Source organism: Pseudoalteromonas sp. NZS127_1 (genome assembly GCF_015864295.1).
Lineage (GTDB): Bacteria > Pseudomonadota > Gammaproteobacteria > Enterobacterales > Alteromonadaceae > Pseudoalteromonas > Pseudoalteromonas arctica.
The window spans coordinates 115,344-173,014 of sequence record NZ_JADYXO010000005.1 but is presented as its reverse complement, the minus strand read 5'-3'; the positions used below and the strand labels follow the sequence as shown (position 1 = coordinate 173,014).

Annotated in this window: 47 protein-coding genes (2 of these 47 cut by a window edge); 26 read left to right on the top strand and 21 right to left on the bottom strand. The window is 39.1% G+C overall.

Translation table 11 applies throughout. The features are described 5' to 3' along the window. The 4 genes from I6F50_RS07130 to I6F50_RS07115 form a co-directional block, all read right to left on the bottom strand. Nucleotides 1-483, bottom strand: the 5' end (the start) of a protein-coding gene (locus I6F50_RS07130) for a phosphotransferase enzyme family protein (RefSeq protein WP_165728098.1). 585 nt of this gene lie to the left of the window's left edge; only the first 483 of its 1,068 coding nucleotides appear in the window; it begins with the start codon at nucleotides 481-483; the stop codon falls past the left edge of the window. Between the two features lie 23 nt (nucleotides 484-506). Beyond that, complete coding sequence (gene mutT / locus I6F50_RS07125; protein ID WP_007582062.1) at nucleotides 507-905, bottom strand: 8-oxo-dGTP diphosphatase MutT; 399 nt, start codon at nucleotides 903-905, stop codon at nucleotides 507-509. Between the two features lie 68 nt (nucleotides 906-973). Continuing rightward, nucleotides 974-3,688, bottom strand: a complete 2,715-nt coding sequence (gene secA, locus I6F50_RS07120) for a preprotein translocase subunit SecA (RefSeq protein WP_007582061.1) — start codon at nucleotides 3,686-3,688, stop codon at nucleotides 974-976. A 371-nt stretch (nucleotides 3,689-4,059) separates the two neighbouring features. Beyond that, nucleotides 4,060-6,087 (bottom strand): methyl-accepting chemotaxis protein, encoded by a 2,028-nt coding sequence (locus I6F50_RS07115; RefSeq protein ID WP_165728099.1) that lies wholly within the window; start codon nucleotides 6,085-6,087, stop codon nucleotides 4,060-4,062. A 116-nt stretch (nucleotides 6,088-6,203) separates the two neighbouring features. Between I6F50_RS07115 and I6F50_RS07110 the strand changes: the two genes are divergently transcribed. Further along, a complete protein-coding gene (locus tag I6F50_RS07110) occupies nucleotides 6,204-6,974 on the top strand; it encodes an NADP-binding protein (protein WP_165739475.1) in 771 nt (256 codons plus the stop codon). Here I6F50_RS07110 and hutH read toward each other — a convergent pair. The 3 genes from hutH to hutC form a co-directional block, all read right to left on the bottom strand. Next, a complete protein-coding gene (gene hutH, locus I6F50_RS07105) occupies nucleotides 6,971-8,506 on the bottom strand; it encodes a histidine ammonia-lyase (protein WP_165739477.1) in 1,536 nt (511 codons plus the stop codon). The genes I6F50_RS07110 and hutH overlap by 4 nt on opposite strands. A gap of 2 nt (nucleotides 8,507-8,508) precedes the next feature. After that, nucleotides 8,509-10,182, bottom strand: a complete 1,674-nt coding sequence (gene hutU, locus I6F50_RS07100) for a urocanate hydratase (RefSeq protein ID WP_007582046.1) — start codon at nucleotides 10,180-10,182, stop codon at nucleotides 8,509-8,511. 66 nt (nucleotides 10,183-10,248) lie between these two features. Then, on the bottom strand, nucleotides 10,249-10,956 hold the full coding sequence (gene hutC / locus I6F50_RS07095; RefSeq protein WP_007582045.1) for a histidine utilization repressor: 708 nt from the start codon (nucleotides 10,954-10,956) through the stop codon (nucleotides 10,249-10,251). 119 nt (nucleotides 10,957-11,075) lie between these two features. On the opposite strand from hutC, the gene hutI reads away from it, so the two are divergent. Together hutI and I6F50_RS07085 are read left to right on the top strand one after the other, a co-directional pair. Further along, a complete protein-coding gene (gene hutI / locus I6F50_RS07090; protein WP_197175820.1) occupies nucleotides 11,076-12,323 on the top strand; it encodes an imidazolonepropionase in 1,248 nt (415 codons plus the stop codon). A gap of 120 nt (nucleotides 12,324-12,443) precedes the next feature. Next, a complete protein-coding gene (locus tag I6F50_RS07085) occupies nucleotides 12,444-14,108 on the top strand; it encodes a GGDEF domain-containing phosphodiesterase (RefSeq protein ID WP_197161174.1) in 1,665 nt (554 codons plus the stop codon). Here I6F50_RS07085 and I6F50_RS07080 read toward each other — a convergent pair. Together I6F50_RS07080 and rraA are read right to left on the bottom strand one after the other, a co-directional pair. Further along, entirely contained in the window at nucleotides 14,105-15,154 is a 1,050-nt protein-coding gene (locus I6F50_RS07080) for a formimidoylglutamase (RefSeq protein WP_165728105.1), read from the bottom strand. The genes I6F50_RS07085 and I6F50_RS07080 overlap by 4 nt on opposite strands. Before the next feature lies 1 nt (nucleotide 15,155). Then, a complete protein-coding gene (gene rraA / locus I6F50_RS07075) occupies nucleotides 15,156-15,653 on the bottom strand; it encodes a ribonuclease E activity regulator RraA (protein ID WP_002959955.1) in 498 nt (165 codons plus the stop codon). A 205-nt stretch (nucleotides 15,654-15,858) separates the two neighbouring features. Between rraA and I6F50_RS07070 the strand changes: the two genes are divergently transcribed. The 3 genes from I6F50_RS07070 (at nucleotide 15,859) to I6F50_RS07060 (ending at nucleotide 19,415) form a co-directional block, all read left to right on the top strand. Beyond that, complete coding sequence (locus I6F50_RS07070; protein ID WP_033026551.1) at nucleotides 15,859-16,398, top strand: phosphatase PAP2 family protein; 540 nt, start codon at nucleotides 15,859-15,861, stop codon at nucleotides 16,396-16,398. Beyond that, complete coding sequence (locus tag I6F50_RS07065; protein ID WP_165739483.1) at nucleotides 16,395-17,426, top strand: MJ1255/VC2487 family glycosyltransferase; 1,032 nt, start codon at nucleotides 16,395-16,397, stop codon at nucleotides 17,424-17,426. Before I6F50_RS07070 ends, I6F50_RS07065 begins: the two co-directional genes overlap by 4 nt. 108 nt (nucleotides 17,427-17,534) lie before the next feature. Then, nucleotides 17,535-19,415 (top strand): methyl-accepting chemotaxis protein, encoded by a 1,881-nt coding sequence (locus I6F50_RS07060; RefSeq protein ID WP_165728107.1) that lies wholly within the window; start codon nucleotides 17,535-17,537, stop codon nucleotides 19,413-19,415. An 86-nt stretch (nucleotides 19,416-19,501) separates the two neighbouring features. Here I6F50_RS07060 and I6F50_RS07055 read toward each other — a convergent pair whose 3' ends face one another. The 5 genes from I6F50_RS07055 to priA all read right to left on the bottom strand — a co-directional run bounded on the left by I6F50_RS07055 (nucleotide 19,502) and on the right by priA (nucleotide 24,611). Further along, nucleotides 19,502-19,876, bottom strand: coding sequence for a gamma-butyrobetaine hydroxylase-like domain-containing protein (locus I6F50_RS07055; RefSeq protein ID WP_010553804.1), 375 nt, complete (start codon nucleotides 19,874-19,876; stop codon nucleotides 19,502-19,504). A 62-nt stretch (nucleotides 19,877-19,938) separates the two neighbouring features. Next, the gene (gene hslU, locus I6F50_RS07050) at nucleotides 19,939-21,267 is read right to left on the bottom strand and encodes an HslU--HslV peptidase ATPase subunit (RefSeq protein ID WP_024594430.1); all 1,329 of its coding nucleotides are present in this window, start codon (nucleotides 21,265-21,267) and stop codon (nucleotides 19,939-19,941) included. 11 nt (nucleotides 21,268-21,278) lie between these two features. Continuing rightward, nucleotides 21,279-21,797 carry an ATP-dependent protease subunit HslV gene (gene hslV, locus I6F50_RS07045; protein ID WP_002958366.1) on the bottom strand — a complete coding sequence of 173 codons (519 nt, stop codon included), beginning with the start codon at nucleotides 21,795-21,797 and terminating at the stop codon, nucleotides 21,279-21,281. 79 nt (nucleotides 21,798-21,876) lie between these two features. Continuing rightward, on the bottom strand, nucleotides 21,877-22,404 hold the full coding sequence (locus tag I6F50_RS07040) for an SPOR domain-containing protein (protein WP_007582031.1): 528 nt from the start codon (nucleotides 22,402-22,404) through the stop codon (nucleotides 21,877-21,879). Between the two features lie 20 nt (nucleotides 22,405-22,424). Next, a complete protein-coding gene (gene priA, locus I6F50_RS07035) occupies nucleotides 22,425-24,611 on the bottom strand; it encodes a primosomal protein N' (RefSeq protein WP_007582030.1) in 2,187 nt (728 codons plus the stop codon). 230 nt (nucleotides 24,612-24,841) lie between these two features. On the opposite strand from priA, the gene rpmE reads away from it, so the two are divergent. Together rpmE and I6F50_RS07025 are read left to right on the top strand one after the other, a co-directional pair. Next, nucleotides 24,842-25,057 (top strand): 50S ribosomal protein L31, encoded by a 216-nt coding sequence (gene rpmE / locus I6F50_RS07030; RefSeq protein WP_007582029.1) that lies wholly within the window; start codon nucleotides 24,842-24,844, stop codon nucleotides 25,055-25,057. Between the two features lie 688 nt (nucleotides 25,058-25,745). Continuing rightward, the gene (locus I6F50_RS07025; RefSeq protein WP_007582028.1) at nucleotides 25,746-26,987 is read left to right on the top strand and encodes a malic enzyme-like NAD(P)-binding protein; all 1,242 of its coding nucleotides are present in this window, start codon (nucleotides 25,746-25,748) and stop codon (nucleotides 26,985-26,987) included. 82 nt (nucleotides 26,988-27,069) lie between these two features. On the opposite strand, the gene metJ is transcribed toward I6F50_RS07025, so the two are convergent. After that, nucleotides 27,070-27,390, bottom strand: coding sequence for a met regulon transcriptional regulator MetJ (metJ, locus tag I6F50_RS07020; RefSeq protein WP_007586263.1), 321 nt, complete (start codon nucleotides 27,388-27,390; stop codon nucleotides 27,070-27,072). A gap of 289 nt (nucleotides 27,391-27,679) precedes the next feature. Here metJ and metB point away from each other — a divergent pair, with 289 nt between their 5' ends. Beyond that, the gene (gene metB, locus I6F50_RS07015; RefSeq protein ID WP_121954134.1) at nucleotides 27,680-28,927 is read left to right on the top strand and encodes a cystathionine gamma-synthase; all 1,248 of its coding nucleotides are present in this window, start codon (nucleotides 27,680-27,682) and stop codon (nucleotides 28,925-28,927) included. Between the two features lie 170 nt (nucleotides 28,928-29,097). Beyond that, nucleotides 29,098-31,443 carry a bifunctional aspartate kinase/homoserine dehydrogenase II gene (gene metL, locus I6F50_RS07010; RefSeq protein ID WP_165728110.1) on the top strand — a complete coding sequence of 782 codons (2,346 nt, stop codon included), beginning with the start codon at nucleotides 29,098-29,100 and terminating at the stop codon, nucleotides 31,441-31,443. Between the two features lie 64 nt (nucleotides 31,444-31,507). Here the strand turns inward: metL and I6F50_RS07005 are convergent, their stop codons facing one another. Beyond that, on the bottom strand, nucleotides 31,508-34,000 hold the full coding sequence (locus I6F50_RS07005; protein ID WP_197119283.1) for a penicillin-binding protein 1A: 2,493 nt from the start codon (nucleotides 33,998-34,000) through the stop codon (nucleotides 31,508-31,510). 130 nt (nucleotides 34,001-34,130) lie between these two features. On the opposite strand from I6F50_RS07005, the gene I6F50_RS07000 reads away from it, so the two are divergent. The 9 genes from I6F50_RS07000 (at nucleotide 34,131) to I6F50_RS06960 (ending at nucleotide 43,049) form a co-directional block, all read left to right on the top strand. Further along, nucleotides 34,131-35,210, top strand: a complete 1,080-nt coding sequence (locus I6F50_RS07000; RefSeq protein ID WP_024589891.1) for a pilus assembly protein PilM — start codon at nucleotides 34,131-34,133, stop codon at nucleotides 35,208-35,210. Further along, the gene (locus I6F50_RS06995; RefSeq protein WP_007586268.1) at nucleotides 35,198-35,770 is read left to right on the top strand and encodes a PilN domain-containing protein; all 573 of its coding nucleotides are present in this window, start codon (nucleotides 35,198-35,200) and stop codon (nucleotides 35,768-35,770) included. Before I6F50_RS07000 ends, I6F50_RS06995 begins: the two co-directional genes overlap by 13 nt. Then, on the top strand, nucleotides 35,760-36,365 hold the full coding sequence (locus I6F50_RS06990; RefSeq protein ID WP_007586270.1) for a type 4a pilus biogenesis protein PilO: 606 nt from the start codon (nucleotides 35,760-35,762) through the stop codon (nucleotides 36,363-36,365). Before I6F50_RS06995 ends, I6F50_RS06990 begins: the two co-directional genes overlap by 11 nt. Next, nucleotides 36,362-36,901, top strand: coding sequence for a pilus assembly protein PilP (locus tag I6F50_RS06985; RefSeq protein WP_007586272.1), 540 nt, complete (start codon nucleotides 36,362-36,364; stop codon nucleotides 36,899-36,901). Before I6F50_RS06990 ends, I6F50_RS06985 begins: the two co-directional genes overlap by 4 nt. Continuing rightward, nucleotides 36,888-38,993: a type IV pilus secretin PilQ gene (locus I6F50_RS06980; protein ID WP_165728112.1), complete on the top strand. Its 2,106-nt coding sequence runs from the start codon at nucleotides 36,888-36,890 to the stop codon at nucleotides 38,991-38,993. The genes I6F50_RS06985 and I6F50_RS06980 overlap by 14 nt, the downstream gene beginning before the upstream one ends. A 184-nt stretch (nucleotides 38,994-39,177) precedes the next feature. Further along, complete coding sequence (aroK, locus tag I6F50_RS06975; RefSeq protein WP_004589350.1) at nucleotides 39,178-39,696, top strand: shikimate kinase AroK; 519 nt, start codon at nucleotides 39,178-39,180, stop codon at nucleotides 39,694-39,696. A gap of 27 nt (nucleotides 39,697-39,723) precedes the next feature. Beyond that, entirely contained in the window at nucleotides 39,724-40,794 is a 1,071-nt protein-coding gene (gene aroB, locus I6F50_RS06970; protein ID WP_007586276.1) for a 3-dehydroquinate synthase, read from the top strand. Continuing rightward, nucleotides 40,795-42,138 (top strand): AAA family ATPase, encoded by a 1,344-nt coding sequence (locus I6F50_RS06965; protein WP_197175819.1) that lies wholly within the window; start codon nucleotides 40,795-40,797, stop codon nucleotides 42,136-42,138. A 53-nt stretch (nucleotides 42,139-42,191) separates the two neighbouring features. Next, nucleotides 42,192-43,049 carry a Dam family site-specific DNA-(adenine-N6)-methyltransferase gene (locus I6F50_RS06960; RefSeq protein ID WP_165740603.1) on the top strand — a complete coding sequence of 286 codons (858 nt, stop codon included), beginning with the start codon at nucleotides 42,192-42,194 and terminating at the stop codon, nucleotides 43,047-43,049. Here I6F50_RS06960 and I6F50_RS06955 read toward each other — a convergent pair. Then, nucleotides 43,006-43,191 (bottom strand): DUF2970 domain-containing protein, encoded by a 186-nt coding sequence (locus tag I6F50_RS06955; protein ID WP_197175818.1) that lies wholly within the window; start codon nucleotides 43,189-43,191, stop codon nucleotides 43,006-43,008. The genes I6F50_RS06960 and I6F50_RS06955 overlap by 44 nt on opposite strands. A 3-nt stretch (nucleotides 43,192-43,194) precedes the next feature. Further along, a complete protein-coding gene (locus tag I6F50_RS06950) occupies nucleotides 43,195-43,491 on the bottom strand; it encodes a hypothetical protein (protein ID WP_197175817.1) in 297 nt (98 codons plus the stop codon). Nucleotides 43,492-43,652: 161 nt separating this feature from the next. On the opposite strand from I6F50_RS06950, the gene rpe reads away from it, so the two are divergent. The 3 genes from rpe to trpS are packed head-to-tail and all read left to right on the top strand — an operon-like array spanning nucleotide 43,653 to nucleotide 46,038. Next, nucleotides 43,653-44,336, top strand: a complete 684-nt coding sequence (gene rpe / locus I6F50_RS06945) for a ribulose-phosphate 3-epimerase (protein WP_197175816.1) — start codon at nucleotides 43,653-43,655, stop codon at nucleotides 44,334-44,336. Next, the gene (locus I6F50_RS06940) at nucleotides 44,336-45,001 is read left to right on the top strand and encodes a phosphoglycolate phosphatase (protein WP_197175815.1); all 666 of its coding nucleotides are present in this window, start codon (nucleotides 44,336-44,338) and stop codon (nucleotides 44,999-45,001) included. Before rpe ends, I6F50_RS06940 begins: the two co-directional genes overlap by 1 nt. Nucleotides 45,002-45,033: 32 nt before the next feature. Then, on the top strand, nucleotides 45,034-46,038 hold the full coding sequence (trpS, locus tag I6F50_RS06935; protein WP_197175814.1) for a tryptophan--tRNA ligase: 1,005 nt from the start codon (nucleotides 45,034-45,036) through the stop codon (nucleotides 46,036-46,038). A 128-nt stretch (nucleotides 46,039-46,166) separates the two neighbouring features. Here trpS and I6F50_RS06930 read toward each other — a convergent pair whose 3' ends face one another. Both I6F50_RS06930 and I6F50_RS06925 read right to left on the bottom strand, forming a co-directional pair. Continuing rightward, entirely contained in the window at nucleotides 46,167-47,087 is a 921-nt protein-coding gene (locus I6F50_RS06930; RefSeq protein WP_197175812.1) for a TraB/GumN family protein, read from the bottom strand. Between the two features lie 35 nt (nucleotides 47,088-47,122). Next, nucleotides 47,123-47,488 carry a hypothetical protein gene (locus I6F50_RS06925; protein ID WP_197175804.1) on the bottom strand — a complete coding sequence of 122 codons (366 nt, stop codon included), beginning with the start codon at nucleotides 47,486-47,488 and terminating at the stop codon, nucleotides 47,123-47,125. Between the two features lie 282 nt (nucleotides 47,489-47,770). Here I6F50_RS06925 and I6F50_RS06920 point away from each other — a divergent pair, with 282 nt between their 5' ends. Next, nucleotides 47,771-49,912 (top strand): transcriptional regulator, encoded by a 2,142-nt coding sequence (locus I6F50_RS06920; protein ID WP_197175803.1) that lies wholly within the window; start codon nucleotides 47,771-47,773, stop codon nucleotides 49,910-49,912. A gap of 186 nt (nucleotides 49,913-50,098) precedes the next feature. Here the strand turns inward: I6F50_RS06920 and uvrA are convergent, their stop codons facing one another. Then, complete coding sequence (gene uvrA / locus I6F50_RS06915) at nucleotides 50,099-52,924, bottom strand: excinuclease ABC subunit UvrA (protein WP_197175800.1); 2,826 nt, start codon at nucleotides 52,922-52,924, stop codon at nucleotides 50,099-50,101. A 162-nt stretch (nucleotides 52,925-53,086) separates the two neighbouring features. On the opposite strand from uvrA, the gene I6F50_RS06910 reads away from it, so the two are divergent. From I6F50_RS06910 to I6F50_RS20295, 3 genes are all read left to right on the top strand, one after another. After that, nucleotides 53,087-54,454, top strand: coding sequence for an MFS transporter (locus I6F50_RS06910; RefSeq protein WP_010553785.1), 1,368 nt, complete (start codon nucleotides 53,087-53,089; stop codon nucleotides 54,452-54,454). Between the two features lie 20 nt (nucleotides 54,455-54,474). Beyond that, complete coding sequence (gene ssb / locus I6F50_RS06905) at nucleotides 54,475-55,197, top strand: single-stranded DNA-binding protein (protein WP_007586300.1); 723 nt, start codon at nucleotides 54,475-54,477, stop codon at nucleotides 55,195-55,197. 147 nt (nucleotides 55,198-55,344) lie between these two features. Beyond that, nucleotides 55,345-57,671, top strand: the 5' portion of a protein-coding gene (locus I6F50_RS20295; protein WP_231611839.1) for a response regulator. Its footprint extends 463 nt past the window's final position; only the first 2,327 of its 2,790 coding nucleotides appear in the window; it begins with the start codon at nucleotides 55,345-55,347; its stop codon lies beyond the right edge, outside the window.

Sequence of the window (57,671 nt, the reverse complement as noted above, 5' to 3'; positions counted from 1 at the left end):
CTCAAAGCGCATCGCTAAGTTATGAAAATCAGGGATTACAATATGTAGTTGTTGTGCATCAAAATCTTGTAATGCATGGGCGAATACGCCAAAGGCGTAAGCCGCTTGCTCGCTCTGTTGCGCATTTTTAACAACGTCTTCGCTGTAACTGTCACTAATATAGCTAAGGACGCGATAATGCGCGCTATCAATTTCTATTAAGTGTTCGTTGTTTTGTATGGCTATATGCTTAACTGTTTCAAGGGGGTAGTTGCTTTGTAGTTGTTTGGTATTTAAATGCTGCTCAATTAGTTTTGCATTACTTACTAACTGAGCAGGGTATTTAAATACCTCAGTATTAAGTTTTTGCACAATAAACTGTTTATCAATACACGTAAGTAGCCATGTACTATTTATATGGCCGCTACCAATCACACTAACTTGAGTTAACTCAGGATTTAATGCTAATTGTTCGCTTAGCTTATTTTGTATTGAGATGTTCATTGTGCTCACTTGTACCTAGTTTGTTATGCGTATCGGGCTACTATTTTCTCGATAATTTCAGCATTAGCTTCAGGAAAATCATAATTTTCTAATTCACTAATTGCTACCCATTCACTAGGTTGTCCTTCAGCGCCATGTGCTTCACCGCTAAAGTTACTCACTACGTGCACATCTAATTTAACGCACTTATCGCCGTAGTCATGTTCAATCACCATAAGTTGGCTAGAGCTGTGAATTGTTAATCCAACTTCTTCAATAAGCTCGCGTTTAAGTGCAACAAAAACACTTTCACCTGCTTCTACTTTGCCACCAGGAAATTCCCATAAACCGCCTTGATGTTGTTCATCTGCGCGTTTACAAATGAATATAGCGTTATTTTTCTTAATAACACCAACAGCTACATGTACAATTTCTATAGTCATTACTTTAAAACTCCATAAAAAAAAGCGACGCTAGCGCCGCTTTTTAATAAGCTAATAACAATACTGGGCTATTTTAATTTACCGCAACATTGTTTGAATTTTTGACCTGATTTACAAGGACAAGGGTCATTACGACCTACTTTTGGTTCTGTACGAGCCATTACAGTAGCTGTTTCTGGTGCTGGCGCTTCGCCACCTACTTGCTCAGCTTCTTCATGTTGGTATTCGCGAGGAGCATTTTCACTTTTACGGTGTTGCTCTTCTACTTTTTCAACATCTTCTTCTGCGCGTACTTGTACTTTACTTAGGATGCTTACAACATCTACTTTCAAGTTTTCAAGCATTTCAGAAAACAGCTCAAACGATTCACGCTTATACTCTTGCTTAGGATTCTTTTGCGCGTAACCACGTAAATGAATACCTTGACGTAAGTGATCCATAGCAGCAAGGTGATCTTTCCAATGCTGATCAAGACTTTGTAGCATAATCGCTTTTTCGAATTGACGTAAAACAGAATCGCCAACTTGCTCTTCTTTTTGCTTGTATGACTGCTCAACCGCCTGCTCAATACGCTCACGAAGTTTTTCTTCGTATAGTTTATTGTCATCTGCTAACCACTGAGTGATTGGCAACTCAAGTAAGAAGTCTTGTTTTAAACGCTCTTCAAGGCCAGGAATATCCCACATTTCAGCAAGGCTTTGTGGTGCAATGTATTGATCAATTACACTAGCAAGAACATCACCACGAATTGCTGTGATAGTCTCTGAAATATCGCCTTCTTCAAGTAGCTCATTACGTTGAGAGTAAACAACGCGACGTTGATCGTTTGCTACATCATCGTACTCAAGCAATTGCTTACGAACATCAAAGTTACGTGCTTCTACTTTACGCTGTGCATTTTCAATCGCACGGTTTACCCATGGATGTTCAATTGCTTCACCGCGTTGCATACCTAGTTTACGCATCATATTAGTCATGCGTTCACCAGCGAAGATACGCATTAGTGCATCGTCCATCGATAGGTAGAAACGACTAGAACCGGCGTCACCTTGACGACCAGAACGACCACGTAATTGGTTATCTATACGACGAGATTCGTGACGTTCAGTACCAATGATATGTAAACCGCCAGCATCAATTACCGCATCATGGCGAATTTTCCAAGCAGCTTTAATTTCAGCAATTTGCTCAGCAGTTGGGTTTTCAAGTTTTTCAACTTCACTGTTCCAGTTACCACCTAACACGATATCGGTACCACGACCGGCCATGTTGGTTGCAATTGTTACTGTACCTGGTAGGCCAGCATCTGAAACGATATCTGCTTCTTGCGCATGAAATTTGGCATTAAGTACGTTGTGCTTAATTTTTTCTTTGCGTAAAAACTGCGATAAATACTCAGAGCTTTCAATTGAAATAGTACCTACAAGTACCGGTTGTCCGCGGTCTTGACAGTCTTTAATGTCAATTAAAATTGCTTCGTATTTTTCTTCTTGTGTTAGGTAAACTAAGTCGGCGCGATCATCACGAACCATTGGCTTATTAGTTGGCATAACAACAGTATCTAGGCCGTAGATAGATTGAAACTCAAAAGCTTCAGTATCGGCAGTACCTGTCATACCTGCTAATGTTTCGTATAAACGGAAGTAGTTTTGGAACGTAATAGATGCAAGTGTTTGGTTTTCGTTCTGAATATTTACACCTTCTTTAGCTTCAACAGCTTGGTGTAAACCTTCTGACCAACGACGACCTTCCATTGAACGACCAGTATGCTCATCGATAATGATTACTTCGTTTTCTTTTACTACGTAATCAACATCTTTTTGGTATAGCTTGTGGGCACGAAGGGCGGCATAAACGTGACTTAGTAGCGTAATACTTGCTGCTGAGTAAAGCGAATCGCCTTCTTCAATTAAGCCGCGTTCAGTAAGTAGCTCTTCTACTTTAATTTGACCACGTTCTGTTAAATGAACTTGCTTAGACTTTTCATCAATAGTGTAATCGCCGTCGCCTTCAACACCTTCTTCGTCTTCTTTTTCTTGAAGTTCAAGTAAAGGAACGATGGTATTTATTTCAGTGTATAGCTCAGAGCTGTCCTCAGCTGGGCCTGAAATAATAAGCGGAGTACGCGCTTCATCAATTAAGATTGAATCCACTTCATCGACTACGGCATAAAATAATGGACGCTGAACACGTTCATCAATGCTAAAAGCCATATTATCGCGAAGGTAGTCAAAACCAAATTCGTTATTTGTACCGTACGTAATGTCAGCAGTATAAGCTAGCTTCTTCTGCTGTGGCATCATACCCGGTACGTTACAGCCTACAGTAAGGCCTAAAAATTCAAATAACGCACGGTTGGTTTCAGCATCACGTTTAGCAAGGTAGTCATTCACAGTAATTACGTGAACACCTTTGCCTGTTAAGCCGTTTAAATAAGCGGGTAGGGTAGCTGTTAGTGTTTTACCTTCACCGGTACGCATTTCTGCAATGCGACCTTGATGTAAAACCATACCACCTAATAACTGCACGTCGAAATGACGCATGCCATTTACACGCTTTGACGCTTCACGTACCACAGCAAAAGCTTCAGGTAGGATATCGTCAAGGCCTTGTCCGTTATCGTAACGTTCTCTAAACTCAGCTGTTTTAGCTCTTAAATCTTCATCAGAAAGCGCTTCAAGTTGCGTTTCTAGCGCATTGATTAGCGCGACCGTCTTTCTTAAGTTTTTAATAGTGCGGTCATTGCGACTACCAAAAAGCTTGGTAAATAAATTAGATATCATGATAAAACCGTTACAATGTATTCTTTGTCAGCCGAGTATCGGCTAACCCATTTTTAACAATTGGTAATTAATATGTGCTTTTAAATAACACTTAGAACATATTAATTAGCAATATTGTATTAAACCGCTCAAAAAGCACTGTTTATTACGTGCGCTACTATACCAGACTCTGCCAAACAACAAACTATCTCAATAAAAAGATCTGTGTATAAAATCGAAAAATTTGATCTGGTTCGTAAAAATAACTTTGTATTACTCAATTACAGTAAAAATAGCAGCGAACTGTAAAGATATGGTGCTAAATAAATTAAAAACAAGGGTTATAGCTGCGCTTAAGTTTGACGCTTAAACACAGCTATTAAATGAGTGTTTTATAATTTAAATTGGTTAACCGTTTTGTTAAGTGCCGCAGCTAGATCACTTAAGTCACGAGCTTCGTCAGCGAGGGTATGTGCATGATCAGCGGTACTGTTCACTAAGTTATTAATTGCCGAAAGGCTCGTATTAATATCTTCAGCAACGACTGTTTGCTCCTCAGTTGACGTTGCTATTTGATGACTTTGGTCTTGTACTTTAGTGACCGACTGCGCAATATTGTGAAGTGAGCTAAGTACTTCTTTAGTTTGCAGTACTGAGCCCTCGGTTTGATCTTGTCCTTGTTGCATCATCACTGAGGCCTGTTGAGCTATTTGCTGCAAGCGCGAAATCATATTACGAATATCGTCAGTTGATTCTTGTGTGCGACTTGCTAGTGAGCGTACTTCATCAGCAACAACGGCAAAGCCTCGACCGTGTTCACCGGCACGAGCTGCCTCTATAGCCGCATTAAGTGCAAGTAAGTTGGTTTGATCGGCTATTGAATTAATTACATCGACTAATGCACCAATATTATTACTTTCTTGCTCAAGGCCTGCAACCACTTTAGATGCTTCGCCAATATGCAACGCCAGTTCAGTCATTACTTTTTGCGCCTGTGTAGAACGGCTTGCACCTTCAGCTGTAATTGCCTGAACTTCTTCAGCTGCATTATTTGTATGTTGTGCATTACGTGATATTTCAAGCACAGTAGTCGCCATTTCAGTTACCGCGGCGCTGACGCTATCAACTTGCTGCTTCTCTTGCTGAATTTCAGAATTAGTTTGCTCAGAAACATGTCTTAGCTGAGCTGCTGCATTACTTAGCTGTTCTGCTTGCGCTGCGGTTTCTAGCATCATGGCGCGTAATTTATCAATAAAAGTGTTCATATGATTGGCCAGCTGTCCCACTTCATCTTGGCTATTAATATCAATTTTTTGAGTAAGGTCGCCTTCACCCGATGCTATATCACGCATAATGTGCGTAAGTGTTGTGATGGGTTTTGAAATCATATGGGTAGCCCATAAAATCATGGCTAATATAATAATTAAGATAATAACTACTGCAGTTGTTGTTGCGGTTACTGCGGCATTTACGGGCTCTTCAATCATGCTAGTAGGAATAAGTAGACCTACATACCAATCTATATAAGGCTGATCTAGCTGTAAGCGATGGTAAACCACATAAAACTGCTCACCTTTAAAAGTAACCATTTGGCTGCCTTTAAGGTTATTTCGCATTTGTGTATTTAATTCTTTAAAGCCTGCTGTATCTGTAAATTGTTGCTCAAGCGCATCGAGTCCTTCTTTACCGTTTGCACCTTCATCTGTAATTGAAAGTTTGTGTCCAGTGGCTTTTGAAAAGTGAACTACTTTTTGATTTCCATCGAGTAAAAATCCATAACCTTGGCCGTTAAAGCGAATATTTTCGACCATGTCGTTAATTTTGTTTAGTTGTAAATCAACACCGCCCATACCAATGAGTTTACGCTGTGCGTTATAAACAGGTTGTTGTACTACTGCAGATGCTACGCCTGTGGTTAAATCAACAGAGATTGGACCTACATAAAGTTTGTTAACTTGCATGGCTTCTTGCCACCAACCACGCTTGTAGGCGTAATAAGGCTGGCCGTTGTAGTGACTTGTACGTTCATTTTCTTTAAAGTATTCACCGGTGGTTGCTGAGGCAAAAAAGGCCGATAAAATGTTTTCGTCGTTTGAGCTTAAACGCACAAAGTCTTGGTTTACTTCGTTGTAACCTGGCGCGCTTTCGAGTGCTTGATCGCGAGTATCCCAATTTTCAAAAAAGTTGATTAAATGTGGGTTATTAACAAAGGTTGATACCATTTTACCGTACATTGCAAAGTAACTTTGCATTGAAAGTTGCTCGGTCTGTAGATAACTTTGTGCTTCGTTTTCTATGTTTTCTCTAGAGAGGTTGGCAATGTGTTTAACAAAGAATGTTGAGGCGATAATTAGTAAAACGGTAATTGTTCCACCAATCAATAATAATATTTTCTTCCGTAATGATAAATTATTTAGCATGAGTGCGCATATTTTTATTATTTATGAAATTATATCTAATCATATCTTACTTAAAATCTCTATAAAGTTAGATAGAAAGAACTAATTATGCGTTTAAAATAAAGGCTTATACAAAAATGACAAATAAAAGTAATAAATTAGTAGTATTAGGTGCAGGTTGGTTAGGACATGCTTTATGCGTAAGTGCGCAAAAAGCTGATTGGCAAGTACAAGGAACGCATAGAACAGATATACACGAGTTTGATTTTGAGCGTCAGTTTACACTTGAAGATGGGCAATTAAGACATCAAGTTGATTTACAAAATGCTTATTGGGTATGTGCTATTCCACCACGTAGCAGGGACAGTGAAAGTAATTATCCTGAAACACTCACCGCAGCGCTTAAGCTCTCAAAGGAGTTAAACGCAAAGGGCTTTTTATTATGCTCATCAACCGGGGTATACGATCAAGAGCCTGGTGTATATAGCGAAAGTTGCGATATTTCATGCACAAACGAGCGCCAAATAAAGCTCTATGAGGCAGAAGAGCAAGTACTTGAGCAAGACGGGAAAGTGCTGCGTTTAGCTGGATTACTAGGGCCTAATAGAGAACCGGGTCGTTTTGTGGCAGGCAAAGAGCTTAATACATCAAGTGAGCAAGTAGTAAATATGGTGCATCAACAAGATGTAATTAATGCTGTTTTTGCGGTGATAGAGCACTGGCAAGTAGGGCAAAATATTTATAATGTTGTTAATCCTGCGCACCCAAAAAAAGCTGAATACTACGCAGTGAAGTGTGCAGAACATGGTGGCGAGTTACCACGCTTTACCAGTGATGATAAAGCTGAGCGCAAAGTTATTGGCTCAGCTATTGAAGCGCTAGGCTTTACTTACCAATATGGTATTTAATATGCTGAAGGCAGGGGGCTGCTCTCTATGAAGTCGCATAGCTTACCTTCACTTAGTAATGTATTAGCAGCTTCGATATCGGGAGCAAAGTAGCGGTCTTTATCATAATAACTCACATGCTCGCGTAATAACGCTTTAGCGCTTTGCACTTTATGTGATGGTTCAAGCGGCTTTCTAAATTCTAGCCCTTGAACCGATGCTAACCATTCTATTGCCAAAACGCCTTGGGTATTATTGGCCATTTCATCTAAGCGCCTTGCTGCAAAGGTTGCCATAGATACATGATCTTCTTGATTTGCAGATGTAGGCAAGCTATCGACCGAAGCCGGATGTGCTAATGATTTGTTTTCTGACGCAAGCGCTGCAGCGGTAACTTGAGCAATCATAAAACCTGAATTTACCCCGCCGTTTTCAACTAAAAATGGCGGTAATTTGGATAGGTTTGAATCGATAAGTAATGCAATTCGCCTTTCTGCTAATGCACCAATTTCGGCAATTGCGATAGCTAAGTTATCGGCGGCCATTGCAACTGGCTCTGCATGAAAGTTACCTCCCGATATTATGTCGCCTACATCGGCAAAAACTAGCGGATTATCGGTTACACCGTTTGACTCACATAACAATACTTCTGCGGCTTGGCGTATCTGAGTTAGGCAAGCTCCTAGCACTTGAGGTTGGCAGCGAAGGCAGTATGGATCTTGTACTTTTTCACAATTTACGTGGGAATCACTAATTTGAGAGTGCGTATCGAGTAGCTCTCTAAATACTTGAGCGGTGTCTATTTGTCCGCGCTGACCACGAATATCATGAATACGTGCATCAAATGGCGCGCGACTACCCATTGCTGCTTCTATGCTTATCGAGCCGATAACGCAGCTTTGTGCATATAAGTTCTCGCTTCTAAATAGGCCTTGTAGTGCAAACGCAGTCGACGCTTGTGTGCCATTTAATAATGCTAAGCCTTCTTTAGCTGCAAGGGTAAGAGGTTCAAGCCCCGCTATTTTTAACCCTTGTGCTGCACTAATTATTTTTCCTTTATGTCGCATTTGACCTTCAGCTAATAAAGGTAGGCACATATGCGCAAGAGGGGCTAAATCCCCCGATGCCCCCACAGAGCCCTTTTTAGGCACGCACGGATATACTTCGCTACTAAGCAGCTGCATAAAAAATTGGATTATTTGCAGGCGAATACCCGAGTAGCCGCGCGAAAGCGAGTTTACTTTTAAGGTGATCATTAACCTTACTGTGCTGTCATCCATGTATTCGCCAATGCCCGCAGCGTGTGAAAGCACAATGGAGCGCTGTAATAATTCAAGTTCGTCGTCGGCTATTTTGGTATTAGCTAATAACCCAAACCCGGTGTTAATCCCGTATACAGTGCGGTGCTCATTAATAACGTTTTGAACGGTTTGCGCGCTTGCTGCTATTTGCGATTCAGCATGCTTTGCAAGGCTTAACTTTACCGGTGAATTATTAATTTTTCTCAGTGTGTTTAAATTAAGTGAGCCTGGTGTGAGAGTAAGTTCGAACATGATCATTCCTCGTTTAGCATAGGTAGGTCTAAATTTTGTTCTTTGGCGCAGTTCTTTGCTATGTCGTACCCAGCATCAGCATGGCGCATTACACCTGTTGCAGGGTCGTTCCAAAGTACGCGAGCAATACGCTCTTTAGCTTCATTTGTACCATCGGCAACAATAACCACACCAGAGTGCTGACTAAACCCCATACCTACACCGCCACCATGATGAAGAGACACCCAAGTAGCGCCACTTGCCGTATTAAGCAGTGCATTGAGTAATGGCCAGTCCGATACCGCATCTGAGCCATCTTTCATACTTTCTGTTTCGCGGTTAGGGCTGGCAACTGAGCCCGAGTCGAGGTGGTCACGACCAATAACGATAGGGGCTTTAAGTTCGCCATTTTTAACCATTTCGTTAAAAGCCAGTGCAAGGCGTGCTCTATCCTTTAGTCCAACCCAGCAAATACGTGCTGGCAGGCCTTGAAATTGAATACGTTCACGCGCCATATCAAGCCAATTATGTAAATGTGCGTCATCAGGAATGAGCTCTTTTACTTTTGCATCGGTTTTATAAATATCTTCTGGATCGCCCGATAAAGCAACCCATCTAAATGGGCCAATACCTTCACAAAATAAAGGGCGAATATAGGCGGGTACAAACCCAGGAAAATCAAACGCGTTGGTAACGCCCTCGTCAAACGCCATTTGGCGAATATTATTGCCATAGTCTGTTGTTGCTGCCCCCGCTTTTTGCAGCGCCAACATCGCTCTAACTTGGACTGCCATTGATTGTTTAGCCGCTTTTACTACCGCTTTTGGATCTTGCTCACGCATTTTTGCTGCGTGCTCCATTGTCCAGTTTTGTGGTAAGTAACCATTTAATGGATCGTGAGCTGATGTTTGATCTGTGACTACATCAGGTGTAATACCTGTTTTAACCAGTGTACTAAATACATCGGCAGCGTTACCAAGTAGGCCAACTGATAGGGCTTCACCTTTTATGCACGCGTCGGTTATTAATTGCAGTGCGTGTTCAAGGTTCGTTGCTTTTACATCAACGTAGCCTGTTTTTATACGAAAATCGATACGGCTTTCATCACATTCAACAACTAGCGCACTAAACCCTGCCATTGTAGCGGCAAGTGGTTGCGCACCGCCCATACCTCCAAGGCCACCCGTTAATACCCACTTGCCTTTAGCACTGCCTGAAAAATGTTGCTTTGCCATGGCTATAAAGGTCTCGTAAGTGCCTTGTACAATGCCTTGCGAGCCAATATAAATCCAAGAACCCGCTGTCATTTGTCCGTACATCATCAAGCCTTTTTTATCGAGCTCGTTAAAGTGCTCCCAATTTGCCCAGTGTGGAACAAGGTTTGAGTTGGCAATAAGTACACGAGGGGCATTACTGTGGGTTTTAAATACACCAACGGGTTTTCCTGATTGTACAAGTAGGGTTTCGTCGCTTTCGAGTCTATCGAGGGTTTCTATAATTTTGTCATAACTTGGCCAATCGCGGGCTGCTCGGCCAATACCACCATATACAACAAGTGCATGAGGATGTTCTGCTACTTCAGGGTCTAAATTATTCATTAGCATGCGCTTAGCAGCTTCAGTTTGCCAGCTTTTAGCACTTATTTTATCGCCATGAGGTGCACGTATTACGCGACTTGTGTCGAGTCGGTTGTTCATGTTTTGCTCCTGTTGTATATACAAGGTGATTTGTTATAAAAAAAGCGCAGTAAGCGCTATTGTTTGTTATTTTTTAAATGTTAAGTGACCACCTAAGCGATATTTACTGCCTGGTGATACAAGGCGCGCAAAGCTTACAATGCCGTTAATAGACCATGTGCGTCGAATAACTTGTAAGCATGGCTCTTCGTTATATAAGTTTAACCATTGGCACATTTCGCTGTTTGGCATAATAGCCTCTACGGTATGCCTCGCTTGGGTAAGTGGTGCAACACTAGATAGATACTCATGAGGTGTAAGCGTGCTAAAGTCTTGTTGTAAGTAACCAGCCGCAAGTGCAGGGTTTACAAAACGCTCTTCTAGCTGCAAGGGGCTGTCGTTTTCGTTATGCACGAGTACACTTCGATATACAACACTGTCAATCTCAACACCAAGTGCAATGGCAATAGGTGCGACTGCATTTATTGATTCAAGTATAAGTACACTACAGGTGTAGTTGCCGTTACGTTCCTTTACTTCATCAGCAATGTTTTTTATTTCGAGTAACGATGACTGCGATTTAAATGTGGCTACAAATGTACCTAACCCTTGGCTGCGGGTTAAAATACCTGCCTCGGTTAACTCGCTTAGTGCTCGGCGGGCTGTCATTCTGCTGACACTAAATTGACTACTTAGTTCGTTTTCAGAGGGAACACGTTGGTTTTCTTGCCACGTACCGCTGCGAATTTTATCAACAATGAATTGTTTTATTTGCGCAAATTTAGGTGTCGTCATTAAATTTATGGTTACATTAAAAATAAACTATATAAATAAGATGACACAATTACCTTGTATATACAAGATGGGTTGTTAGACTATATTTTCATCACTCTGGGCGTAAAAAGGGCTGTAAAATGCAAAGCACAACAAAAAATTATGAGTTAGAAGAAATTGACTTACTTTTAACTGATGCCAATATTGCCACTATGGATAGCAATATAAATGCCCCTTATGGCGCAATCGAAAATGCTGCTATAGCTATCAAAAATGGTAAAATTGCGTGGATTGGAGAGCAATCAACATTGCCCAGTTTTGATGTGTTTGCAACGCCGACATTGAGTATAAAAGGGCAGTGGTTAACGCCGGGCTTAATAGATTGTCATACACATTTAGTGTTTGCAGGTTCAAGGTCGCAAGAGTTTGAGCAGCGCTTGCAGGGTGTAAGTTATGAGCAAATTGCGGCACAAGGCGGTGGCATAGCAAGTACGGTTAAAGCGACGAGAGCAGCCGATCGAGATCAATTATTTGTTGATGCAAAAGATCGCTTAAATACGTTGTTAAAAGAAGGTGTAACCACTGTTGAAATAAAGTCAGGCTATGGGCTAGATACTGAAAACGAGATAAAAATATTAGAAGTAGCTCGTTTATTAGGTGAGCATCATCCTATTGATATTAAAACTACTTTTTTAGGGGCGCATGCTCTACCGCCTGAATACAAAGGCCGTGCTGATGAATATATTGATTTGGTATGTACTGACATGCTTGATCAGGTAGTGGCTAATAATCTTGCTGATGCAGTCGATGTATTTTGTGAAAATGTAGGCTTTAGTTATTCGCAAACCAAACGTGTTTTCCAGGCGGCTAAAAAGCATAACCTCCCAGTAAAATGCCATGCTGAGCAGTTATCTAATCAACATGGTGCTGAGCTGGTGGCGCAGTTCAATGGCCTTTCGGCAGATCATATTGAGCATCTCGATGAAGAGGGTGTAAAAGCCATGGCAAACGCTGGGACGGTCGCGGTGTTATTGCCCGGTGCATTTTATTTTTTAAGAGAAACACAATTCCCACCTATTGAGTTACTTAATCAATATAAAGTACCTATAGCTATTGCGAGTGATTTTAATCCTGGCACTTCACCGCTGTGCTCAGTGCACTTGATGATGAACATGGCATGCACATTGTTTAGATTAACACCCGAGCAAGCATTGGCAGGTGTTACTCGCAATGCTGCTAAAGCACTAGGGTTAGACGACCGTGGTATTTTAAAGGTTGGTGCAAGAGCTGATATTGCGCATTGGCAAATAAGTCATCCATCACAATTAAGTTACCAATTTGGCGTAAATAAACTGTTAAATTTATGGATTTTGGGTAGAATTAACTAGTTTGTATTATTTTTGCCCACATATAATCTGGTTTAAACTTTTTTAGCGAATACGGATGCCGTTAATTTGAACATACTAACCGACAGTAACTTCCCAATATTTTTTAGTGGTGCACTATTGATGGCGATGATTGCCACTTTATTTTCCGTTAAAAATGCCAGTATTAAATTTAGCTATTTATGCACAGCAGCTGTTGGTTTGGCTATTTTGAGTACGGGCGCAGCTTGGCTTGCCATTTTACTTGCCTTTGGATTTTGCTTTCATTTATGGCAAGCCTTTGAGCGAAATAATTGGAGCATGATTATTACCAGCTCAATGGCTGGTCTTTTATTTGTTGTTCTATTTTCAGCTCATTTATTATTGGAAGTTCCGTTATTTTGGGTTGTGTTAGCAATATTATTATTAGCTATTGTTGGCTTTTTAAATGACGAAAGCGCTGAAATAGAAGTCGTGATAGAGCCAGAACCTACAGGTGATACATTTATAGAAGAGTCTCCGCTTTCGGTTTTTGCAGATAGAAAACAGTTACGCCAAGGTTACTATGCATGGTGCGACAACAAGCAAGTAAATGCAGCGTTAATCGTTATTCGTCTTGAAGGGTTTGAGCAAGTTAACCAGCATATAGGACGTGACTTTGGCGATATACTTTTAGCACAATCGGCTAATCGAATAAAAGAACTGCTTTCAAGTGACGAAATAGTGACTTTAGTTGGGCAAGAAAAGCTAGCCCACTTAGGGGGCCTTAACTTTGCATTTATTTGTAGTTTCGCGAATCAAAAACATTTACATGAGTTGGTTATTGAACAAATACTGGGTGCAACACTTAAGCCATTTAATGTTGCTAACTGCACTGTAGAGGTAAAAGCGAGGGCGAGTTATGTTGATTGTAATGAGCAAGACAATAACTTTGATAATTTAATATCGTACGCATACCTAGCACTCGATAGCCACCCAAATCGCAAGGTTGTGCCTTATCATCAACAAATGATGATTGAACTGCGAGAGCAACAAGCGCGACTAAAAGAATTAGCAAATATTGATTTTTCGAGCGAATTAGAACTCTATTTTCAACCTATAATTTGTAACGAAAACGGTCAAATTGAGTTTTTAGAATTACTACTGCGTTGGCAGCATCCTAAGCAAGGGATTTTATCTGCTAATCGTTTTATTGACGACATAAGAATAGCTGGGCTTGGTTATCCGCTTGCTAAATTTGTAATGGAGAGAGCCGCTGAGCTTGCAATGGCGCTTAGAGTAGAAGGTATTTCCATACCGCTTAGCATTAACGTATTTGGCCCTGAAATGCTAAATGAAGAGTTTGTTGAATTTGTTGATGTTGTTATAAATGAACATCACTTAGAGGCGGGAGACTTAATTGTTGAATGCCCTTTACATATTTTTGCTGGTTTAGATGACAAAGGCCGAGGCATGATCGCAAGGCTTAATAACATAGGCTTAAAAGTATGTGTGGATGGACTTGGTGATAACCCGGTACTACTTTCTAAGTTGCCAAGTTTAGCGGTTGAGTATATTAAGGTTTCACCTTCACTTACCGCTGACTTTAGTAATCAAAACAATATACGCAGTTTAGTTGGTGGAATGGTTGATATGCATAGCCAACAAAAAACAAAAGTGATTTTTGAAGGAGTAGAAACACTTGAGCAACTTAAGTTTGTAAAAAGCTTAAAAGGTTATGCTGCCCAAGGTTATTACTTTGGTCACCCGCTAAGTAGTATCGGTTTAATGAGCTGGCTAAAAGAGTGGCGATCGGTTCAACAACGTTAAGTGTTTTCTTTGGCTTGTAGGTAGCTATTTACAAGTGCACTAATCACTTGCCCTACATGGGCAGCACCGGCATCTAACCCGTTAGGATGCTGGTTAGGCGCTGCTTCACATAAGTGTAAGTACTTAGAGTGCCGGTGGCTTGCAGCTAAATGCACAAAGTGCTCAGTGTCACTCACACTAAATCCGCAATATGTATACGCACTAACTGGCATATAAGTAATACTATCTAAATCAACTTCAACACCCAGAGGTAAATCATTAAAATTACTTAGTGCATTTTCAATTGCCTGCGTTAGTGTAATTTTTCGCTTAACTTGTATAGATTGATAGCTATCAAATTTAAAGTTAGCTTCACTCATTGCATCTATAATTGCTTGATTATTTTTTAATTCATGTAAGCCAATAACATGGTAATTACTTAGATGTTGCTCGTTATACGCGTAGCGAAAACCATTACCACTATGGCGACCTTCACATTCTCTAAAATCGGCATGAGGGTCAAAATTGATAGCATTAACAGGCGTGTTTTTTGACTTACTTAGCGCGCGAATAATACCTAAGCAATTATTGTGACCTCCGCCAATGACGATTGGCTCAAGCCCTGCTTTAAAAATAAGGCTTAATACTGACTCTACGCGTTCATCAAGTTGTTGGCATAAATCTCGTAATTGAGTTAACTGCTGGGCTTGCTGATTATTAAGTTGGTTGCTTTGCGCCATTAAATCATCAGTATTTACTTCACCCAATAAAAGTACTTTTTGAGTGGCGATAAATTGATTATGGGGTTGGTTTAAAAAACGTTTTAAAAAAGCAGACCATGCTTCGTTTGCACCGCCATTTCCTAAATTTGCTTTTGGGCCAATATCTTCGCAAATACCAAGAAGTACGTAGCGAATGCCAAATTGAGCTGCGTCAATAAGTGCTTGTTGCAGGTTTACTTGAGTGTCTAGCAAGGCCATTGATTGCCATGCTTTTTTTTCATTTACGCGGTTAGAGCAAAGTGCTCTAACCGCGCTTTCATCATATACTTTTAAATGGGAGGTCACGTTATACTTCTACAACTTCCAATTCTAATTCTTCTGCAGATAAAACAATGCCAGTACTATCGGCATAAATAAAGTCATCATCAAAAAATGATACACCGGCAAAGTTAACGCCTATAGCATCCTCGCCAGCACCTTCACTGTCAGCTGCAACAGGGATAGAAGCAATTGCTTGAATGCCTAAATCAAGTTCTTCAAGCTCATCAACGTGGCGTACTGCGCCGTAAACAACAATACCATTCCAGTTATTTTCAAGTGCAAGTTCGGCCAATTCAATATCAATAAGTGCACGGCGAGTTGAGCCACCACCATCAATAAGAAGCACTAAGTCTGTACCGTCTTGAGAAAGTAATTCGCGGATCAGTTCATTATTTTCAAAACATTTAACCGTTTTAATGCGGCCACCAAAGCTGTGTCGACCACCAAAGTTGATGAACATTGGCTCTAGCACGTCAACCACATCAGCAAAGTGGTCACATAAATCAGAAGTGCTGTAATCCATTATTTTATCCTCAAAAGGTACATTAATTTATACCTCAGTATACCCTCCTTATAAGCAATAACAACGACTTAATCGCAGTAAATTTAGACAAAACAAGCGCTAAATCATTAATCGCAATAATAGTGTCTTAAAAGCGTCACTCAATTGTTATTTACAACACATAAGCTAAATCGGTGTTCATATATTATGCAATGAGGGGGAAGTGATGGATAACAATAATATGTTTAAAAGGGCAGCTCTGCTAGATGAGCAATTATTTTTAACTCTGTTTAATTGCAACTCACCGAAGTGGTTTAAAACAATGGCGTTTGGCTTATCTAAAAGCGGTGATGGAGGGCTTTACATACTTGTGTGTTTAGCGGTGTGGTGGCTTAGTAATAATGAGCAGCAACAATTATTACCTGTAACGATATTAGTTGGTTTTGCTATAGAAAGGCCCATTTATTTACTGGCCAAAAATAGATTTGCCCGCATCCGTCCATGCGACTGCTTAGTAACAAATGCTTACATAGTACCAAGTGATAAATTTAGTTTGCCCTCGGGCCACAGCGCTGCAGCGTTCTTAGTTGCGATTATACTAAGTCACTTTTTCCCTGAATATATATGGCTACTACTTAGTTGGGCTGCTGGTGTGGCTATTTCTCGTGTTGTATTAGGCGTACATTTTCCTGCTGATATTATTATAGGTGCGATTATTGGCAGTGTTTGTGGCTTATTCGCATTAGCGCTCGTGGTACCTGTATGAAAATATTGTATGGAGTGCAGGGTACCGGTAATGGTCATATAACGCGGGCTAGGGTTATGGCAAGCTGCTTTAATAAACTTGGTATTGATGTTGATTATGTGTTTTCAGGGCGAGCAAATAAAGATTACTTTGATATGCACGAATTTTCAGATTATAAAGCGTATCGGGGCTTATCGTTTAGTACTGAAAATGGGCAAGTCAAAAATTTAAAAACACTTAAAAACATGCGAGTTTGTAAGCTGGTGAGTGATATAAAATCGCTTGATATAAAACAGTACGATTTTGTACTTAATGACTTTGAGCCAGTCACAGCATGGGCTGCAAAACGGGCCGATATACCCGTTATCGGTATTAGTCACCAAGCCGCATTTTTGTCAGAAAACGTACCTATATTTGGTCGTGGTGTACTTAGAAAATCGCTCATCAAGCATTATGCACCAGCATCTACCTACTTAGGCGTACACTGGAAGCCATTTGCAAATAATATAATCCCGCCTTTTATTGCTCATCATAATCATGAGAATCCTGTCGCGGTACTAAATAAGGTATTGGTATATTTACCGTTTGAAAACTTAGATAGCATTGTTGATTACTTAAAAGACTTTCCCGAAAAAGAATTTTATTGTTATCACCCAAATGCCTGCAATCAGTCTTTTGGACATATACATTTGCGACCCCCCTCACGTTCTGGTTTTTTAAATGACTTAGCAAACACGAGTGGCGTTATTGGTAATGCGGGGTTTGAGCTTGCCAGTGAAGCGCTTAAGTTAGGTAAGAAGTTACTATTAAAGCCTTTAGATGGGCAGTTTGAGCAAACCGCAAATGCACAAACTTTGTTTGCCATGGGCATGGCGCATGTTATGAACTATTTAAACCCGCAAGCCCTTGATGACTGGAATAGCGCCCCGCAAAATAAGCAAATAAATTACCCTAGCGATCCCGAGCCTTTAATTGATTGGTTGGTTAAACAACAGTGGAATAACACACAATCGTTACACAAAGGTTTGTGGGATAGTGTCGCTTTATAGCCATCATAATTAAGTAGCTTAGAATAACCAATAATAAAAAGTTAATTAATGAGTCGCTCCTGAGCTATCAGCTATAATACAAATGCATATTTAAAAAAGGCGTTAGCGATGAATTTTTTACAAAACTTAACAATCAAACGACGTTTACAGTTAAACGCAGTCGTTGTTGGTTTAGCAATGGTGGTCCTTTTATGCGTAATAATTTATGAAGCGAGAACAACGTTAAGCTTAAATAAAACAATTCAGCTTGCTGAAGAGCTTAATATCCATGAATTAGAACTGCGTAAACATGAAAAAAACTTTCTTTTTTATAAACAAGAAGAAGCATTAGACTTATTTGAACAAGATTATAACCAGCTTAAAAGTAAAATTGCTAAGTTGAATGTAATTATGCAAGAGCAGGGTATCGAAACCCAAAAAATAAGTAATCTCGATAATTTGGTAAGTGCTTATAGCAATGACTTTATGAGTGTTGTTGTGCTACAAAAACGCATAGGATTACACCCAAAAGATGGGCTGTATGGCGAACTAAGAAGTGCAGTACACGAGGTCGAAAGCTTGCTCAAAGAGCAAGATAATTACAAACTCTTATCTTCTATATTACAATTAAGACGGGCTGAAAAAGATTTTATGCTACGTTTTGATCTTAAGTATTTAACTCGATTTGATGAAGGGGTTGATACTTTAAAGCAGCAAATCGCTCAGGCTCAATTTGATACGGGGTATACAGCTCAATTAAATGGCTTTTTAAATTCCTACCAAACGCAATTTCAAGCATTGGTCCAGGCACAGGTTGAATTGGGCTTAGATTTAAATTCAGGAGCACTTGGAAAAATGCGTAAAAGTGTTGAACAAAGTGATGCAATCGTTGCGCAGATACTATTAAGCACTAAGCAGCAGGTAGATAAAAGCGTTGAACAGGCACAATTTTTAGCCATTCTTATTTTTGTGATTGCTGGCATTATTGTTTTAATGTTGGTTTATTTCACGAGCCGCTCGATTATTGTGCCTATAGAGCGGGTTTATCACACCATTAACGACATTCGTCGTAATAATGATTTAAGCGTGATGATAGAGCAAACAGGTAAAGACGAAATTACCACCATGACGGTCGACTTTAATAGTTTAATAGGCGATTTTAAAAACTTAATTAACGAAGTTAATGGTGCTTTAAATACGCTTAACATAGCAACAGAGCATTTATCAGAAAGTACCGCAGCAACAAGCTCCGGTATGCAAGAGCAATTACATGAAGCCGACATGGTTGCAACTGCAGCCACCGAAATGCAGGCGACGATTCAGGATATTTCACATAATACTGAAGCGGCTGCTAAAAAAGCAGAGTCAACAAACTTAAGTGCTCAACAAGGGCGCAGTGAAGTTGACTCTACCGTTAAGCACATTAGAGCCCTATCTGATTCGTTAGGGAATGCATCAAATGTAGTATCGCAACTTGAAAAAGATGGCGAAACAATTGGTTCAGTGCTTGATGTAATTCGGGGGATTGCAGATCAAACAAATTTACTCGCACTTAATGCGGCAATAGAAGCGGCACGTGCTGGTGAGTATGGTCGTGGTTTTGCTGTTGTTGCAGATGAGGTTCGTTCATTAGCGAAGCGTACTCAAGAGTCCACGAGTGAGATTGAAGGTATTATAAGTACCTTACAGCAGCGTACTCAAGAAGTGGTGAGTATTATGCACAAATGTCGTTCTCAAGGCGATGAAAGTGCCTCGCAAGCAATTAAAGCAGGTGAGTTATTAGGCGCAATTACTGAAGATGTACAAACAATAATGGAAATGAGCTCTCAAATAGCGGTTGCTATTGACGAGCAAAGCCAAGTGGCATCAGAGGTTAATAAAAATGTAGTAAGAATTCGCGACATTGCGCAAGATGCAACTGAACATGCTGCTAAAAACGCCCAAACTAGCGAAGAAGTATCTGAGCAAGCTAGAGTGTTATTTAGCGCTATTGATAAGTTTAAAGTGTAACTAACCTGAACTCTGGATAGTAAATATTTTAACCAGGGTTTAGGTTAACTAATCTAAAAATACCCACCTAAAGTTACCAATAAGGTTTAAGGAATAAACTTTATTGGTACACTGTTTTTGTTTTGTTCGTGCTCGGCTACGCGTGCCGAATATTCATCGCTCAACGTTTGTTGCTGCGCTTGTAGTTTTTCAAAGTAACTCCAACTGAACAGTCCGCTATTGTGACCATCATCGAAATCTAAACGCAGTGCATAATGCCCAACAGGTACTATGTTTTTTATACCTACAGATTGTTTATTTAAAACCAATTTCATAGGGCCAGAGCCATGGCCTTGCACTTCAGCAGAGGGAGAGTGAACGCGTAAAAATTCACAGCTAAAGACTGCTTGGCTATCGTCGTCAAAATAAACATCTAAATTTTTACTCACGCTGTGGTAATGCACTTTTGTAACGTGTTTCATTTTATATACCCCATTAAAAAGCCCCCAATCTGGAGGCTTTTAGTATAACGTTTATATTCGTTTTATAGAATGAAGCGGCTTAAGTCTTCATCTTCAACAAGTGCACCTAGATGTTTTTCAACGTAAGCGGCGTCAATAACAAGTGATGAACCTGCTTTTTCAGAAGCATCGTATGAAATTTCTTCCATCAATCTTTCCATCACAGTATGCAAGCGACGAGCACCGATGTTTTCGGTTTTTTCGTTAACTTGCCACGCAGCCTTAGCAATACGCTCAATAGCATCATCACTAAACTCAATCGTTACTTGCTCAGTTTTAAGGAGCTCTCGTTGTTGCTCAGTAAGCGATGCATGCGGCTCTGTCAGGATACGTTTAAAGTCATTTGCAGTTAGTGGCTCAAGTTCTACTCGAATCGGTAAGCGACCTTGTAGCTCAGGTATCATGTCTGATGGTTTAGACATTTGGAACGCACCTGAGGCAATAAACAACATATGGTCAGTTTTAACCATACCGTGTTTAGTGTTTACTGTTGAGCCTTCAATTAGCGGTAGTAAGTCGCGCTGAACACCTTCTCGGCTCACATCAGGGCCTGAAGAATCACCACGTTTACAAATTTTGTCTATTTCATCAATAAACACAATACCGTTTTGCTCTACTGCAAAAATAGCTTGTTCTTTTAGCTCTTCAGGGTTTACTAATTTAGCGGCTTCTTCTTCTGTTAATAGTTTGAAGGCTTCTTTAATTTTTAACTTACGTTTAGTGCGTTTATCGCCGCCCATGTTTTGAAACATGCTTTGTAACTGGTTGGTCATATCTTCCATACCAGGAGGCGCCATAATTTCTACGTTTGATTGAGCTTGCGCTAGTTCAATCTCGATTTCTTTATCATCTAATTGACCTTCACGTAATTTTTTACGAAATGTTTGGCGAGTAGATGAAGTATCGTCGCGTTGGCTTTCGCCATATTGATCTTTAACCGGTGGTAAAAGTGCATCTAAAATACGCTCTTCTGCTGCTTCTTCGGCGCGATGTTTAAACTTTTTAGTTTGCTGTTCGCGAGTCATTTTAATTGAAACATCAACGAGGTCACGTATGATCGTATCTACTTCTTTACCAACATAACCAACTTCAGTGAATTTAGTCGCTTCTACTTTAATGAATGGTGCGTTAGCAAGTTTTGCTAAACGGCGGGCAATTTCTGTTTTACCTACGCCTGTTGGACCAATCATTAATATATTTTTTGGTGTTACTTCACTGCGTAAATCTTCATTTAATTGCATGCGGCGCCAGCGATTACGAAGCGCAATAGCGACTGCTTTTTTAGCTTTAGCCTGACCTATAATGTGCTGATCTAGCTCGTGAACAATTTCTCTTGGGGTCATATCAGACATAATAGTTCCTATTATAATTCTTCGATTGTTTGGAAGTTATTAGTAAATACGCAGATGTTGCCTGCAATAGTTAAGCTTTTCTCTACTATTTCACGAGCGCTTAAATCTGTATTTTCTAAAAGGGCGGTTGCAGCTGATTGCGCAAAGTTACCACCACTACCAATTGCAATTAAATCGTTTTCTGGCTGAACTACATCGCCATTACCGGTAATAATTAAAGAGGCTGTTTCGTCTGCTACAGCGAGCAGCGCTTCGAGTTTTCGAAGTGCACGGTCACTTCGCCAATCTTTAGCCATTTCTACTGCGGCTTTAGTTAGGTTACCTTGGTGCATTTCTAATTTGCTTTCAAAACGTTCGAAAAGAGTGAAGGCATCAGCAGTACCGCCGGCAAAACCAGCGATTACTTTGCCATTATAAAGACGTCGAACTTTGCGGGCGTTGCCCTTCATTACGGTGTTACCAAGTGAAACTTGGCCATCGCCGCCAATTACAACTTTGTCGCCGCGGCGAACACTTACGATAGTAGTCATGTTATTCCTCATCATCGAGCTGCAGAGGCAACTCGTAAAAAACGATTATGATGAGGTTATATGGGTGAATGGTTTATTTTCAAGTCCAGCCCCAAATTCCGCAGCCGACTATTTTTACACGTTTAAGTTTGTTTTTATCGCTTTCGGCTTGGCGTTTGGTTTTATAAGGGCCTAAACGTACTTTATACCAAGTGCCATTGCTGCCTTCAGCCTGTTTGATCTCAGAAATGAGCCCTGCAAATGCGATTTTAGCTTTTAATGATTCAGCTTGTGCATGAGTTCTGAACGAACCGCATTGCATAACATAAGGACCTTTTTGCTCAAGTTCTTTTACTTCAACTTGAATCTCGTGGTTTCTAATTTCTTTAATAAATTCCGGTGTACGTGGAATAACAACTTCTACTTTTGCGGGTGCAGTTGGGTTAGCTTGTTTTTCGACAAGCTTTGGATCGGCATTACTTTTTATAAACCATAGTGTGTAGGCAAAACCACCTACAAGTAAGATGGCTATAACGGCTAAAAGAATAGGAAATGGTTTTTTAGCGGGTGCGTTTTTTTTACTGTTTCTGCCTGCAGGCTTTTTATTAATATAATCGTGCTGTGCCATGGTGTTATTTTGGCCTTAACCTAAATCATGTCTATAGGGTCTACGTCTAAGCTCCAGCGTACTTTTTGTGCAAGTTTACTGGTACTTAAATAATCAACCATTTGCGCAAGGTACTGATGTAATATGCGACGATCTTGCGCTTGAATATGCAATTGAAAACGATACATACCTGCGACTCTTTCAAGTGGGGCAGGGATCGGACCGAGCAATTGTATACCAGATACCCCATTCACAGGAACCAAATCCGTCAAAAAATCGACGACTAGTTTAATACTATGTCCTTGTGCACGCACAATGGCCATATTTGTAATGGGCGGTAAGTCAGCATCATCGCGCTCACTAAGAGCAAAGCGGGCAAAGTCTTGGTAACCATTATTAACTAAGTCTTGCAAAAGAGGGTGTTCTGGAAAGTGTGTTTGTAATAACACTTGACCAGGCTCACCTGAACGTCCAGCACGCCCCGCTACTTGGGTGACTAATTGCGCTAAATGCTCTGTCGCTCTAAAGTCGCATGAGTATAAGCCGCTATCTACATCTAAAATTATAACAAGGCTTACATCTGCAAAGTGATGGCCTTTGGCAAGCATTTGTGTGCCCACTAAAATGCGTGCGCCGCCTAGGTTTATTTCATCAAGTGCTTTTTCAAGGCTACCTTTACGGCGAGTTGAATCGCGGTCTATACGAGTAACAGGTGTATCAGGGAATTCGGTCGATAAAAACTCTTCAATTTGCTCTGTGCCTTTACCGTTAGGAAATATTTGCGTACTTCCACAGTCAGGGCATTGGTGAGGGACAGGGTACTGGTCGCCACAGTGATGACAGATCATTTGCCCAATCGCTTTATGAAATGTAGCGCTGGTACTGCATCGTTTACACTCGCTCAACCAACCGCACTCATGGCAAATAAGGGTGGGTGAGAAACCTCGGCGATTTAAAAATACCATAACCTGTTTACCGCGATTTAAGTGCTGACGCATAGTAGCAAGACTTGCATGTGCAATACCTGCTTGGTCGGGCTGACCTTTCATATCGAGTAACTTAAACTGATTGTCAGTCGCTGTTTGCGCACGCTCCGTTAAACTTAATAGCTGGTATTTGTTATTAATTGCTTTGTGAAGTGTTTCAAGCGCGGGTGTGGCGCTGCCTAATATAAGCGGGATTTTATGCTGAAAAGCTCTGTAAGCGGCTAAATCACGAGCATGGTAACGAAGGGTATCTTGTTGTTTAAATGACGAGTCGTGTTCTTCATCAACAACAATCATACCGAGTTTTAAAAATGGCAGAAAAATACTCGAACGTGTGCCAATAACTATCGCACAACTGCCTTTTTCGCAAAAACGCCATGTTTGTAAACGTTCGTTGTCGGTAAGGGCTGAGTGCCAAAGCATAATGGGTGTATCAGGAAAGCGGCGGCGAAAACGGTTTACGGTTTGTGGTGTTAGGCCGATTTCGGGCACGAGTACGAGGGCTTGCTCGCCACGTTTGAGTACTTCTTCTAGGCACTGTAAATACACTTCGGTTTTACCGCTGCCCGTTACGCCTTCTAATAAGAAGCTGCTAAAGCCAGTACTTTGATTTATAGCTGTGCAAGCAACCGCTTGTTCTTTATTAAGTACTGGTTTACTACCGACGGTTGGAGCAACACTTTGCCATTGGTTATCGTGCTCAATAGTTTGTGTTATGAGTTCTTTATCTATTAAGCTATCTATTGTTTTTTTACTAAAGCCCAGTGCTTTTAACTCAGTTAATGATGACTTACCTGATTGCGATAACTGCTTTAATAGGTTGAGCTGTGTTTTAGCTTTTAATGACGGTACTTTTGCACCTTTTTCTGTCAGGGCAACCATATTAATACTGGTTTTATCAGGCGATTCACCTTGGCGAAGTGCACCAGGTAGCGCTATATGAATAGTTTCGCCTAATGGATAGCAATAATAGCGGGCAGTAAAGCTAAGGAGTTCTAAATGCTGGGCACTTAAAATAGGGGCGTCGTCTATTACCTCTATAATATTTTTAATTTTATTTAAAGGGACGTCGGTACTGCTTTTAATACCCAAAACAACCGCTACTTTTTTTTGATTACCAAAAGGTACCAAAACTCGCATGCCAGGTAGTAAGGGAATTGATAAGCCACTGAGCTGTTCTTCTATTTTATAATCAAAGGTGCGTGGAAGCGGGACTTTAATAGCAACTTCAACAAAACTCATAACAACTCAACCCGTAAAATTAATGCTGTAATGTACTAAAAATAACGCTAAAAACCTACTAGCAATAGTGCTTGAGAAAGAGATTGTTCACTTTTTTGGCAAAAATATAAATAAATACTTGTGTGGGGGGAGGTTGTTGGATAAAATCCGCCACCAACAAATTTGTTTTAACGACGTATGGTGCCAAACTCCGGGTTTGGAGAGCGATGCGGCCTTAACTAGAGGTTCCTATGAAAGAAGGTATTCACCCTAAGTACGAAGTAATTTCTGCAACATGTTCATGTGGAAATAAATTCGAAACTAGCTCAACTCTTTGTAAAGACATTCACTTAGACGTATGTTCTGCGTGTCACCCGTTTTACACTGGTAAGCAAAAAGTTTTAGACACTGGCGGACGTGTTGATCGCTTCAACAAGCGCTTTGGTGCACTTGCCAGCAAGAAGTAATTATTGCTGTTTAGTTAAAAAAAGCACCTTAGGGTGCTTTTTTTGTGCCTAAAATTTGTTATTTATTATCTTAAACTAACCTACATAAATCTTTGAGCAATTTAACGAATTAAATTGCACTATAACGTCGTTAAAAAATTTTTATTTAGAACAACTAGATACAAAAATTTTTGCCTAGTTCTAGCGTAATTTTCTTAACGTTAAATAGACCCCATATATAAGCAGATTGGTATTATTTCGTTGATTTTAACTATCCCCTCCTTTTGCATAACTATTTCCTATTCTTATTCTGAGTATGCATAATCCTTTACAGACAAATCGATAGATATTCTCTATATTTTAAATAGTACAATTTTTAACTAGGTTGATAAAAGTATCTAACGTGGGCTTATCTGTTTTTAAAGTAGGGTAGTAGGCTGTTATTCTAAGTTTATGCTGATACTTTAAGTATACATTTTATAAGATTTTGATAGGCATAAAAGCACCTTAAAACTTACTTTTTAGGTGAATTTTTATTTATTAAATGTTGATATAATCCTGCAAAGTTACTGAAAAACCTCTTAAAATTATAGGATATAGCATATAACAGGATAGACCTGATATTGCTTGGAATTTAAAAATAATAAGGGTATCGTACCCCAAGACTCCATCTCTCACTTTAACTTAAATTGCAGGATACCATCGCGTTATGTCTGACTTTCGTGAACAAGCACTACATTACCACTCACATCCCGTACCAGGTAAAATTAGCATTGAGCTTACAAAACCAGCTGAAACGGCTCATGATCTTGCACTTGCGTATAGCCCAGGTGTTGCCGAACCTGTACGTGAAATAGCTGCAGATCCTGCAAATGCTTATAAATATACGGGTAAAGGTAACATGGTTGCGGTTATTACTAATGGTACTGCAATTCTAGGCCTTGGTAATTTAGGTCCTTTAGCGTCTAAGCCTGTAATGGAAGGTAAAGCGCTATTGTTTAAACGTTTTGCAGGGCTTGATTCTATCGATATTGAAGTTAAGCACAAAACAACAGAAGACTTTATTAATACGGTTGCCAATATTGCCGACACATTCGGTGGTATTAACCTTGAAGATATTAAAGCACCAGAGTGTTTTGAAATTGAAAAAGCATTAATAGAGCGTTGTAGCATTCCTGTTTTTCATGATGATCAACACGGTACTGCCATTGTAACGGCTGCTGGTATGTTAAATGCGCTAGAAGTACAAGGTAAGTCAATTGAAGATGCAATTATTGTATGTTTAGGTGCAGGCGCTGCCGCTGTTGCGTGTATGGAGCTGTTAATTAAGTGTGGTGCACTGCGTGAACACATTTATATGCTTGACCGCAAAGGTGTTATTCATACCCGCCGCGATGACTTAAATGAATATAAACAGCTTTTTGCTAACAATACCGATAAGCGTACATTGCAAGATGTAATTGCAGATGCTGATGTGTTTGTGGGTGTTTCTGGTCCTAACTTATTAGCGGCTGAAGATTTAAAGCTAATGGCTGCAAAACCAGTTGTGTTTGCATGTTCAAACCCAGATCCTGAGATTGATCCTGCACTTGCGCACGGCGCACGCAACGATTTAATCATGGCAACAGGGCGCTCTGATTACCCTAACCAAGTTAATAATGTTTTATGTTTCCCGTTTATTTTCCGTGGTGCACTTGATGTACGTGCAAGTGCTATTAACGATGAAATGAAAATTGCTGCAGTAGATGCTATTCGAAGTATTGCCAAAGAGCCAGTACCTGCAGAAGTTTTAAAAGCCGCTGGAGTAGATAAACTAGAATTTGGTGCGCAGTATATTATTCCAAAACCAATGGATCCACGTTTACTGCCGCGTATAGCAAGAGCTGTTGCACTTGCTGCTATTGAGTCAGGTGTTGCACAAATTGAGCTACCTGAAAACTATATGCAGTAAATCTATACAGTAGAGCTATGCAATAAAATTTAGACATAAAAAAACCTCAGTAATTACTGAGGTTTTTTTGTCTTTGTAATATTTATTCTTCGTTTAAAACGGGTACTTCTAGACCCATTTCTTGCATTATTTTTTTAACTTCTTCTGGTACTTTTTCGGCGTTATCTTTACGTAAGTCATCGTCATTTGGTAAAGGTTGGCCAGTAAAAGCATGCAAAAATGCCTCACATAGCAATTCACTATTTGTAGCATGGCGAAGGTTATTGATTTGACGACGTGTACGTTCGTCAGTTAATACCTTTAATACATTTAGCGGGATCGAAACGGTGATCTTTTTAACTTGCTCTGATTTTTTACCGTGTTCTGCGTATGGGTGAATATACTCACCATTCCATTTAGCCATAAGATGTATCGTTGCCTCAGATTATTAATTTCTCACACGGTATAAAAAGCGTGTAAATATGCGTGAAATTCTATCGATTTAAAAAAGATAGTCAAATAATAGATACCGATCTATCTTAATAAGCCTATTGTAGGTGTAAAGATAAGCACACTTTTGTGAGCTAAAATGTGTTATTCGCAGAAGCCCCTTCTACTTTTAGCCATCTAGAGCTTTAAAATACTTTGACTTATCAAAACGGATAACTTACTCTTTTAGACGTCTAAACATCCAAATTAATCAGGTGACGAATATGAGCGAAAAAAACAAAGCGACCATTGCTGTACGTAACGGCGTTGATGCTGATAAACATCATGGTGCGGTGGTACCGCCAATTTATTTATCGACTACTTATTCGTTTGCCGACTTTGATACTAAGCGTGAGTATGATTATGGTCGTAGCGGTAATCCTAATCGTGATATTTTAGCTGAGACGCTTGCTAAGCTTGAAGGTGGCGCTCGTGGCATAATTACAGCTACAGGCATGGCTGCCGTGCATTTAGCTACTCAGCTACTTAATAGTGACGATACGTTAGTAATTCCACATGATTGTTATGGTGGCAGCTATCGTTTATTTACATCTTTACAAAAACGCGGACTACTAAAGCTCGAAATATTAGATTTAACAAAAGAAGAAAGCCTTCAACAAATTTTAGTAATTAAACCTAAGCTTATTTGGATAGAAACCCCAAGTAACCCAGTACTTCGTTTAACAGATATTAAAGCGGTGACCGATGTTGCAAAGCAATGCGGTGCATTGGTGGCTGCAGATAACACGTTTTTGTCGCCTGCTTTACAAAATCCTCTTAAGTTTGGTGTAGATATTGTGGTGCATTCAACCACTAAATACATTAACGGACACTCAGATGTAGTAGGCGGCGCTGTTATTGCCGCAACACAAGAGTTAGGCGATGAGCTTGCTTGGTGGGCTAATAACATTGGTATTACGGGTGCGCCTTTTGATAGCTATTTAACGCTTCGTGGTTTACGTACTTTAAATGTGCGCCTAAGGCAGCATCAAGAAAATGCACTGGCAATAGCTAAGTATCTTGAAAGCTCTGAATATGTAAGCCAAGTTTACTACCCAGGTCTTGAGTCACATCCTCAACATGAGCTGGCTAAAGCACAGCAACTTGGTTTTGGTGGCATGGTGAGTTTTGATATTAAAGGCGATATAAACGACGCTGCGGCATTTTTAACTAGCCTTAAAACGTTTAGTTTAGCTGAGTCACTAGGTGGCGTAGAGAGCTTAATTTGTCACCCTGCAACTATGACGCACGCAGGTATGGAGGCAACAGCACGTTTAGAAGCGGGTGTGGGCGATACGCTTATTCGTATTTCGGTAGGTATTGAAGATATACACGATTTAGTCGCTGATTTTGAACGAGTGTTTGAACTTGTAAAACCAGGGCAAAATAAAAATGTTGGCCGTGTAGGCAAAGGAGCAGGCACTCCTGGTGGTAACGTTAAATTAAGTGCAGCCCGTCCGGCGCTTTGGTAAGTAATACCAATCCGCAATAATACCTAATCAATTTGAGGGATTAAACCGCACGCTAACTTCGTTAAAAATTTCTCATATAGAACAACTAAACAACGAAATTTTTGCCTTGTTATCGACACGGTTTTCTTATCCTCAAAATAGACAACTTAATTAAGCGAATTGGTATAAATATGGTCAATTGTGTACATAAATTTGGTGGTTCAAGCTTAAGCTCAAGTGAGCGCTATCAAAGCGTAGCTAAAATAATTATTGGGCATACTCAGACGGGCGACTGTGTTGTGGTATCGGCTGCGGGTAAGACAACCGATACGCTAGTATTACTTTGGCAAAGCTATCAAAAACAAGATACTCAAGCAGTAGCTGATATTTTACTGCAGTTAAATAACCATCAAAGTGATTTAATAGAGCAGCTATTAGAAGCCGATTTAAAACGAAGTGCACTTAAAACACTAAGTATCGAACTTAGCTATATTGCAGAACTTGCTCAAGCTGAGCAGCTAAAAGAGGCTGCATTGCTTGCACATGGCGAACTGTGGTCAGCACGTTTACTCGCTACTTATTTACAGCAGCTAAATATTGAGGCATGCGCTCAAGATGCACGTACTCTTTTTACCTTAAATGATGGCGAATTAATGCATGCGCAAAATGCGCAGCAATGTGGGCAGTTAATTTTGCCTAATAAAATAAATGTTGTTACTGGGTTTATTGCCGCAGATATCAAAGGCGAGACAGTAACGCTTGGCCGAAATGGCAGTGACTACAGTGCAACACTACTTGCAAATTATTGCCATGCTAAGCAAGTATGTATTTGGACTGATACACAGGGGGTGTATAGCACTGATCCTCGCAAGGTACAAAAAGCGATTAAGTACGGCAAAATTTGCCGTGGACAGGCTAATTTATTAGCTCGTTTGGGTAACCCTGTATTACATGCAAAAACACTATCGCCACTTAAAAACACAGATATTAAGCTAGCTGTTCGCAGTAGTTTTGACGTACAAGCAAGTCCAACAGATATAGTAAAAGAAGGTTCAGCGAAGAAAAAGCGCTTTATAACCACGTTGCAAAATGTTGACCTATTAATGGTTGAAGGGTTAAGTGAAGGTGAGGTTGCAAGTGTTAGTCAGCTTATTCAGCATAGCCTTCATCACTTTAACCATAATGGTGAAGTGTATTTAGTAGTACCGGCTGCACAAACATATCAAGTTATTAATTACTTTGCGGGTAGGGCAAATATTAGCGAGTCAAATTTAAACGGTTGTGCAATTGTAGCGCTTGAGCAAGACGTTAATACATTAAGCTTACAAGCATTAGATTTATTAAAACTCCACAGCATAAAACCTCGTTTTGTCCATCAAGATACTGGCTATGCTTTATTGCTTACCGATCAATTTATAGATAGTGATATACAAAGTGACTTACACGATAAGCTAATTAATAAAGGCCAAGAAATCGCAATTATAGTTGCGGGGCTTGGTAACGTTGGCGACGTTTTCATTAAACAGTTATCGGCACAATTTGAGCGTTTATCGGATGACTTTAGTATTAAATTAGTCGGTCTAATTCGCTCTAAAAAAATGCTGTTTAATGCAAGTGGTATTAATACACAGCAATGGAAAACTCAATGGCAGCATGAGGCAAATAGCTATCAATCTGCAGATTTACTGAATGCTATAAATGAGCTCGATTACGAGCATAAAATTGTAATTGATATTACCGCAAGTGAACAATTTAGCTTGTTATATCCAGACTTTGTAGATAGAAACTGTCATTTAATTAGTGCTAATAAATACGCTGGAACAGCACCGACTACTTGGTATAAAGCACTTCGTAGTAATATTAAAGAACGTAATTTACATTGGCGATATAACACCAGTGTAGGCGCTGGCTTACCTATTAACTTTGCTTTGGCTGATTTGCAAAATAGTGGCGATAAAATAACACGTATAGAAGGTGTTTTCTCAGGCACGCTTTCGTGGTTATGCAGTAAATATGATGGAACAAGGCCATTTTCTGAGTTGCTACTGGAAGCTCAGAAAATGGGATTCACAGAGCCAGACCCTCGCGAAGATTTATCTGGGCGAGATATGCAGCGTAAGCTACTTATTTTAGCTCGAGAGCTAGGTGTTGAGCTTGAACTTGACGATATTAGCTTATCGGCATTGATGCCAGATGAACTTGCGCTGGGAAGTTGGGATGACTTTTTAAATAAAAAAGCACAGCTAGACGCGTTCATCGAAGAGCATGCAGTGACAGCAAAGTCTAAAAATTTAGTACTTAGATATACGGGCTTGTTAGAAATCACACAAGGTGAAGTAATTGCTAAAGTGGGAATAGCGTATGTGCCTAATGGCGATGCATTAGCAAACCTTACACCTGGCGATAATATTTTTGTAATTAATAGCAAATGGTATAGCGATAACGCATTAGTGATTCAGGGGCCAGGAGCGGGTAGAGAAGTGACCGCCGCGGGTGTGCACTCTGATTTATATTGGCTTGTTCAAAACTTAAAATAAACCTTTGGTTTAAACAAAAACGGCAGCTTAAATAAGCTGCCGTTTTTGTATTACATACATATTATTAAAATAGCTCTTCTTCTGTTTTAGTGTCTTCTTCAAATATATCGTTAGGCTGAGATAGCACATACTTTGTAGGTGCAGTACCTTTTTCAAAATATTCAAATCGACTCGTGTAATCATTTTTATGGCTAAGTAAGCCGGTAGCTAAATCAATACGAATAGAAACAAGTCCCTCAGGCGGCTCAATTGGGGCTTCAGGCTTGCCTTCAAGTGCCGCTTTCATAAATTCAACCCATGCTGGCTGCGCGGTTTTAGCGCCAGATTCCGCACCTGATATTTGGCTGCTATCTAGGTTGTTGTTATATGTAGAGCGACCAAGAGCGTTGCCCGGATTATCAAAGCCAACCCAAACTGAGGTCATCACATTACTATTAAAACCGCTAAACCAGGTATCTACTGAGTCATTAGTTGTGCCTGTTTTACCTGAAATATCGCGACGATCTAGCGCTTGTGCTCGCCAACCGGTTCCACTCCAACCTGTTTTATGAGCCCAGCTACCACCCCCCCAAATTGCACTATTCATAGCATCAGCAATTAAAAATGCATTTTGCTTAGAAATAATTCTCGGCGCACATTTTTTCGTTTGCTCCATTTCATCATCACTATTATGCATCGAGAGAGCATTGTGTGTTGGCAAAGGCTCTTCGTCACAGGCAAGAGCAGGGTTTGCTTTAAACAATATATTGCCGTAAGCGTCTTGAATTTCTGAGATAAAGTAAGGTTCAATTAAATGACCGCCATTGGCAAATGTGCTCATGCCTCTTGCAAGTTCAAGCGGGGTAATAGAAGCACTACCAAGTGCTAATGATTCACTACGATTAATGTCAGCGTCTTTAAAACCAAATTTTAGTAAGTGATCAGCTGTACGTTGCAATCCAACACCACGTAGTAAGCGCACCGAAATAACGTTTTTAGACTGTGCTAAAGCACGGCGAATTCGAATAGGACCGTTGTAAACAGCAGGGCTGTTTTTAGGGCGCCATGCTACGCCTTGGCTCTTATCCCATTGGTTTATAGGTGCATCATTTAATATAGACGCAAGCGTGTAACCTTTTTCAAGTGCTGCTGAATATATAAAAGGTTTTATATTAGAACCCACTTGACGCTTAGCTTGTATCGCTCGGTTGTATTGACTTTGCTCAAAGCTGTAACCCCCTACAATAGCTTTTATTCTACCGTCTTGTGGATCGAGGGATACAATAGCGCTTGATGCTTCTGGTATTTGGCTTAATAAGTAGCTGTTATCTTCGTTTTGACGTACCCATATTTGCATACCTGGCGTTAAAATATCAGTAGCTGCTTTTGGAGCAAAGCTTTGGCGGTAGCGAGTAATATACTTACGCGCCCATTTTAAACTATCCCAACTGAGAGTTGTTTGCTCACCGTTTTTAAGTAGTACTGTAGCTGTTTTATTATTAACACTGAGTACTGCTGCAACTTTTAAAGTGCCTAACTCATTTACGCTCTGTAATTTATTGAGTATTTGTTGCTCAGTTAAAGCTGGTTGTGTTTCAGGATTCCATAAAACATCAGTTGGACCTCTAAAACCATGACGCATATCGTAACTGTGTAAGTTATTTACAAGTGCGTTTTGCGCTGCTTTTTGAACCTTTGACTCTACTGAGGTAAAAATTTTAAAACCAGAGTTGTAAGCTTTATCTACCCCATAGCGCGAAACCATTTCAGCGCGCACCATTTCAGAGATATACGGTGCGTATAAGTTTATTTCTGCACCGTGAAAATAAGCTGTAATAGGTTGGCTAGTTGCTTCGTTATATTGCTCTTGTGTTATATAGTCTTCGGTCAGTAAACGGCCTAAAACTACATTTCGGCGCGCTTTTGCACGCGTTGGGTTACGAATTGGGTTTAAAGCTGAAGGTGCTTTAGGTAAACCTGCAATCATCGCCATTTGCGCAAGTGTTAAATCTTTTAGCTCTTTACCGTAATAAACTTGCGCTGCTGCACCAATACCGAAAGCACGATTACCTAATTCTATTTTATTAAGGTAAAGCTCTAAAATTTCGTCTTTTGTTAACACTCCTTCAATATGAAGCGCTATAAATATTTCTTTAACTTTACGGATATACGCTTTTTCGCGTGTTAAAAAGAAATTACGAGCAAGCTGCATAGTAATAGTACTTGCACCTTGTTTTTTCTCGCCAGTAGATATAAGAACAACAGCCGAACGTACTATACCAATAGGGTCTATGCCTATATGATCGTAAAATCGATTATCTTCTGTCGCTAAAAATGCATTAATGAGTGTTTGAGGAATTTCATCAATAGTCACTGGAATACGACGTTTTTCACCAAATTGATTGATTAAAAGCCCATCTTTAGTGAATACTTGCATAGGAGTTTGTAATTGCACGTCTTTTAAAACTTGCACACTGGGGATATCAGGTTTAACGTAGTAATAAAGACTGATCAAAGTAATCAGACCAATTAACACACAAATGATAAAAAATTGTAAAGTTCGTTTTAATAAAATCACTTATATTTCCCTAAATGGACTCCCAATTGCGAGTTTTGACTGCTAGTATATATTGATTAAAAAATGAATAATATTTTTTCATATAAAAATTATAACTTGTTTATTATTAAAACAAAGGCCAAGTTGAAACATGCTAAGTCAACTATTTCAAAAACCGTCCCAAATGATGGTAGGAATTGATATTGGATCACACTCTATTAAGGCTGTGCTTTTACGTGAAATTGAAACTGGATTTCGACTCGAAGCACTTGCAATTGAGCCGATGCCAAAAGGCGCAATGAGTGAGCGCACAATTCAAGATATTGAAGCGATTGGTAACGTAATTACAAAATTAAGAAAAAAATTACCAAAGTCGTTAAAATCTGCAGCAGTGGCTGTTTCTGGCCAAACAGTCATTACAAAAGTGATCTTCATGGATGTATCGTTAACTGATGCTGAACTTGAGTCGCAAATTGAAATTGAAGCCGATAGTTTAATTCCATATCCTCTTGATGAAGTGAGCCTCGACTTTGAGAAGCTTTCGACGAATGAGGCCGATCCTAGTAAAATGAATGTTTTGCTTTCAGCTGCTCGTACTGAGAGTGTAGAAGCGCGTGTTGGCGCTTTAGAAGCTGCAAATTTAGAAGCTAAAATAGTTGATGTAGAAAGCTATGCATTAAGTCGTGCAATGGATGTGTATTACCAGCAATTACCTAGCGACGCATTTAATAAATGTGTGGCTGTGGTTGATATTGGTGCGGTTTTAATGCTCGTGAGCGTTGTTCAAGCTGGGGAAACAATTTATACACGAGACCAAGTTTTTGGTGGCGACCAATATACAAATAGTATTGTTGCTTATTATAATAAAGGATTTGATGAAGCTGAAATTGGTAAAACATCAGGTGATTTACCGCCAAACTACACCTTTGAAGTATTAGCCCCTTTTCAAACTTCGTTACTCCAACAAGTGCGACGCGCGGTGCAAATGTTTTTAACAACCAGTGGCAAAGAGCAAATCGACTATATTGTATTAACGGGTGGTACATCGATGATTAAAGGTATTGACCGATTACTCATTGAAGAACTAGGTATTCACTCTGTCGTTGCTGAGCCTTTTGAAAATATGGAAATTTCTCCAAAAGTAGATCGTAATGTAATGCAGCGTCACAAAACGCAGTTTGCAATTGCGACAGGGTTGGCATTAAGGAGCTTTTCAACATGCCACATATAAATCTACTTCCTTGGCGTGAATCGCAGCGCGAAGAATCGAAAAAGAAATTTGTAACTATACTTATTGGTGTCGTTATACTTTGTTTTGCGAGTATGTACTTATTAAGCTCTTTTTATAGTGCATTAAAAGACGGTCAAAACTTAAAGAATAACTATTTAAGCTCAGAAATTAGCATGCTAGATAAAAAAATAAGTGAAATTAGAAGTTTAGATAAAAGAAAAGAAAACTTACAACAGCGTATGAGGCTCATTGAAGAATTACAAAGCAGCCGTAATTTGGGTACGCAAATAATGGATGAAGTTGCCAAAATAGTGCCGGGTGGGGTTTACTTAACAAAACTCGAGCGCAGAGGCAGCCAAATACATGTATTGGGACGTAGTGAATCTAATAACCGTTTATCAACAATGCTGCGCCAAGTACAAAGCTCATATTTACTAGAGAATCCTTCAATGCAAGGCATTGTTGCAGGCGATCAATCTTCGCGTTTACTTAGTGATTTTAATATGGAATTTTATGTAAAACCATTTGATAAAATTGGTGAGGTTAGCGATGAGCCTTGATTTTAAAGCACTGAGTGAAATTGATTGGAATGAAATAGAGCTTGATAACATTGGCGATTGGCCTATTGCAGTTAAAGCAATTTGCTGTACGTTTGTTGCCGGACTTGTATTGTTTTTTAGTTATAGCCTATTAGTTTCTGATGAAATTGATAGTTACCACAGTGCAGTTGCGAAAGAGGTCGAGTTACGCACAACTTATCGCACTAAATACGCAGTCGCGAGTAAGCTTGAGATCTACCGTCAACAAATGATTGAAATGGAAGATAAGTTTTCACAATTATTAAAACGTTTACCTACCTCTAACGAAACCCCTGGTTTACTTGATGATTTGTCGTATGTTGGCACAACAAGTGGTCTGACTTTTTTAAAAATAGGTTGGTTACCAGAAGTCGAGAAAGAATTTTATACTGAATTACCGATTAAAATAGAAGTGATAGGGACCTACCATGAATTTGGTGAGTTTGTGGGTAAAGTAGCTCAGTTACCACGAATTGTAAGCTTACATGACTTTTCTATTTTATCATCGGGCGATAAACAGTTAACATTTAGTGTTGTTGCAAAAACATATCGCTATGAAGAAGGGGTTAAAAAATGAAGCTCCTTCGCGTAGTACCTGTAGTAATGGTGTTTGTTTTGAGTGGTTGTAATGATGATACGTCTGAGCAAAAAGAATTTATTGATCAAGTAAAAGCAAGCACAACACCAAAGGTTGAATCAATTCCTGAGCTGACAAAGTTTGAAATATTTGAGTACAGTGCTGGTCAGCTACGTAGCCCGTTTGTAGCGCCTCAGCCTGAGATAATCCAAAATAAATTAACGCAAGTAAAAAACTGTTTGCACCCAGATCAAGAGCGTCGCCGCGAACCGTTAGAAAAATACCCGCTAGATAACTTAGCAATGAAAGGCACAATTGGTTCTAGTGGACAAATATGGGCATTAATAACAGCAGCTGACGCTACTTTGCATCGTGTAACGGTAGGGAATTACCTTGGTAGTTATGATGGCAAAGTAAAAACAGTAAGTAACGACTATATAGAGTTAGTGGAATTAATCCCTGATGGGTCTGGCTGTTGGAAAGAGCGCTTGACTAAATTAGAAATGTTAGAGGCGGCAACAGATGGCGCAAATTAATAATAAAAAAGGTAAAAATAGCATGCATAAGGATGTACTTTGGCTTCATCGTATTTCACAAACATTACTGGCTGCTGTTGCTTTAGTCACTGTAAATTCAGCCGTTGCAGGGCCGTTACTTTATGATGTTCGTTATAATCCATTACTTAAAGGCGAAACTGAGTTACAGCTTGTTTTTGATGAAGAGTTAACGCTTGAGCCAAAAGTTCAGGTGTTTAATAGCCCAGCCCGAATCGAAATGTTTTTTGATACCGCAGAGTTAGAGGTTGGTTTAAATGATGTTGAAGTTAATCAAGCTGGAATTAGCAGTGTTACTAATGTTTTAACTAACAGTGGTTTAAAGGTAACGGTAAACTTAGATAGATTAAAAATTTATGAAACTGAAGTTCATAACAACTTAGTATCAATACGCGTGTCTGATAATCCTCTTACAGAATCTGAAAATGAAGATGTAGCGATGGACTCAGGTGATGTAAGTGGAAATTACATCAACCGTATCCAATCAATTGATTTTAGACGTGGTGAAAAGGGCGAAGCGAAAGTACTCGTATTTTTACAAGACACTCAAGCTGCAATTGAAGTCCATGAAAGTGGCGGTAAAATTTACGCTGACTTTCATCACACCGATATTTTAGATGACCTACTTTATGAATTAGATGTATTAGATTTTGGTACTGTTGTAAGTAATATCGAGACTTTTAAAGAAGACGGATTAAGTCGTGTCGTTATTGAGCCAAACGCTCAGTTTACATTTACGTACCAGCAAATAGATAATATTTTAACGCTGACGGTAGAAAAAGATGAAACGCAAAACGCCTATTTAGATGGTGGCGTTGAGTATCAAGGTCGCCCTATGACCTTAAATTTTCAAGATATCTCTGTGCGAGCAGCACTACAAATTATTGCGGGTTATAACGATTTTAACTTAGTAACCAGTGATTCAGTGACAGGTAATATAACACTGCGCTTAGATGGCGTACCGTGGGATCAAGCGCTTGACGTAGTATTGCGTATTAAAGGGCTAGATAAGCGCATGGATGGCTCTATTTTAATGGTAGCACCTGCAGAAGAACTAGCTGCACGTGAAGCTAAAGATTTAAAAGCTAAACAGCAAGTTGAAGACTTAGAGCCTCTATACAGTGAATACATTCGATTAAACTATGCTAAAGCCGAAAATTTTGCTGATTTATTAAAAACAGATAGAAACAGCATTATAACAGCCCGTGGTAGTGTATCGGTTGATCAGCGTACAAATACCTTATTAGTAAAAGATACGGTAAAGAGTATAGAAAATATCCGCCGCATGATTGAAACACTCGATATTCCAGTACAGCAGGTTGTAATAGAATCTCGTATGGTAACTGTGCGTGATAACGTTACTGAGGACTTAGGCGTACGCTGGGGCTTTAGTGACCAAGGTAGTAGTGTTGGTATTTCAGGTTCACTTGAAGGCGCAGAAGGCATTTATAACGCGACATCAACTTCAAATGCGCCAAGTATTTCAGATCGATTAAATGTAAATTTACCTACATCAAACCCAGCAGCAAGTATTGGCTTACACATAGCAAAACTGGCTAATGGTACGTTAATTGATTTAGAGCTAAGTGCGCTTGAAAAAGAGAACAAAGGTGAGATTATTGCAAGCCCGCGCATTATTGCAGCAAACCAGCAAAAAGCGCGAATAGAGCAAGGTACTGAAATTCCTTACACTGAGTCAGCTTCAAGTGGTGCTACTACCGTAAGCTTTAAAAAAGCGGTACTGAGTTTAGAAGTAACGCCTCATATAACCCCGGATAATAAAGTAATACTAGACTTAGTGATTACTCAAGATACACGTGGTGATACCGTACAAACGGGTACAGGTGAAGCTGTGTCTATTGATACCCAAGAGATCCAAACACAAGTATTAGTTGAGAATGGACAAACCGTAGTACTCGGTGGTATTTTCCAGCAGCAAATCATTAATACTACAAGTAAAGTACCAATTTTAGGTGATATTCCTTATGTAGGAAGACTATTTAAAAGCACAAGTGAGTTTAATGAAAAGCGTGAATTGCTTATTTTCGTGACACCAAAAATACAAATTGATTAAAATACAGTGGTTTTATGTTAACCAACGGGTGATTATTTAGATTAATTGCTCGTTATATGGCTTTTTATCCTAATTGACTTGAAATACCCCTGCAATTACTGAGATAATCCCCTCCTTAATTTTGGGGCCAGGTCGTTAGGCGGGGTTTTATTTCAAATTTTAGAGTTTGTTTGTACTAAAAGATATGGCTGAGAAACGTAATATATTTCTAGTTGGCCCCATGGGGGCTGGCAAAAGCACGATTGGTCGTCACATCGCTGACCAATTACACCTTGAATTTGTTGATTCTGATCAAGAAATCGAACGCCGCACAGGTGCAGATATTGCATGGGTATTCGATCTTGAAGGTGAAGAAGGCTTTAGACTTCGAGAAGAGTCTGTTATTGGCGATTTAACCGAGATGCAAGGTATTGTACTTGCTACCGGTGGTGGTTCAGTAATGAGCAAAGAAGTTCGAAACAAGCTTTCGGCTCGAGGTATCGTTGTATACCTAGAGACACCTATAGAGAAGCAAGTTGCACGCACGCAACGCGACAAGCGTCGTCCATTACTGCAAACTGAAGAAGCACCTCGTAACGTACTAGAGCGCTTAGCAGAAGAACGCGAGCCACTATACAAAGAAGTTGCTGATTTTGTTGTACGTACCGATGAGCAAAGCGCTAAAGTTGTTGCTAACCAAATCATCGAGAAATTAGATTTTTAAAAACCAATAATAAAGGAATAGCCAAGCATGCTTAAATTAACTGTTAATTTGGACGAGCGAAGTTATCCTATTTATATTGGGCAATCTGCACTTCAAGATAATGGCCGCCTGGTTCACCACATTGGTGATTGTCGGCCTATCATCATTACTAATGACACAATAGCGCCTTTATATTTGCAAAGGTTACTTGATTCATTAGCTGATCTAAATCCGCTATCTTTTATTATTCCTGACGGTGAGCAATATAAATCACTTGAATGGTTTGAAAAAATATCAGCATTTTTACTACAAAATAACTGTGGCCGAGATACGTGTTTAATTGCGTTAGGTGGCGGTGTTGTAGGTGACCTAACTGGTTTTGTAGCGGCTTGTTATCAGCGCGGCGTACCGTTTATTCAAATACCAACGACAGTGCTTTCACAGGTTGATTCATCGGTAGGTGGAAAAACGGCAGTAAATCATCCGTTAGGTAAAAATATGATAGGGGCATTTTATCAGCCTCAAGCGGTTTTTATTGATACGCAAACATTACACACTCTACCTGCACGAGAGTTTGCAGCAGGTATGGCTGAGGTAATTAAGTATGGTCTGATTTACGATACCGAATTATTTGCCTATTTAGAGCGAAATGTGACTAATTTACAGCAATTAGATGAAGCATGCTTACAGCATATCATTTTTAGATGTTGTGAAATAAAAGCGCTTATAGTTGCTCAAGATGAAAAAGAACATGGCTTACGAGCTTTGTTAAACTTAGGCCATACATTTGCCCATGCAATTGAGGCACAGATGGGTTATGGCGTTTGGTTACACGGCGAAGCTGTTGCAACAGGAATGGTATTAGCAGCTAAACTTGCCAAGACACGCCAAGATTTAAGCGCAAGCGAAGTTGATCGAATTATTAAGCTGCTTGAGCTATATAATTTACCAACAGAAATTCCAAAGCAAATGACTAGCGAGCAGTTTTTAACGCATATGCGTAAAGACAAAAAGAATAAAAAAGGCACTATCCGCTTTATTCTACCTACCCAATTTGGCCAGTGTGCATTAGTTGATAATGTATCGGATGATCAAGTTAGAGACTTAATCGAGCAGTAAATGCAGTCACAAATTTTACCAAGCCGTGCGGCTTTGGTGGATAGAATCGCACTGCAATTTGAGTACGGGCAAAATTTAATTGTTTTACTTGGCACTTCTGGGCTAGGTAAAAGTTATATGCTCGAAACCTTCATTACAGATAAATACAACGACTTTAATAAAGCCTTCGTGCAAGTAAGTGCACAAATGACTGATGCTCAGCTAATGAGTGAGTTATTAGAGCAAAGCTTTAACTCTCCCCTGATTGATCATAACTTAAGTTTACCTGAAAACTATTACCAATTACTGCAGCAGCAACCATGCGGGCCATGTTTATGGGTACTTGATGGCGGTAGGCAATTATCTGATGAGATGTTAATTGAGCTTGAGTTACTTTCTAAAAATAGCCCAAATACGCTATATATTATAATAGCTTCACAGTCTAAACTGGCTTTAAATAACGCTGTTGAAATTTATCTGGAGCCGCTGACGCTTCGAGAAAGCAAGATGTTATTGCAGTGGTACTTTACAGACTTACCCTATGATGAAGACCCTGTATTTAGTACTTTTTTAGCTGAGGCTCATGGTAATCCCAGCTTATTGCTTGCTTGGCAACCTAGTGAGCACATAGCCGATATTATTGTTAAAGACAAAGTGTCTTGGCGATTACACTTATTGATTTTGATGTTGCTGATTATGCTTTTAATTATTGGTCTGCTTTATAAGTCGGATATGACGCAGTGGTGGCAACAGTATTATCAGCAAGAAGAAACACAAGTAGTAAATACAGCAATATCTATAGAGCAAGTAAGTGAGCCGGCTATAAAGAAAAATGACTCAATAATTAACTTAAATGACCCCAAAGTTGTTGAGCCAGATATTAAGCCAGAGCGTGTACACATTAATGATGTGCCTGCCATAATGCAAAGCCTTACCGAACCTGGCAACACAGTTAACGTATTAGACAATGATGTTGATGATAGTGCTAATAACAAAAGCAGTGTATCAAGTGACGTTAAATCTGAAGCTCTAAAAGTAAATACAGCAGAGCAAACTCAGATCAGCCAAGATAATATATGGTACATGCAGCAAATAGATACAAATAGTGTTATTCAATTATTAGCCGTAACTCAGCAGGAAGTTAGCGATAATTTTATTGCTCAATTCAATCTACAGCAGCAAACTCATACTTACCAAACAAAGCGAAATAATAAAGTATGGTGGGTTGTTACATTTGGCAGTTTTGAAAGTATAAACGAAGCAAAATCAGCAATGGATACTTTATCTGCTGAGGTTAGAAAAAATAAACCTTTCTATAAAAAAATTAGTAAAATAAAGCAAGAAATAGCACTCGTTGATCAGTAAAACACACTGCTTTAGTGTAAAATCGCGCAACACCAGATTGAAGTAAAGAGCCAATGCAGCAAAAGAGTAGAGCCTTCCTTAAATGGGCCGGCGGAAAATACAGCCTAGTTGAAAATATTAATGCGCGATTAAACCAAGCTAGCAAGCATGCTGATACGTTGGTTGAACCTTTTGTTGGTGCAGGCTCTGTGTTTTTAAATAGTGACTTTAAACACTATATTCTCAACGATATAAATGCAGACTTAATTAACTTATACAAAGAGCTAAAAAGCTCTCCAGATGAGCTGATTAGTGACGCTAAAAAGTTATTTGTAGATTTGAATAATCACGCAGATGCTTATTACGAATATCGTGTGCAGTTTAATCAAAGTCGTGATGTATATGAACGTTCAATATTGTTTTTATACATGAACCGCCATGGTTACAACGGACTCTGTAGGTATAATTTAAAAGGTATTTTTAATGTGCCTTTTGGTAAATATAAAAAGCCTTACTTTCCTGAAAAAGAAATGTATTTTTTTGCTGAAAAAGCACAAAAAGCAACCTTCACCTGTTTAGACTACGATGACGTTTTTAAGTTAGTACCTAACAATGCTGTTATTTATTGCGACCCACCTTATGTACCATTAAGTAAAACGGCTTCGTTTACCTCTTACGCTAAGGGCGGGTTTAATTTAGATGATCAGGCTAATCTGGCTAATCTGGCTGAGAAGGCGGCGTTTGAAAACAACACGCCAGTGCTTATATCTAATCACGATACTGTATGGACTCGAAAAATTTATAGCCAAGCATCACTTGATCAAATACAAGTAAAGCGCACTATTAGCCCCAAAGGTGGCTCTCGTAATAAAGTAGACGAGTTAATGGCTATGTATTTAGCACCCAAGCAACCACTGCATAAATTGCGATAACAAAAGCAATAAATAGTGTAATCGCAATTAAAATAATAGACGTAGGAGAGTGTTGTTTAAAATCAGCTTGGCGTTTATTTTCAGACTGAACACCAAAAAATGCTGCTAGTACACTTTGCAACGCACTAAAAAATTGCAGCATTATTTAAAATAAGGGTTTTAAAGAAGGGGGGTTTTTAGAATCATCAGAACTAGTAAGTAGTTCTAGCAAATCGAGGTAATGAAACTGAGCACTACGGCTATCGCCAGTTAACCACGAAAACCACGATGACTCTTCTTCAATTTTAATACACGTAGATAATGTGCTGTTAGCACTTACAGTTTGTGTATTATGGCAATTATTAACCGAGCTTAATTCTTGCTCAGAGCTTGAACCAAAGCTAAACGCCCCGATAAGCAGTAATGCCGACGCAATTAATATCCCAGTTTTAAATGCACGCATGGTAAAATCCAATAATTTGTTACTTTTTTAATCATAGCAAATATTGATTAAATATCAAACTTAAAGTTACCTGAAATAGGGGCTATTACGCCATATTACTTGGGTAACATCTTCAATTAAGTTACATTAACGCATTATACTATTTATTGATGGAGTTAATCATGTTTAACCCAGAGCAAAAATATTTAATTGCCCCTTCTATTTTGTCTGCTGACTTTGCAAAGCTAGGCGAAGATGTTGATAAAGTACTCGCTGCGGGTGCAGATGTGGTTCATTTTGATGTAATGGATAATCACTATGTACCTAACCTTACAATTGGCCCAATGGTGTGTAAAGCACTAAGAGATTACGGCATTACAGCACCTATCGACGTACATTTAATGGTTAAGCCTGTTGATAGCCTTATTCCACTGTTTGCAGAGGCAGGGGCATCAATTATTACTTTTCATCCAGAAGCTAGCGAGCACGTTGATCGTACAATACAGCTGATTAAAGATCACGGCTGTAAAGCAGGCTTAGTGTTTAACCCTGCAACAAGTCTAAGTTATTTAGATCATGTTATTGATAAGCTCGATACCATCTTACTTATGTCGGTAAACCCAGGTTTTGGCGGGCAAAGTTTTATCCCTCATACGCTTGAAAAATTACGCCAAACAAAACAGCGTATTATTGAATCAGGTCGAGATATTCGCTTAGAGGTTGATGGGGGTATTAAAGTCGATAACATTGCAGCAGCGGCTCAAGCGGGTGCAGATATGTTTGTTGCAGGTTCTGCTATTTTTAACCAACCAGATTATAAAGTGGTGATTGATCAAATGCGTGAACAGCTTGGAAGTGTAAAATAATGAAGTACGATATCGCCTTATTTGATTTAGATGGTACCTTGGTTGATAGCGTTTACGATTTATATATAGCAATAAACCTCACATTAACTGACCTAGCATTCCCGATAGTAAGTCAACGCTTGGTTGAAAGCTGGGTAGGTAATGGTGTTGAAGTGCTAGTTAAACGTGCCTTGAGTGGCGATATGCAAGTGAGTGAACATTTAGATGAATCACTCAGCAGCAAAGCTATTACGCAGTTTTATAAACATTATGAGCAACATGTGGGTGAATATAGTGTGTTGTACCAACATGTAGAAACTGGGCTTGCAGCACTTCGCGGTATGCCCAAAGCATTAATCACTAATAAGTCTCGTGTGTTTACAGAGAAGTTGCTTGATAAACTAGCACTAGCGAGCCATTTTGATGTGATTATATGTGGTGACGACATGGCAAAAAAACCATCTCCAGAGCCTTTACTATTCGCCTGTAAAACGCTAAATGTTGAACCTAATAAAGCAATAATGATAGGTGATTCTAAAAGCGATATACTTGCAGCTAAAGCCGCTAACATAGACGTAATTGCACTTAATTACGGCTATAACCAAGGTGAAAACCTTGCAGATTATAATCCGCAGTACCTATGCGATAACTTCTTAGATATAATACCTGTTCTAACGCAGCGTTAAATATTATTAATTAAGCTAAATAAAGGAAAATCATGAGTAAACCAGTAGTATTAAGTGGCATGCAGCCAACCGGTGGTATGACAATAGGCAACTATGTTGGCGCTATTAACCAGTGGGTTAAGCTACAGGAAGAATATGATAGCTACTTTATGCTTGCAGATTTGCATGCGATTACGGTACGCCAAGACCCAGAATTACTTCGCGCTCGCGTATTGGACGGAGTTGCACTATATACAGCATGTGGTATCAATCCAGAAAAAGCAGCGCTATTTGTACAATCTCAAGTGCCTGAACATGCTCAACTAGGTTGGGTTTTAAACTGTTATGCGCAAATGGGTGAATTAAATCGTATGACGCAGTTTAAAGATAAGTCAGCAACGCACGCTAATAATATTAACGTGGGTTTATTTGCTTATCCAGCTTTGCAAGCGGCGGATATTTTATTGTATCAAGCAGATAAAGTACCTGTAGGAGATGATCAAAAGCAGCATTTAGAGCTGACTCGCGATATTGCTACGCGCTTTAATAATGTATATGGTGATATTTTTACGCTACCAGAACCGTATATTCCTGAATTTGGTGCTCGCGTAATGAGCCTACAAGATCCACTTAAAAAGATGTCAAAGTCAGATGAAAACCCAAATGGTTTTATCATGATGCTAGACGAGCCTAAAAAGATTGAGAAAAAACTTAAAAAAGCAGTAACAGACTCAGACGAACAAGCGCGTATCTACTTTGATCGCAAAGAAAAGCCAGGCGTATCAAACTTGCTTACTTTATTAAGCGTTGCAACTAAGCGCTCAATTGAAGACTTAGTGCCAGAATACGAAGATAAAATGTATGGCCATTTGAAGAAAGATACCGCTGATGCTGTTGTAAGTATGATTGAACCTATTCAGGCTCGCTTTAAAGAGATTAGAGAAGATCAAACGCTTCTTAACAACATTATGAAAAAGGGCGCTGAAAAAGCGAGTGCTCGAGCTGAGGTTACATTAAAAGCGGCTTATGATGCGGTTGGATTTATTCCACGTCCATAAGGTAGCTTTACCACTTATGTAAAAATGCCGCTTACTTCAAATAAGCGGCATTTTTTATATAATACTAATTAACATTAAAAAACCAAATATAAATAATAACGACATTGCTTGTTTGTCTGTCTTGTCCATTATTCAGCGTCTTTAGTTGTTATTTTAACGCTCTCTTCAACATCAACTAGAGAAACTTTATAGCCCTTGTTTTCAAGTAAGGTAAGTAAACTATCTTGTCCTGCAAGGTGGCCAACTCCAACAAGTACAAACTCATTTTTGTCGTTGTTAAACATGGCTTCTACTTTTGGTAACCAATCATTATTTCTATCTGTAATGAGTTGTTTATAGCTATTCGGATCATTTTTCTGCATACCTTCAAGTGCCACTTTATTCAGTGTGCCTGTATCACCTTTGCGCCAGGCAGCTAAAAGTCCTTTAAACATATCGCCATAGTTGTGAAGCTCAGCTAAGTTACGTTTAATGAAATCGTTTTCGTTGCCTTGACCCATTGTTTTATAAAGCTCTAACTGAAATTCCATTGTTTCTAAGTAATTTTTTGTTTTGTTATCTTCAGTCGCTTTTTTAGTAAAGTAAGCATCAACCCCTTCACCCATTAAGTTTTGCTTTTGAAGTTCCATCGACATTAAGACAATACTAACCATAGCAGGGCGAAAACCATCTAACTTAGCTAGGTTAGCGCCAAACTCGCTAAGCTTATTTTCAAGTAAAGCCTTAATCTCGGGTTCTAGCTTTTGACTCAACGTTTCGTTATTTGTATACGATAGCGCACCTAACATGTGCATTTGTGCATTGGTGTCGGCTGGGTCAGGTAACGGTGCTTCTAAAATAATTGTATCTGCTTGTTCATAAGCATGGTTAAACTCGGCGGGTAGTAGCATTTCAGCTTTAGGTAGTATGTGAACTGTACCGCCAATAAATAGTGAGTCATTGCCATTACTTACTTGCCATACAGAGCTTTGAGCCTGTGCTGTATTTGCTAAAAGGCTACAACTAAGTAATACGCTAGCAGACACTAATTTTTTTGTGAATTTTTTCATGATCATTCCTTAATATAGCTTTTAATTTGATTTTTTTAGTTCGATAACACATTGCTGAAATATGCAGTTATTGACGATGTTACCTTTGAAAGATTTTTATCAATTTGCGAGTTTATTTTGCTCATTGAAGAGTCAAGCTCAGCTGATATTTTTTCATCTATTGAAGAAAGTAATGTTTGCTTATCAACATTACTTTTTAAAGGCTTAGAAGCGTCTATTTTGATTGTGTTTTGTAGCTCTTGATTAACAGGGTTAATTGCCTCTATGCTTTCACCAATCATGCATTTCTCAAAATTATTTTGAACGGTATCTTGTTTAGCGTCAGCTGCAATAACTGAAGTAGTATTAAAAGCCGTTGCTAGTAGTAAAGCTGGTAGTACTTTTTTCATTGTGTTGTTCATAATTAAACCTTTTATATTTTTTAAATGCAGCCAATTTAGAATGACAAATGATTTTTACTAAGCTGCTTGTTGATGACGGTTTAAAGAATATCGCTGAATTTATTAAGAGTCGCTTATCTAGTTATGAGCAATTAATAGATAAGGTTTTAAATATAAAAAATTGTTAAAATTTAGTGTGTTAGCTTTAAACCTTATAATGCTAATATAAGGTTTAAAATGCTTTTTCTATAAAATAAAGTGTAGATGTGATACGGTTTATAAAAATAAAAATACGTAAAGACTATGAATTATCAAATCGGACCTTGGCAATTTATTAGTAATCGCTGTGTGATTACTTCAAACCATTTAGAAAGGGAATTAGATCCACTTTTAGTAAAGTTATTACTCCACTTTATAGGTAAGCCTCAACAAATCGTTTCCCGGCAAGAGCTTATTGAGAGTGTGTGGCAACAGAGCTTTGTTGATGATAATGCGATTAACCGTGCAATCTCAGAGTTAAGAAAGCAGCTTGCCCACCCAATTGAAAAAGCACCGCTTTTAAAAACGCATTACCGTAAAGGATATAGCCTAACAGTAATACCTGAGCGTTTAACGCAAGCAAACGTTTCGAAAGAGCCTGCAAATATTTTGCCTGACTCACCGGGTATTTCTGCCAAAAATGAAGAAATAGCTAGTGCAACTATTTTGCAACCAGTTCAAAAAAAGAATAGTAAAAAGTTTTTGATTTATTCTTTACTCGTCATTATCTGCCTCTGCTTTTTAGTATGGTTTGGGTTGTTTTTTATTAATACACCTTCTAGTGAAAAGATTAAACAGATCACGGTTAATAAGGTAGCAAGCACGTGGAATATAGGCAGTGAGGTTCACCCTGAGATGTCCTCAGATAAACAATATTTAGCTTATACAAATGTTGAACCTGAAAATGACGTAATGCATGCATTTGTAAAGCGACTATCTGATCAAAGGGAAGTTGAAATTATCTATCCTGGCTTTCAAGTATCCATTTTATCGTGGCAGTTAAATCAGCGCTCTGTGTTGTTACAAGCTACCAACTTAAAGCAGCAAAAGTGTGAAATGGTACTCGTTGATTTAAGCCAGTTTCCTGTTATAGGAGAGGCTACTTTAATTAAAAAGTGCGACCTTAGATACACAGGTTATGCGCAAGTAGACGAAAGTGGTGGGCATATTTATTACACCGAATATAAAAATGAGCATGAGGGTTCAGGTTTATATAAATATGATTTAGAACTTAAAAAAGAATTCATAGTGATTCCACCACCAGGCGTCATGTATGGCGTAATCATGCCTCGTTTATCTCATTCTGGTAGTAAAATAGCATATGTACTTAGTCAAAAGGGTAAGCCTTTTTCTGTATTTAGCTACAATTTTGAGACCCATGAAACCAAGCGGTTATTTAAAGCAAAGAAAAGCATAATTAGCTTCGCGTTTGACTGGCTTGCAGACGATAAAGGCGTGATTGTTTTTGAAGACTCTGAGCTTTCAACCATTGTGTTTGATGAAAATAATATCATTAAACGCACACTAACGGTTACCCCAGCAATTTCACCTTATTATATTGCAGTTCAATCTGCTAATAGCCTTTTTTACTCAGCAAATAAAACACAAGCATTTTCGTTAATTAAAGCGACTAATCTTTTTAGCGATGTTCCTGAGTATGAAGCACTCTACAAAAGTGATGAAGACGACTACAACATTGTAGAAGTCATTAATGAGAAAGGGCCAGCGCATATTTTTGTATCCGAGCGCTCTGGCAGCAGTCAGTTGTGGTTATCTCAAAACGGGCTTACAAAGCAACTTAGTAACTTTACTTATGAAGGGAAATCTAACTTTGCTATTGGCGGGCTAAGAGTATCGAGTAAGCAAGATCGTGTTTTATTAAGAGTTAATAGTGATATTGCATTTTTTGACGTTCTGTCGAGCAAGCTCTATACCATAGCTGAGTTTAAAGGGCGAAAAATACTAAACTATGTATGGTCTAAAAATAATGAAAGTATAATTTATTTAGAGCGAAGTGGTTCAGAAAATCTATTTGCTCAGTTTAATTTATTAACGCGAGACACAACTATATTAGAGGATATTAAAGCCAACAAATTAATTTCAGGCGCTGACGGTACTAATTATGCAATTACTAATAATCAGTTAATTAAATTATCAAATAAACAGAATTGGGAATTGCCTAAAGACGCGCGACAAGCGCAACTTTTTGCCATTAATGGTAATTACCTTTATTACTCAGATGCTATTTCAAGAGTTGCTCGGCTTAATTTAGAAGATAAAACAGTACAAGATGTACATGTAGATTTTAAACCCATCGCATTTTTTATTAGTGATAACAATCAGATTTTCTTTACAGAATCAAAATATAAAGACATGCAAATAATACAGATAAGTTGGAACGACTAGGGCGTGTCTATCTTTTTAGATTAAGTTTACGTTGTTTTTCTCTAATAGCATTTTCGATTGTTATGTTGATAAAAGAAAAGTTAGAACAAAAAATAGCGAGAAGTGATTCTTCTCGCTATTTTTAGTTAAATGTAATCTCGGCAGTTAAATAACTTTAATGCCGATTGATTTTCTATAGCTAGACCTCTATTTACTTAATAGAGCTTTTAGGTAATGCCCAGTATGTGAACGCTCACATTCAGCAACTTCTTCTGGTGTGCCTGCAATGAGTATTTCACCACCGCCAGCACCGCCTTCAGGACCTAAATCGATAACCCAGTCTGCTGTTTTAATCACATCGAGGTTATGCTCAATAACAACAATAGTATTGCCGTGATCGCGCAAACGATGAAGCACTACAAGCAGCTGTTCAATATCAGCAAAGTGTAAGCCTGTTGTTGGCTCATCTAATATGTAAAGTGTTTTACCTGTATCGCGCTTTGACAGCTCGCGCGCTAGTTTTACACGTTGCGCCTCACCACCAGAGAGAGTAGTAGCCGCTTGACCTAAACGCACATACGATAAACCAACATCCATCAATGTTTTAAGCTTACGGGCAATAGCTGGTATTTTATCAAAGTAATCATGAGCGTCTTCAACGGTCATTTCGAGCACTTGGTGTATGTTTTTACCTTTGTATTGCACTTCGAGCGTTTCGCGGTTATAGCGTTTGCTCTTACATACATCACACGGTACATAAACGTCTGGTAAAAAGTGCATTTCAACTTTAATTAAGCCGTCACCTTGGCACGCCTCACAGCGTCCGCCTTTAACGTTAAAGCTAAAGCGACCCACTTTGTAGCCACGAGAGCGCGCTTCTTGGGTGCCTGCAAATAACTCACGAATACCGGTAAATATTCCTGTGTAGGTTGCCGGATTTGAACGCGGAGTACGACCAATCGGGCTTTGATCAATATCGATTACTTTATCGAAATGATCTAAACCGCTAATTGATTTATACGGTGCTGCTTCGGCAGTTGTTGCGCCATTTAGCTCTGTATGAGCAAGTTTAAATAATGTGTCGTTTATTAACGTTGATTTACCTGAGCCCGATACACCTGTCACACAGGTCATTAAGCCAAATGGAATTTTTAAATCCACATTTTTAAGGTTATTACCCGTTGCGCCAAATAGCTCTAGCCATTTGTCGTTAGTTGGGTGACGTTCTTTTGGTATTTCTATTCTACGCACACCTGATAAAAACTGGCCTGTAACCGACTCTTTGCTTGCTAAAATATCGTCGCGCGTACCTTGAGCAATAATATGCCCACCATGAACACCTGCACCAGGGCCAATATCAATAATATGGTCAGCGGCACGAATAGCATCTTCATCGTGCTCTACTACAATAACGGTGTTACCTAAGTCGCGTAAATGGACCAGTGTTTGTAGTAAGCGGTCGTTATCGCGTTGATGCAATCCAATTGATGGCTCATCTAGTACGTACATTACACCTACAAGGCCAGCACCAATTTGGCTCGCTAAGCGAATTCGCTGAGCCTCACCACCCGATAGTGTGTCTGCACTACGTTCAAGTGATAAGTAATTTAGGCCAACGTTAATTAAAAACGATAAACGGTCGCGAATTTCTTTTAGTATTTTTTCAGCTATTTGGCCTTTTTGTCCGGTTAGCGTTAACCCTTCAAAAAACTCCATAGCTTCACCAATACTCATGCACGTGATTGCAGGTAAGTTGGTTTTTCCAATAAATACATTTCGAGATTCTTCGCGTAAACGCGAGCCATTACAGCTAGGACATGCTTGGCTTGTTTGGTATTTAGCAAGCTCTTCGCGTACTGAGTTTGACTCGGTCTCGCGGTAGCGGCGATTCATGTTATTTAAAACGCCTTCAAACTCATGATTACGCGTAATTAAATCGCCACGGTCGTTACGATAATTAAACGCAATTTTAGTGCTACCAGAGCCATCTAAAATAATTTTTTTCGAGTCGCTGTCTAAATCTTGATAAGGCACATCTAAATCAAAACTATAATGCTCAGCAACGGCTTGTAGCATTTGATAGTAATAAAAGCTGCGTTTATCCCAGCCTTTAATTGCACCGCCAGCAAGGCTTAACTCTGGGTTATGCACTACGCGATTAGGATCAAAATATTGACGTATACCTAAACCATCACAGGTTTGGCACGCACCAGCAGGGTTATTAAACGAAAACAAACGCGGTTCTAGCTCAGTCATTGCATAGCCACAAGTAGGGCAGGCAAAGTTTGCTGAGAAGAGAATTTCTTCAGCGCTGCTATCATCCATGTATGCTACATGTGCAACGCCATTAGACATTTCAAGTGCAGTTTCGAACGATTCCGCTAAGCGTTGCTGTAAGCCATCTTTTACTTTAAATCTGTCTACAACAACTTCTATTGTATGTTTTTTATGGAGCTCAAGTGTTGGTGGATCAGACAAGTCACATACTTCACCGTCTATACGGGCGCGAATATAACCTTGGCTTGATAGCTGCTCTAATAACTTAACATGCTCACCTTTACGCTCTTTTACTATTGGCGCAAGCAGCATTAATTTACTGCCTTCAGGTAGAGCCAAAACAGTATCTACCATTTGACTAACTGTTTGCGCAGCAAGTGGTAAATCATGTGTAGGGCATCGTGGTTCGCCAACGCGGGCAAACATAAGTCGTAAATAATCGTAAATTTCGGTAATAGTACCCACAGTTGATCGTGGGTTATGAGACGTTGATTTTTGCTCAATAGAAATTGCAGGAGAGAGGCCTTCGATGTGATCTACATCAGGCTTTTCCATAAGCGATAAAAATTGTCTTGCATACGCAGAGAGTGATTCAACATACCGGCGTTGTCCTTCTGCATAAAGTGTATCAAATGCAAGTGATGACTTCCCCGAACCAGATAGACCAGTAATAACTATTAATTTATCACGTGGGATGGTTAGGCTGATGTCTTTTAAATTATGCGTACGGGCGCCTCGGACTTCAATGTTTTCCATGCTATCTCGTTTATTACCAAAATTATTTACTCAGTATCGCATAATACGAAGCAATATTAATCCTTGATCAATGAAAAATCCTTACTTATAGGCGATTAATTATTGCCAAGCTTATGGTAGAATCCCAACCTCAATTTTTCATAGAGTAAGATCACGCAGATAATGACCGCATCTTCACTTAATTCACGAGAAAAACGCGCCGCAGTATCGCTGGCGAGTGTGTTTGCATTTAGAATGCTCGGCTTGTTTATGCTGATGCCTGTATTGGCTATTTATGGACAATCGCTTGAAGGTTTTTCGCCTATTTGGATTGGCTTTGCCATTGGTGCGTATGGTTTAACGCAAGCCGTATTGCAAATACCTATGGGTCGATTATCCGATAAAATTGGTCGTAAAAAGGTTATTGTTGGTGGCTTAGTCGTATTTGCTATTGGCTCTGTAGTTGCTGCATTAGCTGACTCTATTCAAATGGTTACCGTAGGCCGCGCTCTACAAGGTATGGGCGCAATAGCCAGTGCACTACTCGCGTTTGCTTCAGATTTAAGCCGCGATGAGCAACGACCAAAGGTAATGGCCGTTATTGGTATGAGCATAGGAATGAGCTTTGCCTTTGCTATGCTACTTGGGCCAATTGTTGCAGCTTCGTGGGGTATTGCGGGTGTATTTTGGTTGACTGCTATTTTAGCTGTTTTTGGTATATTTATAGTGACTATGCTAGTGCCAAATGCGGTAAATAAAGCGCCCAAAGGCGATACATTAGCAAGCTTTAGCGACATTAAAAAACTAATTAAGCACCCTCAGTTAGCACGATTAAATGCAGGTGTATTGCTATTACACTTAACGCTAACCACAATATTTGTCGTACTGCCGAGTCAATTAATTAAAGATGGCTTAGTTGCCGACCATCACTGGTATTTATATATTCCAGTGCTATTTTTAGCATTTTTATTAATGGTACCAATAATGATTGTGGCCATTAAAAAAGAGAAAGAAAAACAAGCATTTATTGGCTCGGTAGCCTTGTTAACTATTAGTATGCTAGCAATGTCGGTATGGGTTAATAGTGTAGTAGGCATTGCTGTGTGTATGCTGCTTTATTTTGTGGCGTTTAACTTTTTAGAAGCCACTATGCCTGCGCTTGTATCGCGAATAGCACCTGCAAGCCAAAAAGGTTCAGCAATGGGTGGCTACTCATCTAGCCAGTTTTTAGGCGCCTTTTTAGGCGGTATGTTAGGTGGCTATGTAGCACAAACAACAACGACACAAGCTGTGTTTGCGGCAGCAGCACTTGTTGGGTTAATATGGCTTATTATTGCGTGGAAAATGCAAGTCCCACCCAAAAGTAAAGTTATTAGTTTAATGACCAAATTAGATTCTGAAGAGCATGCTCAAACACTTGCTTCTCAGTTAGTTGCTTTACCAGGCGTAATAGAAGCAACTGTGGTTCGCGATGAAAGTCGCAGCTATTTAAAGATTAATGATAAAGAATTTGACCTAGACCAAGCACGTAAAGTAGCTGGTTTAATCTAACATTTATAGGAGATGGTTCCATGGCACGCGGTGTGAACAAAGTAATTTTGGTTGGTAATTTAGGGCAAGATCCTGAAGTTCGTTATATGCCTAACGGCAATGGTGTAGCAAATATTACCTTAGCAACTTCGGATAGCTATAAAGATAAAAACACTGGCCAAATGGTTGATAAAACTGAGTGGCATCGTGTTGTGTTCTTTGGCAAATTAGCTGAAATTGTTGGTGAATATTGTCGTAAAGGTTCACAAATTTATGTTGAAGGTAAACTTCAAACACGTAAGTGGACCGATCAACAAGGCCAAGAAAAATACACTACAGAAATAGTTGTAGATGGCTTTACTGGTCAAATGCAAATGTTAGGCGCACGTGGTGGCGATCAGCAAAGTGGTGGTTACCAAGGTAATCAGCCGCAAGGTGGACAACAAGGTGGTGGTTACCAAGGTAATCAGCCGCAAGGTGGTCAACAAAGCGGTGGTTACGGTCAAAATAACCAAGGCCAAGCTGCACAGCAAAGTGGCTATAATCCGCAGCAACAAGCCGCACCAGCAGCACAACCAAAACCGGCTCCAGCACCACAGCAGCAAAGTAATCAATATCAGCCGCAAGGTGGTTATGCACCACAGCAAAAAAGTGCACCACAACAGCAAGGTGGTTTCGCTCCTAAACCACAAAGTGCTCCGCAAGGTGGCGCATCAAACCCAATGGAACCAACCATTGATTTTGACGACGATATCCCGTTCTAGTTTTCTAACTTTTACAGTGTAAAGATTTATTATAGGAAAGCCCCGTTCATACGGGGCTTTTTGTTTTTATGAGGCTTGTATTAGTTGATATATAAATGATTGCAATCTATCCTCTACAGACTTTTTTTGAACGAATCTATGAGAAATATGAAAACCTATTTAGCGACTGTATTTCTTTTTTTTCAGCTACTGAGCCTTAATGTACAAGCGCTTATATCGCAAACAAATATTTCAGATACAATTGCTTCAAAAAAAATAATTCAAAAAAAAATCTCTTCAAAAAATACAACCCAAGTTTTACTTATAAACTCTCTAAACCAAGATTCTCCATGGCAGCAAAGTGTCGAGAGGGGATTACGTTCTGAATTATTAGAGCGCAATGCCGGTTTTGATCTTTTTATTGAAAATATGGACGTTGGTCGATTCAATGAAATGCGACAAAAGCGATTGATGAAGGCTTATTTACAACAGAAATATTACGATAAAAGAATAGATATAATTATTAGTCGAGGCGTTCCTGCTGCCTCATTATTATCTGAATTTGACACCTTATTTACAGGGATTCCAATAATATACCTAACACCGGGTGGTAAGTTTAAAGTACCAAAAAATGAAAATGGAATTATTATTCGACCCAAACTAAATTATAAGCAAGGGGTGATAAACGCTGTTAACTTAACAAACCCTAAAAAGTTAATTGTTATCCTGGATAGAAAAAGTGGTATAGGGTCTAATTTTTACCAACATCTTATGCCGATTATTAATAGAGACTTTTCGCATTTAACGCTAGAAAAATGGTTTGATTTACCTGCCGATGAGTTAATAAATAAAGTAAATAATGCGCCTGCTGATTCAATAATACTATTTACGCCGATTTTTAGACGTTATAACGATACGGTACTTAGCCCATTTCAATTTGTGGAGCGACTAACAAGTAACAGCTCTGTTCCTATTTTTAGTTATTGGCATTCACTGTTAGGTTCGGGGATTGTTGGAGGATATTTGCTATCTGGTGAAAAAATAGGCGCTCGAGTTGCCGAATCAATAGTTTTTTTTGATAATAATAAATATTTAGAACCGGTAGATAGCGATCAGTTAAGTACTTACTATTATGATTTTAAACAATTAAAAAAGTTTGAGATAGCCCCCCAAAACCTTCCTGAACATTCCATTATTATTAATAATCAACCTTCATATTTCGAACAAAATAAAATGCTTATTTATAGCGCAATTGCAGTAATCACAATATTGAGTGGTTTTTTAGCTTTTGTACTACTTTTAAATAGTAAGCGGGTTCAATTATTAAAGGAACTTGATAGCGAAAAACTTAAATTAGAATATAGAGTTGAGCAGCGAACGGAAGAGTTGTTAATTGCAAAAAATGAAGCTGAACATTCAGCGTCAATAAAATCAGACTTTTTAGCTAATATGAGCCATGAAATTAGAACTCCAATGAATGGTGTTATTGGACTTACTAATATTTTATTAGACAGCAATTTACCACCAGAACAAAAACAGTATTTAGATAAAATAAAATATTCTTCTGACCAGCTGCTCATTGTAATTAACGATATTTTAGACTTTTCAAAAATTGAGTCTGGAAATATTAACCTTGAGGAATTTCCTTTTTCTGTAAATTCGGTTGTTGACTACATAAAAGCAACTTTTGATGAGCTAGCTCAAAGCAAAGGGATTACATTTGATATTGTCATTGGTAAAGAGGTTAAACTTGATTTAATAGGTGATGTAGTTCGAATAAACCAAGTACTGCTAAATTTATGCTCTAACGCAATTAAATTTACTACACACGGCTTTGTATCTGTATTAATAGAATCAAAAAGATCGTTAGCTGATCCTAAGAGCGTTTGTTTGTATTTCATTGTTAAGGATTCCGGTATTGGGATTGCTGAGCAAAGCCTTACCGATTTATTTGAATCTTTTACTCAAGCTGACAGCTCTACAACCAGGAAGTTTGGCGGCACAGGTTTAGGTTTAACTATAAGTAAGCGTTTATGCCAATCGATGGGTGGGGATATAACGGTAAAAAGTACTCAAGGTGTAGGTAGTGAATTTATAGCTTCGATTAAGGTGAAATTGAATAACCAAGCGTTGATTGATAACACTCCCGACCTAACTTTTACTGATCCGTTTGAGGTATTAATTGTAGATGATAATGAAGATGATCTTAAGGTAATTGAAAATCAGCTAACGGCTATGGGGCTGGTATGTACGGCCTGTCAATCTGCTAAACAAGCTATTGATATTATTGAGCAGAATAAAGAAAAATTTAAAGCCATTATTGTTGACTGGGCAATGCCAGCGATGAGTTGCGAAACCTTTTTAATACGTATTCATAGTATTAGCCCCCAGCTTTATAGCAAGATTATCGTACTTACAATGAGTGATGAAAGTTTAATTAATGATGCAGGCAAGAAAGTCAGTATACAAACTATTTTGCATAAACCTGTATATAC

Coding starts and splice junctions, on each gene's coding strand:
- mutT (WP_007582062.1), bottom strand. CDS start 905: ATGACTATAGAAATTGTACATGTAGCTGTTGGTGTTATTAAGAAAAAT.
- secA (WP_007582061.1), bottom strand. CDS start 3,688: ATGATATCTAATTTATTTACCAAGCTTTTTGGTAGTCGCAATGACCGC.
- I6F50_RS07115 (WP_165728099.1), bottom strand. CDS start 6,087: ATGCTAAATAATTTATCATTACGGAAGAAAATATTATTATTGATTGGT.
- I6F50_RS07110 (WP_165739475.1), top strand. CDS start 6,204: ATGACAAATAAAAGTAATAAATTAGTAGTATTAGGTGCAGGTTGGTTA.
- hutH (WP_165739477.1), bottom strand. CDS start 8,506: ATGTTCGAACTTACTCTCACACCAGGCTCACTTAATTTAAACACACTG.
- hutU (WP_007582046.1), bottom strand. CDS start 10,182: ATGAACAACCGACTCGACACAAGTCGCGTAATACGTGCACCTCATGGC.
- hutC (WP_007582045.1), bottom strand. CDS start 10,956: ATGACGACACCTAAATTTGCGCAAATAAAACAATTCATTGTTGATAAA.
- hutI (WP_197175820.1), top strand. CDS start 11,076: ATGCAAAGCACAACAAAAAATTATGAGTTAGAAGAAATTGACTTACTT.
- I6F50_RS07085 (WP_197161174.1), top strand. CDS start 12,444: ATGGCGATGATTGCCACTTTATTTTCCGTTAAAAATGCCAGTATTAAA.
- rraA (WP_002959955.1), bottom strand. CDS start 15,653: ATGGATTACAGCACTTCTGATTTATGTGACCACTTTGCTGATGTGGTT.
- I6F50_RS07070 (WP_033026551.1), top strand. CDS start 15,859: ATGGATAACAATAATATGTTTAAAAGGGCAGCTCTGCTAGATGAGCAA.
- I6F50_RS07065 (WP_165739483.1), top strand. CDS start 16,395: ATGAAAATATTGTATGGAGTGCAGGGTACCGGTAATGGTCATATAACG.
- I6F50_RS07060 (WP_165728107.1), top strand. CDS start 17,535: ATGAATTTTTTACAAAACTTAACAATCAAACGACGTTTACAGTTAAAC.
- I6F50_RS07055 (WP_010553804.1), bottom strand. CDS start 19,876: ATGAAACACGTTACAAAAGTGCATTACCACAGCGTGAGTAAAAATTTA.
- hslU (WP_024594430.1), bottom strand. CDS start 21,267: ATGTCTGATATGACCCCAAGAGAAATTGTTCACGAGCTAGATCAGCAC.
- hslV (WP_002958366.1), bottom strand. CDS start 21,797: ATGACTACTATCGTAAGTGTTCGCCGCGGCGACAAAGTTGTAATTGGC.
- I6F50_RS07040 (WP_007582031.1), bottom strand. CDS start 22,404: ATGGCACAGCACGATTATATTAATAAAAAGCCTGCAGGCAGAAACAGT.
- priA (WP_007582030.1), bottom strand. CDS start 24,611: ATGAGTTTTGTTGAAGTTGCTATTAAAGTCCCGCTTCCACGCACCTTT.
- rpmE (WP_007582029.1), top strand. CDS start 24,842: ATGAAAGAAGGTATTCACCCTAAGTACGAAGTAATTTCTGCAACATGT.
- I6F50_RS07025 (WP_007582028.1), top strand. CDS start 25,746: ATGTCTGACTTTCGTGAACAAGCACTACATTACCACTCACATCCCGTA.
- metJ (WP_007586263.1), bottom strand. CDS start 27,390: ATGGCTAAATGGAATGGTGAGTATATTCACCCATACGCAGAACACGGT.
- metB (WP_121954134.1), top strand. CDS start 27,680: ATGAGCGAAAAAAACAAAGCGACCATTGCTGTACGTAACGGCGTTGAT.
- metL (WP_165728110.1), top strand. CDS start 29,098: ATGGTCAATTGTGTACATAAATTTGGTGGTTCAAGCTTAAGCTCAAGT.
- I6F50_RS07000 (WP_024589891.1), top strand. CDS start 34,131: ATGCTAAGTCAACTATTTCAAAAACCGTCCCAAATGATGGTAGGAATT.
- I6F50_RS06995 (WP_007586268.1), top strand. CDS start 35,198: ATGCCACATATAAATCTACTTCCTTGGCGTGAATCGCAGCGCGAAGAA.
- I6F50_RS06990 (WP_007586270.1), top strand. CDS start 35,760: ATGAGCCTTGATTTTAAAGCACTGAGTGAAATTGATTGGAATGAAATA.
- I6F50_RS06985 (WP_007586272.1), top strand. CDS start 36,362: ATGAAGCTCCTTCGCGTAGTACCTGTAGTAATGGTGTTTGTTTTGAGT.
- I6F50_RS06980 (WP_165728112.1), top strand. CDS start 36,888: ATGGCGCAAATTAATAATAAAAAAGGTAAAAATAGCATGCATAAGGAT.
- aroK (WP_004589350.1), top strand. CDS start 39,178: ATGGCTGAGAAACGTAATATATTTCTAGTTGGCCCCATGGGGGCTGGC.
- aroB (WP_007586276.1), top strand. CDS start 39,724: ATGCTTAAATTAACTGTTAATTTGGACGAGCGAAGTTATCCTATTTAT.
- I6F50_RS06965 (WP_197175819.1), top strand. CDS start 40,795: ATGCAGTCACAAATTTTACCAAGCCGTGCGGCTTTGGTGGATAGAATC.
- I6F50_RS06960 (WP_165740603.1), top strand. CDS start 42,192: ATGCAGCAAAAGAGTAGAGCCTTCCTTAAATGGGCCGGCGGAAAATAC.
- I6F50_RS06955 (WP_197175818.1), bottom strand. CDS start 43,191: ATGCTGCAATTTTTTAGTGCGTTGCAAAGTGTACTAGCAGCATTTTTT.
- I6F50_RS06950 (WP_197175817.1), bottom strand. CDS start 43,491: ATGCGTGCATTTAAAACTGGGATATTAATTGCGTCGGCATTACTGCTT.
- rpe (WP_197175816.1), top strand. CDS start 43,653: ATGTTTAACCCAGAGCAAAAATATTTAATTGCCCCTTCTATTTTGTCT.
- I6F50_RS06940 (WP_197175815.1), top strand. CDS start 44,336: ATGAAGTACGATATCGCCTTATTTGATTTAGATGGTACCTTGGTTGAT.
- trpS (WP_197175814.1), top strand. CDS start 45,034: ATGAGTAAACCAGTAGTATTAAGTGGCATGCAGCCAACCGGTGGTATG.
- I6F50_RS06930 (WP_197175812.1), bottom strand. CDS start 47,087: ATGAAAAAATTCACAAAAAAATTAGTGTCTGCTAGCGTATTACTTAGT.
- I6F50_RS06925 (WP_197175804.1), bottom strand. CDS start 47,488: ATGAACAACACAATGAAAAAAGTACTACCAGCTTTACTACTAGCAACG.
- I6F50_RS06920 (WP_197175803.1), top strand. CDS start 47,771: ATGAATTATCAAATCGGACCTTGGCAATTTATTAGTAATCGCTGTGTG.
- uvrA (WP_197175800.1), bottom strand. CDS start 52,924: ATGGAAAACATTGAAGTCCGAGGCGCCCGTACGCATAATTTAAAAGAC.
- I6F50_RS06910 (WP_010553785.1), top strand. CDS start 53,087: ATGACCGCATCTTCACTTAATTCACGAGAAAAACGCGCCGCAGTATCG.
- ssb (WP_007586300.1), top strand. CDS start 54,475: ATGGCACGCGGTGTGAACAAAGTAATTTTGGTTGGTAATTTAGGGCAA.